The sequence below is a fragment of the Massilia sp. 01N417 genome (assembly GCF_056399645.1).
Window position 1 is genome coordinate 1 of sequence record NZ_JBFTRS010000033.1, and the last position, 51737, is coordinate 51737.

The following is a 51737-nucleotide window of genomic DNA, read 5'->3' on the forward strand; positions in this document are numbered from 1 at the left end:
CCGCGCGACCGCGCGACTGGCGACCGCCGTGACCGCAGCCGCGGCGCCGGCTGGGAAGTGCTGTTTGTCGCTATCGATGACCATGCACGGATCGCCTACACCGAGCTGTATCCCGACGAGTCGCAGGAGAACGCATGCCGCTTCCTGACCAACGCCTACGCGTATTACTCGTCGCTGGGCGCCAGGCCGAAGGCACTCCTGACCGACAACGGCTCGGCATTCCGCGCCAAGAGCTTCAGCCGTGTCTGTGCAGCCCTGGAACTCAAGCACCGCTATACACGCCCCTACCGGCCACAAACGAACGGCAAGGCCGAGCGTTTCATCCAGTCGGCACTACGTGAATGGGCTTACGGCTTCGTCTACAAGAACTCTGACGAGCGAACAAACATGCTGCGTCAGTGGAACCATCACTACAACTGGCACCGCCCGCACCAGGGCATCGGCGGCAAAGCACCGATGTCCAGGCTCTCATCCAGCCGAAACAACCTCTTGCAACTTCACACCTAGGTCTCCAGCTTAGCTCTCCATCGAGATCTCGTCGACCTTGCCCTTGCCGTCGAAGCGCACGCTGATGACGTAGTCCGTCACCTTGCCCGGCAGGGTGAAATCGAAGTATTCCATGTCGTCGCCGTCTTCGCCCCAATGTGCGCGCAGCTCGAGGATGTCGAGTACGGTGGCGGGATCGGGGCGGGGCGTGCCGGTGTGCGCCTGCCAGTAGTCCGGCGCCAGCTCCTCGAGGTGGAAGGCGACGAACATGGCGACGCCGGACTCCTCGTCTTCCATGTCGAAGCCGTTCTTGATGGCCTGGCGGGCGGCGGCTTCGCGGCGGGCCGGTTCGGCGGTGTGGTCGGTCATCGGGGGCTCCTTGAATGGTTGCGCAAGGCTGGCGTTTTTGGAAAAGAAAAAACCGCCGGCTTCTCGCGAAACCGGCGGTTCTTCATGTCTGGTGGTGATAGGTGGACTTGAACCACCGACCCCAGCATTATGAGTGCTGTGCTCTAACCAGCTGAGCTATATCACCATCTAAAACAGTACTAAACAAAATGGCTCAGCTTTTGAAGGCCAAGCCATCTCGCTTGAAATCTGGTGGTGATAGGTGGACTTGAACCACCGACCCCAGCATTATGAGTGCTGTGCTCTAACCAGCTGAGCTATATCACCAAAGCGGAGGGCATTATGCCGTCCGCACACAAGACTGTCAAGGTTACGCGCTTCGAATGTGCTTGTCCAGCACGCCCAGAACCTGGGTCGTTGCATCTTTCGCCAGACAATCGACCACGATCCGCTCCGGCATCGAGCGCAGCCAGGTCAGCTGGCGCTTGGCCAGCTGGCGGGTGGCGACGATGCCGTTCTCGCGCAGCTGTGCGCGGTCGTACAGGCCGTCGAGGTATTCCCAGCTCTGCCGGTAGCCGACGCAGCGCATCGACGGCAAGCTCAGGTCCAGGTCGCCGCGGGCGCGCAAGCTTGCCACTTCGGCCACGATGCCTTCGTCGTCGCGGCTGCCCAGCATCTGGTCGAAACGCAGTGCGATGCGCTGGTGCAGCACGGCGCGGTCGGACGGCTCCAGCGCGAACGAGAGCAGCTCGAAGGGCAGCTCGGTCTTCTCGCGCCTGGCCAGCAGCTCGGACATCGGCTTGCCCGACAGTTCGATGATCTCCAGCGCACGGTTGATGCGCTGGGCGTCGTTCGGCGCCAGCCGGTCGGCCGTGGCCGGATCGAGTTCGCGCAGCTTGGCATGCATGCCGGGCCAGCCGATGCGTGCGGCTTCAAGGTCGATGCGGGCGCGGACCCCGGCGTCGGCGGTCGGCAGGTCGTCGAGGCCGTCGACGAGCCCTTTGAAGTACATCATCGTGCCGCCGACCAGCAGCGGCAGCTTGCCGCGCGCCTGGATCTCGGCCACCAGCCGGATCGCGTCTTCGCGGAACTGCATGACGGAGTAGGACTCGAGCGGGTCGATGATGTCGATGAGGTGGTGCGGCACGCTGGCCAGCTCTTCGGGGCTCGGCTTGGCGGTGCCGATGTCCATCTCGCGATAGACCAGGGCCGAGTCGACCGAGATGATCTCGACCGGCATCTCGCTGGCGATGGCCAGCGCGGCGGCGGTCTTGCCGGACGCGGTGGGGCCCATGATGGCGACTGCCATCGGTTTGTGATTCTGAGTCATAAGTCCAATTACTGCCCGCGCAGGAACAGCTTGTCCAGCGCGGAGATTTCGAGCTGCACCCAGGTCGGTCGGCCGTGGTTGCACTGGTCGGCGCGCTCGGTCGCTTCCATCTGGCGCAGCAGGGCGTTCATCTCCTGCACCGACAGGATCCGGTTGGCGCGCACCGCGGTGTGGCAGGCGAGGGTGCCGAGCAGCTCGTTGCGGCGCTCGATCAGCACGCGCGAGCCGCCGTATTCGCGCACGTCGCGCAGCACGTCGCGGGCCAGCGTCTGCGCATCGGCGTTCTTCAGCAGGGTCGGTACGGCGCGCACCGCCAGCGTGGTCGGCGAGACCGCGGTGATGTCGAAGCCGAGCGCCTGCAGCGTCTCGCGGTTTTCTTCGGCCGTGCCGACTTCGACGGCGTCGGCGAAGAAGGTTACCGGGATCAGCATTTGCTGTACCTGCATCTGCTCGCCGCCGGCCTGGGCGTCGAGGGCGTTCTTCAGCTGCTCGTAGAGGATGCGTTCGTGGGCCGCGTGCATGTCGACCAGCACCAGGCCCTTGCGGTTCTGGGCGAGGATGTAGATGCCGTGCAGCTGGGCCAGGGCGAAGCCGAGCGGGAAGTCGTCGTCGTGTGCCGGTGCGGTAGTGGCGGGCAGCGGCATCTCGAAGCCGGACGCTGCGGGCCTGGCCTGCGCCGTATCGGCATCCTTCATGCCGGCGAACAGGGCGCCATAGCTTTCGGTACGCTGGGCCACGCCGGCGCCGGACGGCTGGGCATCCCGGTGGCTGCCGGCCGGGTAGGGCGATGGCGAGAAGGTCGAGGCATAGGGCGACGCGGGCGCGAGCTGGGAACCGAACGAGGTCTGCTCGTGCGGGCGGCGCCAGGCCGGGGTGCCACTGATTCCTGAGTCCCGCCCGAAGCCGCCGCCCCAGGACGCGCCCGAGGGCGCGATCTCGGCCGCGCTGACCGGCGCCGGCGCGTTGCCGTGGGCGGTGGCCGAGGTCTGCGCGAGCGCGCGCTGCACCGCGTGGAACACGAACTGGTGGACGGCGCGGCTGTCGCGGAAGCGCACCTCGATCTTCGAGGGGTGCACGTTGACGTCGACCATGGCCGGGTCCAGCTCCAGCGACAGCACGTAGCTGGGGAAGCGGTCGCCGTGCAGCACGTCCTGGTAGGCGGCCTTCACCGCGTGGACCAGCAGCTTGTCGCGCACGAAGCGGCCGTTCACGTAGAAGAACTGGCCGTCGGCGCGGGCCTTGGAGGCGGTCGGCAGGCCGACGTAGCCGTGCAGGCGCAGCGGGCCGGCGGCTTCGTCGAGCTGCAATCTGGCTTCGGCGAAGTCGTTGCCGAGGATCTGGGCGCTGCGCTTGGCCGGTTCGCTGACGTTCCAGTGGTCGATGGTGCGGCCGTTGTGGGTCAGGCTGAACGAGACGTCCGGACGGGCCAGTGCGATGCGGCGCACGACTTCGGCGCAGTGGCCGTACTCGGTCTGGTCGGATTTCAGGAACTTGCGGCGCGCCGGCGTGTTGAAGTACAGGTCCTGCACGTCGATCGTGGTGCCGAAGGCGCCGGAGGAGGGCGAGACCGTACCCTGGTGCGAGCCGACGATCTCCCAGGCGTGGGGCGCGTTCGGCGTGCGCGAGGTGATGCTGACCGCCGCCACCGAGGCGATCGAGGCCAGGGCCTCGCCGCGGAAGCCGAGAGTGTTGACGTTTTCGAGGTCGGTCAGCGAGGCGATCTTCGAGGTCGCGTGACGCGCCAGCGCGAGCGGCAGCTCTTCCGGCGGAATGCCGCGGCCGTTGTCGGTGATGGCGATGCGCTTGACGCCGCCTTCCTCGAGGCGGATCGTGACCTGGGTGGCGCCGGCGTCGAGGGCGTTCTCCAGCAATTCCTTGACCACGGCCGAGGGCCGCTCGACGACCTCGCCGGCGGCGATCTGCGAGATGAGCTGGTCAGGGAGCTGCTGGATGGGGCGGTGGGTGGGGGCCGGGGCGTTCATTCACAAATTATAGCTCGCCGCCCCCAAGGCAAAGCATGGCTGTCCGATTTTTCCAAAATTCGGGGTCAGAGCACATTTTTCTGCAAGTTCGGGGTCAGAGCACATTTCGCCGGACGGCCGATCGAGCCGGTTCCAGTGGGCGCCACCGTCGTGCCTCGGAGGGGAAACGAGCGCTTTGTTTGCTTTTTAACTATTGCCCGAAAAAGTGCTCTGACCCCGAATTGCAAGGGTAATGTGCTCTGACCCCGAATTTTGACCCCGAATTTATTTTTGCTCGCGGACCGGGATTTGGGCGTTGCAGAGGTCCAGGTAGTTCGGCGAGTACTTGGTCCAGGGGCCGCCGCGGTTGCGTTGGGCTTCGAGGACGGCCTGGTAGGTGGGGCTGTCGGTACGCATGACTAACAGACGGCTGCGTTCGGCTTCGGGGACGTCGGCGGCGACTTTCACCGCGCCGATCGGCACCTGCTGCCCCGGCTGCTCGTAGAAGCCCATCGGCGCCGGGCCGCGCGGCAGGGTCGACAGCTGCGGCATGCCCGACACCACCCGGCCGACCACGGTGATGTTGCGGTCGAGCTGGCGCGGGGCCTGGCCGGTGACGACGTAGAGGCTGGTGCCGCCGCCGCTGTCGGACTCGTTGCCGCGGGCGACGCCGACCATGGCGTAGCAGTGGGCCAGCCAGGTGCGACCCGCCTTCGGATCGCGGCCGACCGGGAAGCCGCCCGAGTGGCCGATCTGGGGCGCGAAGCCGTCGATGTCGCGCATGCGGACGAAGTGACGGTCGTTTGCCAGCGGCACGGTGAATTCGGCCGGTAGGGTTTTCTGCGCGCTCTTTACCTTGCGCACCTGCTCATCGTCTTCGTGCGGATCGCCCCATTGCACGACGAAGTTGTCCTGCGAGCGGATGATGGCCAGGCCGTCGTAATAGTGTTCGCGCGCCAGCGCCTTGATGTTCCTGACGTGGTTGGGGGCGAAGTCCGGTGCCAGTTCGATCACCACGCGGCCTCCCGGCAGCTCCATATAGAGCGTGTTGTCGGGGTCGAGCGGACGCCAGTCGCCCGGCTTCGAGCCTTTCAGGACGTCGCCGACGCTGGGTTTGGGCGGTAATTCCTTCTCCGCCTTCTTGTCGGCGGCGCCTGCGCCCGTTGCCATCAGGGCGGCAATACCCAGCAGTACGGCGTGATGAAGCTTCCGGTAAGCCATTGTTCTCTCCTTGTCATTCTTATTCGAACGATTGTAATCCGGAAAGTACAAATTCTCCCATGATCTTGGCGCTGGGGCCATTTTTTGAAGACGGTCTGATGGTATGATTCGGCGCTACCATTTAGGATGATTATGGATCTGATGCAACTCTTCGGCATGCTCCTGCACGTCGATAAGACCTTGGGCACCCTGCTGGCCCAGTACGGTGTGTATGTCTATGCGGTCCTGTTCGCGATCGTATTCTGCGAGACCGGTCTCGTGGTGCTGTTCTTCTTCCCGGGCGACACCCTGCTGTTCATCGCCGGCGCCTTCTGCGCCACCGGCGAGATGAGTTATCCCTTATTGATGGCGCTGCTGATCATTGCCGCCGTGACCGGCAACACCCTGAACTATTACATCGGCGGGGCCATCGGCCACCGCGTCTTCACCCATGATTACCGCTGGCTGAACAAGGATGCGCTGCAGCGCACCCACGATTTCTTCGAAAAGCACGGCGGCAAGACCATCATCCTGGCGCGCTTCGTGCCGGTGGTGCGGACCTTCGCTCCCTTCGTGGCCGGCATTTCGGAGATGACGCATACGCGTTTCCAGATGTTCAACATTACCGGCGCCGTCCTGTGGGTGGCCGGTCTCGTGACCGCCGGTTACTTCTTCGGCAACATTCCCATCGTGCGCGACCACTTGACCGCCATCGTGCTGATCGGCGTCGGCGCCGCCGTGGTGCCGCTGGCCCTGGGCGGCATCTACAAGTTCGGGCGCCGCATGCTCAGCCGCTGAGCGTGCACCCCTTGTCATTCTTGCCAGCGCGCCGCTTCGACGGCGCGCTGTGTGTTTACGGCGCTCAAGTTTACCCTTGCCCGCGCCGATAAAGCATGGGACAGCAACACTACTGGAATCCCATGCGTAACCTGATCGCCCTGTTCGCTTGCAGCTGCGTCGTCCTGAGCGCAAGCGCGAACGATCCTGCCCCCGCCGCGGCAGCCAAACTGGCGGCCTCCGTGTCGAAACCGGCGTCGGCCTCCATGCCGACCAAGGAACAGATGGCCAAGGACGCGGCCAAGGAACCTGTGCCGGGCAAGAAAGAGACCCCGGCCAAGAAGGCGGCAGCAGCCCCACAGGATGAAGAAGCGGCCGAAGTCGCCCTCTCGGCCAAGATTGCCGAGCGCCTGGCCGAGCTGCGCGAACGCCAGCAGGCCCGCGCCAGCGCGGCCGCACGCGTAAAGAAGGCCGCCGACGCCAGGCGCCGCGAGGAAGAAAAGGCCGCCGCCGCGGCTGCGATCCTGGCCGCCGCGCCCAAGCACGGTACCGTCTGGTCCTACGAGGGCGAACTCGGCCCGGCCAATTGGTCCAGGATCAATGTCGACTGGGCGAAGTGCGGTACCGGCAACCGCCAGTCGCCGATCGACCTGCGCGACGGCATCAAGGTCAATCTCGAGCAGATCGGTTTCGACTACCACCCGTCATCGTTCAACGAGGTGAACAACGGCCACACCGTCCAGGTGACGGTCGGCGGCGGCAATTTCATCACGGTCGGCAACCAGACCTACGAACTGCAGCAGTTCCACTTCCACCGTCCGTCGGAAGAGCGCATCAACGGCAAGGGCACGGAAATGGTCATGCACCTGGTACACAAGAGCTATGACGGCAAGATCGCGATCATCGCCGTGCTGCTCGAACGCGGCCAGCCGCACAGCCTGATGCAGACCATCTGGGACAACCTGCCGCTCGAGAAGAACGAAGTCGTCTCGCCCTCGATCGTGATCGACCCGAAGGATGCGCTGCCCGAGAAGCGCGAATACTTCACCTACATGGGTTCGCTCACCGAGCCGCCCTGCACCGAAGGCGTGCTGTGGCTGGTGTTCAAGCAGCCGCGCCAGGCTTCGCCGGCCCAGATGGCGCTGTTCTCGCGCCTGTATCCGCTGAATGCACGTCCGGTGCAGTCGACCTCGGGCCGGATGATCAAGGAATCCAACTAAGCTCGTCATGATGATCCTCACTGCCCGCATCCTGGCGGCGGCGCTGTGCGCCTGCGCCGCCATTCCCGCCTTTTCCCAGACCCCGGCCGCGCCGACCCGCGTGCCTGCCGAGATGGCCGCCTTCTTCGGCGGCGAATGGAGCGGCAAGGGCGCCTTCGCCTCCGGCCGCCCGATCGAGGCCGAGGTCAGCTTCACGCCCGAACTGGACGGCCAGTGGCTGCAGTACCGCCACACCGACCGCGCGCCGAACAGCTACAAGGCGCTCGGCCTGTGGGGGATCGAGAGCGCTTCGCGCAAACTGGTCATGTCCGTCGCCGACAACGGCGGTGGTGCGCGCACTTTCGCCAGCGAGGGCTGGCAGGACGGCAAGGTGGTGTTCGTCCGCACGATATCGAGCGAGCCGCTGCGCGAGGAGCGCTTCGTGTTCGAGCGCAAATCGAACGACAGCTTCCACATGGCCTATGAAGTCCACGCCGGCGACAAGCCGTGGCGGATGATCGACCAGCTGACGTTCGAACGCGTCAGGAAGTAGCCGGCCCCACCCGGTAGTCGCCCTTCCAGCTGCCGCCCGGTTCCAGGATCTGCGGCTGGAGCAGGGCCGGTTCGATGCAGACGAAGCGCCGGTACTCCTCGTCTTCGAGGTCGGACAGCGCAGCGGCGTCGGCCGCGCCCGGATTCCACACCACCGCATCGGTGAAGCCGCTCTGCTGCAGCAGCAGCTTGTCGGCGCCGTTGTCGAAGGTGATCGCCCCGGCGATGCGCTCGAACACCTGGTCCAGCTTGTCGGTCAGGGCCAGGGTCTCGGGCTGCACGCCGTCGATGCGCACGGCTTCGACGTCCTCGACCAGGTGGTAGGTATGCAGGGCGCTGGAGAAGGAGAAGGGATGGGTGCCGGTGTTGCGCACTTCGAGCGTCATCGCCAGGTTGGCGCCTTGCACGCGCACCCGCAGCGCCAGTTCGAAGGCATAGGCCCAGGCGCTCGAGGCTTGCGGCGACAGTTCGTCCTGGTTCAGGCCCAGCAGGGCGAAGGCGGCGCCGTCCTGGTCGCCGCTGTCGAGCACGCGCCAGGTGCTGACGCGGGCGAAGCCGTGGCGCATGCCTTCGCCGCGTTCCGCGAATTGCGGAAAGATCACCGGCACGCCGCCGCGGATGGCGCGGCTGCCGTCGAGCGCGGACAGGCTGCTCATGAACATGCGCTCCTGGGGCGCGGCGCCGGCGCCGAGGGCCGGTTTCCAGGACACCAGGTGGGCGCCGTACAGGGTGATGGTGGCTTCGGCGCCGTCCGGCGCGCGCAGCAGCAGGGCGGGCAGTTGCCCGAATTGAGTAGTAGTAACGCTCACGTCAAAACCCTCCAGGCTGAGATCAAGTCATTCGGCTCTTCGCCAGCGGCGGATTGTACGCGAAGTAGCGCTTGATGCCTTTCGTGATCGCGTCGGCGAGCTGGTTCTGGTAGGCGTCGTCCTTGAGCCGCGCTTCTTCTTCCGGGTTCGAGATGAAGGCGGTTTCGACCAGGATCGACGGGATGTCCGGGGCCTTGAGCACGGCGAAACCGGCCTGTTCGACCGAGCCCTTGTGCAGGCGGTTGATGCCGCCGATCTCGCTCAGCACGGCCTTGCCGAGCTTCATGCTGTCGTTGATCTGGGCCGTGGTCGACAGGTCGAACAGCACGCTGGCGAGCTGCTTGTCGTGGGTGCCGAGGTTCACGCCGCCGATCAGGTCGGCCTTGTTCTGGTCGTTCGCCAGCCAGCGCGCCGCGCTCGAAGTCGCGCCTTTTTCCGACAGCACGAAGACCGAGGAGCCGCGCGCGGACGGCTGGATGAAGGCGTCCGCGTGGATCGAGACAAACAGGTCGGCCTGCACTTTCCTCGCCTTTTCCACGCGCTGGCCCAGCGGCACGAAGAAGTCGGCGTCGCGGGTCAGCATCACGCGCGTGTTCGGCAGCTCTTCCAGCTTGCCCTTCAGGCGCTTGGCGATCGCCAGCACGATGTCCTTCTCGTGCACGCCGGTGGCGCCGGTGGCGCCCGGATCCTCGCCGCCATGGCCGGGGTCGAGGGCGATGGTCACCATGCGCATCACCTTGCCGGCGGGCGCGTTCTTGCCCTGGGCCGGCGGCTGCGGCTGGGCTTGCGGCGCGGTCGGCTGCGGCTGGGCCGGGGTGCTGCCGGCGCGGGCGGCGTCGGCTTCCAGCTTGGCGATGGCGTCGGGGCCGGCCTGGCCGACCGTCGGCGCGCCCGGCTGCGGGGCCGGCGCCGGCGTCGCCGCCGGCACTTCGGTGGCGCGCGCGCCGCCCTCGGACCAGTTTTCTTTCGCGATCATGGCCGCCAGCGGATCCACCGGCCGCACCGGATACAGGTCGAAGACCAGGCGATGACGGTAGCCGGCCACCGGGGCCAGGGTGAACACCTGGGGCTTGACCTCTTCCTTGAGATCGAACACCAGGCGCACCACGTTCGGGCGGTTCTGGGCCACCCGCACCTGCTTGATGTAGGGGTCGTTCGATTCGATCTTGGCGACCAGGCTTTTCAGCGTCTCGTTGAGCGCCAGGCCGTCGATGTCGACCACCAGGCGCGGCGGATTGGCCAGCATGAAGTGGGAGGCATTCAGCTCGCCGTCGTTTTCCAGCGTGACGCGGGTGTACTCGTCCGCCGGCCAGACGCGCACGGCCATGATCTGCGCGGCCGATGCGGTCAGCGGAGCGAAGACGGACAGGAGCAGCGTGCCGCCGGCCTTCAGCACTGTGCGGCGCTTCGGAGAACCCGGGATCAGGGAGTCGGGGGGTAGTGCAGGCGTTCGAGGCATAGCAGGCCCAATTCAGACAACGCCTGCAATTCTACAGCACGGCCGTGGCCGCTGACCGTAAGCAACACCCGGACGTCGGGCGGGGGCAACACCGGTTCGCCTTTTTCCGGCCATTCGACGACGCAGATATTCTGGCCGTCGAAGTCTTCGCGGAAGCCGGCATCGAGGAATTCCTCCGGGCTCGACATGCGGTACAGGTCGTAGTGGATCAGGTTGACGGCCTGGCCGTCGAGCGCGATCCGGTAGGGTTCGGACAGCGTATAGGTCGGGCTCTTGACGGCCCCCTTGTGGCCGGCCGCGTGCAGCAGGGCGCGCGTGAGGGCCGTCTTGCCGGCGCCGAGGTCGCCGTGCAAATAGATCACGAGGCCGGGGCGCAGCGCGCGCGCGAGGGCGCCGCCCAGGGCCTGGGTGGCGGCTTCGTCCGGAAGATAAGCGTTGAATGAATGCTGCATCGAATAGAATATCGGGTTTGTCGTGCCAACCAGCCAGTGTCCGTCCCGCCATGTCCTCATCCCAGCCTGACCTGAACGAAGTCGCGCGCGCCATCAAGGCGTGGGGCGCGGAACTGGGCTTTGCCGAGGTGCGCATTGCGGACGTCGACCTGGCGCGCCACGAGGCGGGGCTGCAAGCCTGGCTGGACGCCGGCCACCATGGCGAGATGGATTATATGGCAAGCCACGGCATGAAGCGCGCCCGGCCGGCGGAACTGGTGCCGGGCACGGTGCGCGCGATCGTCGCCCGCATGGACTATTTGCCGAGCTCAGGTGGCAACAGCACCGATGCCGACTGGCGCGCCCGGGAACGCCTGCGCCAGCAGGATCCGGGCGCCGCCGTGGTCTCCGTCTACGCCCGCGGACGCGACTACCACAAGGTGCTGCGCAACCGCCTGCAGCAATTGGCCGAACGCGTGCGCGGCCTGGCCGGCGAGTACGGCTTTCGCGTGTTCACGGATTCGGCGCCGGTGATGGAATTGCCGCTGGCGGAAAAGGCGGGCCTGGGCTGGCGCGGCAAGCACACGCTGCTGCTGTCGAGGGAGGCCGGTTCGACCTTCTTCATCGGCGAAATTCTGGTCGACCTGCCGCTGCCGGTCGATGCGGCCACCGGCGCCCATTGCGGCCAATGCGAAGCCTGCATCGGCGCCTGTCCGACCGGCGCGATCCTGGGGCCGGGCCGGCTCGATGCGCGGCGCTGCATCTCCTACCTGACGATCGAGCTGAAGGGCAGCATTCCGGAAGACCTGCGGCCCTTGATCGGCAACCGCATCTACGGCTGCGACGATTGCCAGCTGGTCTGCCCGTGGAACAAGTTCGCGCGGCGCGCCGTGCTGCCGGATTTCGACGAGCGCAACGGCCTGGGCGCGGCCGGGCTGGTGGAATTATTCGGGTGGGAAGAAGAGGAGTTCAACCGCCGCATGGAGGGCAGCCCGATCCGCCGGATCGGGCATGAGCGCTGGCTGCGCAACCTGGCGGTGGGCCTGGGGAACGCTGCCGCTGCCGCCGGCGCCAGGGGCGATCCGCGCATCGTGGCCGCGTTGCGGGCCAGGCTGGAGCATCCTTCGCTACTGGTGCGCGAGCATGTCGCCTGGGCACTCGAGCGGCACGCGGACTGAGTCTGTTTACATCTCGATGCGCTTCATGCGCAGTGCCGACCAGTCGCCGTCGATCGAGATCATCGCCACGCCTGTGATACCGTTTTCCTTCGCATAAGCATTGATTGAGTCGCGATTGATATCAGTGGCCTTCGACGCGGTCTGCTTCAGATAGGCCACCCACAGCGATCCCTTCTCGCCCATGCGTTCCTTCGCGGCGGGGAAGTATTGTTCGAGTTCCTTGCGGTTCATCGCGAACAGCAACACCACATCCACCTTGTCCTGGTCGTTCTTGATCAGGTCGGGCGGCATCTGCGACACCATGCCGGGATGGACGCTGCCGTTCAGGATCAGCATCGATTTCGCGTTCCTCAAGAACATCTTGTCTGCAATTGTTTTTTCGCTCATCTGCGTTCCCTAAGAAATTATTCACATGGTTAGTTTGACCATGGCGTGTTCAGCTTGATTTTACAAGCGAACCCTTGAAACACAGCGGACAAAACCTGCCGTGCGCGGGGTTTGCGAAGCAAAAAGCAGCGCCGCCAGTCCGCACATTGAAGCGAGGAAGGGGTGCTGCCGAGGGGTAAAAATCAGGAGATCGAGAGACGGCCGCGCGGGGGCGGCACAGGCTGAAACTAGGGGTGAAGTGGGCTGTTCGCAAGACCCTTGGTACAAATATTTTTTCCTACTTCAACAGGCCAGCCAGCTCGACCGCCGTCTTGACCTGCATCTTGTCGAAGATGTGGGCGCGGTGCACTTCCACCGTGCGCATGCTGATGCCGAGCTTGTCGGCCACGACCTTGTTCATGTTCCCGGCCAGGATCAGGTCGAGCACTTCGCGTTCGCGCGCCGACAGCGTGGCCAGGCGTTCGCGCACCGCGCTGGAGGCGGCGGCCTGGCGCGACTTGGCCAGGGCTTCGTCGACGCGGTCCATCAGCTGGTTGTCGTTGAAGGGTTTTTCGAAGAAGTCGAAGGCGCCGCGCTTGAGCGAATCGACCGCCATCGGCACGTCCCCGTGGCCGGTCAGGAAGATCACCGGCAGGCGCGCCAGCAGGCCGCGCGCGACCAGCTGGTCGAACACGGCGATGCCGTTCATGCCCGGCATGCGCACGTCCAGCAGCACGCATTCGCCATCGCCGGCGGTCCCGGTGCCGGCATCAGGACCGGACCCGGCATCGAGGGCGTCGAGAAAGGCCTGGCCGCCGGCATAGCCGCGCGCGGCCAGCCCGCGCGATTGCGCCAGCCATTCGAGGGCGTCGCGGATGACGTCTTCGTCGTCGACGATGTGCAGCATGGGGTCTCCTTCCTAAGTCCTGCTCTTCAGGTGGGCATTGTAGCCTGCGCCTGCTGCAAGGTGAATGTGAACACGGTGCCGCCGCCGGGATTGTCGGCGTGGGTGAGGGTGCCGCCGTGGAATTCGATCGCCGTGCGGCAGATCGACAGGCCCATGCCCATGCCCTCGGCCTTGGTCGAGAAGAAGGGCGAGAACAGGCGCTCGGCCACCTCGGGCGGGATGCCGTGGCCGTTGTCGATCACCGACACCGCCACCCGGCCCTGGTCGTCCGCGTCGATGCGCGCGGCCTCGATGCGCAGCACGCGGCGCTCGCGGTCGATGTCCTGCATCGACTCGATCGCGTTGCGGGTCAGGTTCAGCAGCACCTGCTCGAGCAGCACGCGGTCCGCCAGCACCGGCGGCAGGTCGGGCGGCACCTCGACCTGCAGGGTCACGTAGCTCTGGCGCGCCTGCAGCTCGACCAGGGCGCGGATGCCGTCGATCACCTGCGGCACCATCACGCTCTCGCGGCGCGGCTCGCGCTTCTTCACGAATTCGTGCACGCTGCGGATGATCTGGCCGGCGCGGCGCGCCTGGGTATTCGCCTGTTCCAGCGCGCGTTTCAGCATGCCGGCGTCCAGCGGGGCCGCGTGGTCGCTGGCGCGTCCCAGCACGTTGAGCGCGCCCGCGGTGTAGCTGGAGATCGCCGCCAGCGGCTGGTTCAGCTCGTGCGCCAGCATCGACGAGATCTCGCCCATGGTCGCCAGGCGCGCGCTGGTCTCCAGCTTTTCCTGCTGCTGGCGGGCCAGCTCCTCGGCGCGCTTGCGGTCGGTGATGTCGAGGATGGAGCTCATCCAGCCCGTGTGGCGCCCGGTGCTGTCGACCAGCGGCGCCTCGAATACCAGCACCGGAACGCGGGTGCCGTCGGGGCGCAGGAACACGGTCTCGAACTGCGGCGTGGCCTGGCCGGCCAGGATCTTGCGGAAGCGCTCCTCGTACTCGTCGGTTTCCTCCGGCGCCCAGTAGGGCATGGGCGGGGTCCTGCCGAGCAGTTCGCCGGCTGGCCGGCCGACGATGCGGCAGAAGGCCGGATTGACGTAGGTGACGCGGCCTTCCAGGTCGCGCGCGCGCAGGCCGGTCAGCAGCGAGTTTTCCATCGCCGTGCGGAAGGCCATCTGCTGGCGCAGCGCGTTCTCGGCGGCGATGGTGCGCGCGATGTGGCGCCACAGCGCGGCCAGCGACAGCACCAGGCCCAGCGCCAGCAGGATCACCGAGCCGACCAGCAGGTTGGGCAGCAGCTTGGGCGCGCCCTTCACGCTGTCGGTGGCCAGCACGATCTGGCCGCCGGGCAGGTCGAGCGCGCGCTTGTGGGTGTAGACGCCGCGCCCGGGGCCGCCGGCCGCGCGGCGGGCCACCACGTGGTCGTCGCGGTCGAGCAGGGACAGCGAGTTGTCCTGGGCGAACCACCAGGGCACGTTTTCGTCCAGCAGGGTCTGCAGGTCGTAGGTGGCGACCAGGCTGCCGACGAACCTGCCGTCGTCGTAGAGCGGCAGGTGGTAGTCGATCAGGCCGGCATCCGGCCCATACTTGGCCGCACCGAGGCTATAAGGGTCGGAATAGCGGCCGTTGTGGGTCTTGCGCGCCATCTCCTGGGCATCGCGCGAGGAGGCGGTCAGCGCGCCGTGGGCCAGCTCGGCGCCCTGCGCCACGAGCTGCCGGCCATGGGCGTCGAGCCAGGCCACGCGCCGCAGTTCGTGGCCGTTCTTGAACATCTGCGCCATGCGCGCCTCGACCACGTCGTGCGCGGGCGGGTTGTCGGCGGCCAGGTCGGCGCCGAGGGTCGCCAGCACCTCTTCGCTGCGCGCCAGTTCGAAGCGCAGGGTCTGCTCGACCCAGAGGGTGTCGGCGATCAGCTGTTCCTGGCGCTCATTGCTCTCCATCTGGCGCGCCTGCCAGGGCAGCCACAGCAGGACCAGCAGGAAGAGCAGCACCAGCAGCACCGGCACCAGCCAGCGCCAGGGGCCGTCCGGCACCGGACGAGGCATCGAAAAAGGATTTTTCATGCGATAACGTGATACTTTTATTGCTGAGCGAACAATTGTGGTTTTCCACAATAGCCTGGATTTATAAAGCTCAGCAGACTCGTGATAAATACAAAAAATACAAACCTGTTCTTACCGGAGAGGAGACTCATGAAGATCAAATCCGTCGTGGCAGCACTTGCCCTGGCCGCCGGCGCCGGCTTCGCGTTCAGCGCAGCGGCCCAGACCCCCATCGTCATCAAGTTCAGCCACGTGGTGGCGACCGACACGCCGAAAGGCCGCGCCGCCGAGCGCTTCAAGGAACTGGCCGAGAAGATGACCAATCACCGGGTCAAGGTCGAAGTCTACCCGAACAGCCAGCTGTACAAGGACAAGGAAGAACTCGAAGCCCTGCAGCTGGGCGCGGTCCAGATGCTGGCGCCTTCGCTGGCCAAGTTCGGTCCGCTGGGCGTGAAGGAATTCGAAGTCTTCGACCTGCCTTACATCTTCCCGAGCAAGGCCGCGCTGTACACCGTGACCGAAGGCCCGATCGGCAAGGGCCTGCTGCAGAAGCTGGAGCCGAAGGGCATCACCGGCCTGGCCTACTGGGACAACGGCTTCAAGGTCATGTCGGCCAACAAGCCGCTGCACATGCCGGCCGATTTCCGCGGCCTGAAGATGCGCATCCAGAGCTCGAAGGTGCTGGACGCGCAGATGCGCGCGCTGGGCGCCAACCCGCAGGCGCTGGCCTTCTCGGAAGTCTATCAGGCGCTGCAGACCGGCGTGGTGGACGGCACCGAGAACCCGCCGTCGAACATGTACACCCAGAAGATGCATGAGGTGCAGAAGCACGTGACGGTTTCGAACCACGGCTACCTGGGCTATGCGGTCATCGTCAACAAGAAGTTCTGGGACGGCCTGCCGGCCGACATCCGCACCCAGCTGCAGCAGGCCATGAACGACGCCACCAAGTACGAAAAGGCGATCGCCCAGCAGGACAACGACCAGGCCCTGGAAGCCATCCGCAAGGCCGGCAAGACCACCATCTACAACCTGAACCCGCAAGAGCAGGCGGCATGGCGCAAGGCCCTGCTGCCGGTGCAGAAGCAGATGGAAAGCCGCGTCGGCGCCGACCTGATCAATTCGATCAACAAGGCGACTGCTTCGGTGCAGTAATCGCACCGGTACGTATTCGTTAGCTCGCATACGTCGTCCCCGCGAAGGCGGGGATCCAAGTTCGATGCGCCGTCGAGGCGCATGCAGAACCTGGGGGAAATAGTGCCAGTGGCACTATTTCCGCCTGCGCGGGAACGACGATTAAAGCCGCCTGCCTCACCGGCAGCCCGGCTCCTCTCCGAGATCACCATGAAAATCCTCGATCGCCTCGAAGAGTGGATCATCGCCAGCCTGATGGCCGGCGCCACCTTCATCATCTTCATCGCGGTGCTGCACCGCTACCTGTCCGGCCTGCCCCTTGGCGGGATGCAGGACTGGCTCATTTCCCTGAATACCAGCTGGGCCCAGGAGCTCAGCACCATCATGTTCGTGTGGATGGCCAAGTTCGGCGCCGCGTATGGCGTGCGGACCGGCATCCACGTCGGCGTCGACGTGCTGGTCAACCGGCTGTCCGAGCGCTGGCGCAACAAGCTGATCGTGCTGGCGCTGCTGGCCGGCGCCTTGTTCACCGGCATCATCGGCACCCTCGGCGCCAGCTTCGTCTACCGCATGGCCGGCACCGCGCAGACCTCGCCCGACATGGAAATCCCGATGTGGATCGTGTACCTGGCGCTGCCGCTCGGTTCCTGGCTGATGTGCTTCCGCTTCCTGCAGGTGACCTGGCATTTCATCCGCAATGGCGAACTGCCGAAGCATGACCATGCCTACGTCGAAGGCCTGGACGACGAAATCGAAGAAGCAAGGAAATCCTCATGAACGCCGCCATTATCTTTGTCCTGCTGATCCTGCTGATGCTGACCGGCATGCCGGTCTCGATCGCGCTCGGCCTCACGGTGCTGACCTTCCTGTTCACCATGACGCACGTGCCGATCGAATCGGTGGCGATGAAGCTCTTCACCGGTATCGACAACTTCGAGATCATGGCCATCCCGCTCTTCATCCTGGCGGGTAACTTCCTCACCCACGGCGGGGTCGCGCGGCGCATGATCAACTTCGCCACCTCGATGGTCGGCCACTTCCACGGCGGCCTGGCACTGGCCGGCGTGTTCGCCTGCGCCCTGTTCGCGGCGGTGTCCGGCTCCAGCCCGGCGACCGTGGTGGCGATCGGCTCGATCATCCTGCCGGCCATGGTCAAGCAGGGCTATCCGAAGCGCTTCGGCGCCGGCGTGATCACGACCTCGGGCGCGCTCGGCATCCTGATCCCGCCGTCGATCGTGATGGTGATGTACTCGGTCACCACCAATACCTCGGTCGGCCAGCTGTTCATGGCCGGCGTGGTCCCGGGTCTGCTGCTGGCCTTCCTGCTCGGCCTGACGACCTGGTTCCTGGCGAAGAAGCACGACTATCCGCGCATGCCGCGCGCCACCTGGAGCGAGCGCTGGACCGCGTTCCGCCGCAGCGCCTGGGGCCTGTTCCTGATCGTGATCGTGATGGGCGGCATCTACACCGGCGTGTTCACGCCGACCGAGGCGGCCGGCATCGCGGCGGTGTACGCCTTCGTGATCGCGGTGTTCGTCTACAAGGACTTGAGGCTGAAGCAGGTCGGCAAGGTGCTGCTGGATTCGGCGGCGATGTCGGCGATGCTCCTGTACATCATCACCAACGCCGTGCTGTTCTCCTTCCTGATGACCAGCGAGAACGTGCCGCAGGCGATGGCCGGCTGGCTCACCGGCCAGGGCCTGGGTCCGATCGGCTTCCTGATCGTGGTGAACCTGCTGCTGCTGCTGGCTGGTAACGTGATGGAACCGTCGTCGATCGTGCTGATCATGGCGCCGATCCTGTTCCCGGTCGCGACCCAGCTGGGCATCGATCCGGTCCACTTCGGCATCATCATCGTGGTCAACATGGAAGTCGGCATGTGCCACCCGCCGGTGGGCCTGAACCTGTATGTGGCGTCCGGCATCACGAAGATGGGCATTTCCGAGCTGACGGTGGCCGTGATGCCCTGGCTGCTGACGATGATTGGTTTCCTGCTGTTAATAACCTATGTCCCGGCCATTTCCTTATGGCTTCCGAGAATGGTTTATGGCTGACATATATTTCGTGAATGTATATAAAAAACTACGCTATTCTTATTCGAATGCGTTATGATGGCGCAGCTTTGGCACCACCATGGTGCGTTCGAAAGCCCGGATACGAATTTTGGGGAGAAGCAAAAAAGCGGTAATCCAGCATTGGGATACCGGAGAAATGATGAGGAGACGCACGTTTTATAGATGCCGCCGGCAATGACCGAGTGGCCGCAAACGTGACCCATACTGAAAACGCACCTCACGAGGGTGCGTTTTTTTTTGCTACACTTAATCGATGAACACACAACTGGGCAGCGAGCTTTTCAGCGCCATCGTCGCGGCGCCGTTCGGGGCGATGGGTATCCGTACGGAAGACCGACGCGTGCGCGAGCTGGTCTACCTGCCGCCGCATTACGAAGAAAAAGCGCCGCAGGATGAGGTGGCCGAACAGGCCGCCGGGCAGGTCCTGCGCTATTTCGCCGACGCCGACTTCCGTTTCGACTTGCCGCTGGTCGATGCCGGCAGCGAATTCCAGCGCCGCGTCTGGGAATCCATCTGCGCGATCCCGCGCGGCAGCGTGCGTACCTACGGCCAGGTCGCCAAGCTGCTGGAATCGCATCCGCGCGCGGTGGGCCAGGCTTGCGGCGCCAACTGGTTCCCGCTGGTGATCCCCTGCCACCGCGTCACCGCGGCCGGCGGCCTGGGCGGCTTTGCCAGCAGCGACGACGAACACGGCTTCACGCTCACGGTCAAGCGCTGGCTGCTGCGCCACGAAGGTGCGCTCCCCACCGACGTCCCATGGCAGCAGCAATCAATCTTTCCCTGATCGACGGCTTCTGCGACGCCCTCTGGCTCGAGCACGGACTGGCCAGGAATTCGCTGGATGCCTACCGGCGCGACCTGCGCCTGTTCGCCGGCTGGCTCGAGGCCAAGCGTCCGGAGCGCAGCGACCTGCACGCGGTGCAGGCGCAGGACGTCGCCGCCTACTTTGCCGAGCGCCACGAGGACACCAAGCCCAGCTCGGCCAACCGGCGGCTGTCGGTACTGAAGCGTTTCTACCAGATGGCGCTGCGCGAGCGCCGCATCGATCACGACCCCTGCCTGAACATGGCGTCGGCCAGGCAGCCGACCCGTTTCGTGCACACCCTCACCGAAGCCCAGGTCGAGGCCCTCTTGAGCGCGCCGGACGTCTCGACCCCGCTGGGGCTGCGCGAGCGCACCATGCTCGAGCTGATGTATGCGAGCGGCCTGCGGGTATCGGAACTGGTGACCCTGAAAGTGGTCGAGCTGAGCCTGAACGACGGCGTGCTGCGCATCACGGGTAAAGGCAGCAAGACCCGGCTGGTGCCCTTTGGCGAGCAGGCGCGCCACTGGCTGGAGCGCTACATGAAGGAGGCGCGCGGCGTGATCTTGAACGGGCAGATGGACGACGCCCTGTTCGTCACCGGCCGCGGCGGACCGATGACGCGCCAGATGTTCTGGATCGTCATCAAGAAACATGCGGCCAGGGCCGGCATCACCGCGCCGCTGTCGCCGCACACGCTGCGCCACGCCTTCGCCACCCACCTCTTGAACCACGGCGCCGACCTGCGCGTGGTGCAACTACTCCTGGGACATTCGGACATTTCGACCACTCAGATCTACACCCATGTGGCGCGCGAGCGTTTGAAGCACCTGCACGCCCAGCACCACCCGCGTGGTTAATTCTCAAGACCTGGCGGGGCCGGTGAGTCATAATGGTCTAGTAATACCCTTCCCACACGCACGAGGACACCATGGCCAAGACGAATTTCCAGTACGAAAAACGGCAACGTGAGTTGGAGAAAAAGAAGAAGGCTGAGGAAAAGGCCAAGCGCAAGCTGGAGGCCAAGCAGCACAAGGGGGAGGAGGGTAGCGCTTCTCCCGACGAGGATGCGGCGGAACTGGCTGAGCCGGAGCGGGACTCGGCTTAGTTGGCGCATGAACGTCGTCCCCGCGAAGGCGGGGACCCAAGCTTGTTGGCAGATCGCCGAACCTGGCGGAATTAGTGCCAGTGGCACTAATTCCGTCTACGCGGGAATGACGTGCAAACTTACGTGCTCAGATCGCCTGCCCCTCGGCCGGACCAGCCTCCGCCTCGAGCTCATGCCCCTTCTGGAACCACCGCTTGGCCCGCTTGCCAAAGCTGTCCAGGTAGGTGTACGCCACCGGCACCACCACCAGGGTCAGCAGGGTCGAGGTGATCACGCCGCCGATCACCGCGCGGCCCATCGGTGCCTGGTTTTCCGCGCCTTCGCCCAGGCCGATCGCCATCGGCAGCATGCCGAAGATCATCGCCAGGGTCGTCATCAGGATCGGGCGCAGGCGCACCTGGCCGGCTTCCATCAGCGCCTCGAACTGTGACTTGCCTTCCCGCTGGCCCTGGTTGGCGAAGTCCACCAGCAGGATCGCGTTCTTGGTCACCAGGCCCATCAGCATCACGACGCCGATCACCGAGAAGATGTTCAGGGTGCTCTTCGTGACCAGCAGGGCCAGCAGCACGCCGATCAGCGACAGCGGCAGCGACATCATGATCGCGATCGGCTGCAGGAAGCTGCCGAACTGCGAGGCCAGCACCAGGTAGATGAAGATGATCGCGATGCCCAGGGCGATGGCGAAGCCGCCCATGGTCTCGTCCATCTGCTGCGACTGGCCGCCGACGTCGAAGCGCACGCCTTCCGGCAGGTCGATGGATTTCATGGCCGCGTTCACTTCCTTCATCACGTCGCCCAGCGGACGGTTCTCGAGGCCGGCATTGATCGCCACGCGGCGTTCCAGCGCCTGGCGCTTGAGCACCTGCGGGCTGGTCGACGGCACGAACTCGACCACCTGGCGCAGCGGCACCATGATCGGGTTGCCGGCCGCATCCAGCTTGCTCGAGGCCACCGACAGGTCGGCCAGGTCGGCCACCTTCTGGCGGCCCGACTTCGGCAGCTGCACGTTGACTTCGTAGTTCTGGCCGTCCGGCGCCAGCCAGCGGTTGGTCTGGTCGCCGCCGACGAAGGGACGCAGGGCGGCGCCGATCTGCTGCACCGACAGGCCGAGGTCGGTCGCCAGTTCCTGGTTGATCTTCACGATGGTGGCCGGGTTCGCGCCTTCCTGGCTGTACTGGATGTCGGCCACGCCCTTGATCTTCTTCATCTTGTCCATCAGGACGTGGGCGACCTTGTCGAGGTTCGCCTCGTTGCTGCCGAGGATGGCGATGAAGATCGGGCGATTACCGACGGTCATCTCGATGCCGGCGATGCTGGACAGGCGGTCGCGGATCACCTTTTCCATCTCCTGCTGCGAGCGGCGGTGGGTCTTGCGGACGTCGGTCAGCTTCAGGTTGATCGCCGAGGTATGGCGGCCGTCCCAGGCGCCGACCACGGTCTGCATGTTCTCGATTTCCTTGAACTCGCCCAGCGCGGCCTCGATCTGGCGCACCTTGGCGTCGTTGTAGTCGAGGCTGGAGCCGACCGGCACCTTGAAGTTCAGCTGGATGTAGCCGTTGTCGACCTGGGGCACGAATTCGCCGCCGATCATCGGCACCAGCAGCAGGCTGCCGGCGAACACCGCGAAGGCGAAGGCCAGGGTCGACTTGCGCCAGGCCAGCGAGAAGCCCAGCACCTTCGCATACCAGCCGTGCACGTGCTCGATGCCGACGTCGATGCGCGCCATCAGGCGGCCCAGCCAGGGCAGGTACTTGAAGCGGCCCTTGACCGGATCCGGCCACACCGAGGACAGCATCGGGTCCAGCGTGAAGCTGACGAACAGCGACACCAGCACCGCCACCGCCACCGTGATCCCGAACTGCAGGAAAAAGCGGCCGATGATGCCCTGCATGAAGGCGATCGGCACGAACACGGCGACGATCGCGAAGGTCGTGGCCATCACCGCCAGGCCGATCTCGTTGGTACCGTCTTCGGCGGCCCTGGCGTGGCTCTTGCCCATGCCGAGGTGGCGCACGATGTTCTCGCGCACCACGATGGCGTCGTCGATCAGCAGGCCGATCGACAGCGACAGCGCCATCAGGGTCAGGAAGTTCAGCGTGAAGCCGAAGTACTTCATCGCGATGAAGCTGGCCAGCACCGAGATCGGCAGGGTCAGGCCGGTGATGACGGTGCTGCGCCAGGAGTGCAGGAAGAAGAACACGATCACCATGGTCAGGACCGCGCCTTCGACGATGGTTTCCTTGACGTTGTCGACCTGGTGCTGGACCCTGCTCGATACGTCGTCGAGGATGCGGAACTCGACGTCCTTGGGCAGGGTCTGTTTCATGGCCTCGATCGCCTTCTTGACGTTGACGCCGACGTCGACCGTGTTCGCATCCTGGACCTTGGCGATTTCCAGCGACAGGGCGCGCTGGCCGTCCACCCGCGACAGCGATTGCTCCTCGGCGGCGCCGTCGCTGATCTCGGCCACCTGGTGCAGGTAGATCGGACCGTTGGCGCGCTTGGCGACGATGATGCGGCGGAAGTCGGCCGCTTCCTTCATCTTGCCCTCGATGCGCACCAGGTTCTCGCGCTCGCCGTGGCTGATGCGGCCGGCCGGCAGGTTGGCGTTGGTGGCGGTGATCGCGGCCATGACTTCGTCGATGCCGACGTTCAGGCTGCGCAGCTGGTCGGGACGGATGTCGACCAGCACCTGGCGGTTCTGCTTGCCGTTGATGCGCACCTGGCCGACCCCGGCCACCGCCTGGATGCGTTTGACGATCACCTGGTCGGCCAGCATCGACAGGTCGCGCAGGCTGCGCTCATGCGACAGCAGCGCCACCTGCAGCACCGGCTGCGCGTTCTCGCCCTCCTGGCGGTAGACCACGGGTTCCTTGACCTCGCGCGGGAAGCCGCCGCGCACGGTACTGATGCGGTCGCGCAGGTCCTGCACGGCGCGGTCCATGTCGACGCTCAGCTGGAATTCGACGCCGACGCCGGAACGGCCCTCCCAGGAATTGCTGCGGATGGTCTTGATGCCGCCGACGGTGTTGGCCGCTTCCTCGATCGGGCGGGTGACGTCGTTCTCGACCTGCTCGGGCGAGGCGCCCGGGTACTGGGTCTCGATCCAGACGCCCGGGATCTCGATGTTCGGCATGCTTTCCACACCCAGGCCGCGGTAGGAGAACAGGCCGAGCACCATCAGGCCGACCATCACCATGGTCGCGAAGACGGGATGCTTGATGCTGATACGGGTGATCCACATGGTTCAGCCTTTCTTCGCCGGGGTGGCCGGTGCTTCCGGCAGCTTGACCTTGTCGCCCGGCTTGAGGCCGTCCAGCTTCACCGCCAGCACCAGCGCGCCGGGATCGATGCCGTCGATCGCCTCGACCAGGCCGTCGTCTTCGTTCTTCAGGCCGAGCGTGACCGCCCTGGCCTCGACCTTGCCGCCGTCGACGCGGTAGACCACGTCGCGGCCGCCTTCCTTGCGCACGCCCAGCAGGGGTAGCAGGGGATGGGCCGCCGATTTCTCGGTGGTGACCATGCCTTTCGCGAACATCCCGGCGCGCAGCACGCCGTCCGGGTTGTCGACGCCGATATACACCAGCATCGCGCGCGATCCCGCCTCGGTGGCGGGATTGATGCGCACGACCTTGCCGGCGAAGCTGCGCTCGCCGAAGCCGTCGACCTTGAACTGCACTTCCTGGCCCACCTTGACGCGCGGGATGTCGGAAGCCGGCACCTGGGCGTCCAGGGTCAGCTGCTTCAGGTCGACGATGGAGAACACCGGGCTGTCCGGCGACAGTTTCTCGCCGGCCTGCACGTGGCGCTTGCTGACCACCCCGGAAATCGGCGCGCGGATCGCGGTGTCGGCCAGCGCGATGCGCGCCAGTTCCAGCTGGGCGCGCGCGGCATCGACCGAGGCCTGGGCCAGGTCGACCGCATTGGCGGTGGTGTCGAAGGCGTTCTGGGCGATGTAGTTCTGCTTGAGCAGGGCGGCGCTGTTGGCCATGTTCTTTTTCGCCAGCGCCAGGCGCGCCGAGGCCTCGGAAAGTAGCGCCTGCTGCTGGGCGACGCGGGCGCGCGCCTCGTTGTCGTCCAGGCGCGCGATGACCTGGCCGGCCGTCACGTTCATGCCTTCCTGCACCGTGGTCTGCAGCACCACGCCCGACACCTTGGACTTGACCGTGGCCTGGGCCAGCGGCGTGAGGGAGCCGGACAGGGGCAGCGTCACCGCCAGCGGCCGCGCCTCCACGCGCGCGACGTCGCGCGCCGACAGTTCGTGCACGGCGGCCTTCTTCTCCGCCGCCGGCGCCGGGGCGGGGGAGGCGCTGCCTTTTTGCGTGTAGGCATAGCCGCCGCCGGCCACGGCCAGCACGGCAAGGACGATGGCGGGCACGCGCCAGCGGCGGCGCGCGGATTTCGGTTCGACGGGGGGCGGCGCCAGCGGCGGCAGGGATTCGATCTTCATGGCGGTAGGTCCGGTCTCTCGGTCGATTATTCGTGATGAGAGAATAAGGAAGGGGATGACGAACAGCTATCGGAATGCGACGAGCCGTGCAATCGGACCGACGAAACGTCGAAAAGGCGGATCGGACGTCCGTACGCGGACGGTGTCCGGACACTTGCTTAGCTGTCGTTGCCGGCAACGTCGAGGTAGGAGCTGCTCAGGAGTCCCCAGCCTCGAACAGCCGCAAGCGCGCCAGCACCTGCCCGTGGTCGGACGCTTCCGGCAAGCCCAGGCCGAGGTGGTCGTTCAGGTAGACAACGTCGACGATTTCCCCCAGCGCACCTGCCAGTTCGCCATTGAATTCCCCGGACACGAGGATGTGGTCGATGGTCGTGTATTGACCTTCATGCAAGTTTGAAAAACCGACATGGCGCAGGCGGTCCTGGCGGCGCTGCAGCTGGCAGGCGTCGTACAGGCGGTCGCCGCTGGGGGCGCCGATGCCCAGCACGATGCCGGTGGTGACGGCGTCGGCGACGTCGTTGAAATCGCCCAGCACCACCCGCGGACGGTGGTGTTCGCGGGCCAGCTTCGACATGAGCACGCGCAGAGCGGCGGCTTCGGTGCCGCGCCGGATCAGCGAGCGCAGCGAGGCGAGCGCGAACAGCTGGGGATCGTCGCCGGTGTCGTTGGCGCGGTAGTCGGGACGGCGCGACTTCAGGTGCACCACCACCACGTCGGCCACCAGGCCGGGCCGGATCTCGATCGCCGCGTGCAGGGGCGCGCGGGTGAAGCGCTCGGGGTCGCGGTTCCCGGGCGGCATCGCGATCCCCGGCGGGAAATAGGGAAAGGATTCGGGGGCGTCGGCCAGCGGCAGGCGCGACACCAGGGCGACGCTGGGCGTGAGCTTGTCGGCGCCCGGATCGGGGTCGAAGCCGACGTGGATGGCTTCGCGGTAGCGGCGGGTGCGCGACAGGGCCTCCGCCAGCGATGCCTGCGAGAAGACTTCCTGGAAGCCGATCACGTCGGCGCCCAGCATGTCGATCTGGTGTGCGGTCCAGGCGATTTTCGCTTCGTACTCTTCCGGTGTACTCGGTTCCAGGTTCTCGTACAGCCGCGCACCCGGCGGGGCCAGGTTGCAGACATTGAAGGTGGCAAAGCGAATTTCTTGCTGCATAATAAGCAACTCCTCCGTTTGCTTTTAGCGTAACACGCATGGCCAAGAAAGAGCACATTTCAGAAACCCCGGCAACGCAGTTCCTGCGCAAGAACGGGGTCGTATTTTCCGAACATCCCTACGAGTACGAGGAGCATGGCGGGACCGCGGTATCGTCGCGCGAACTGGGCGTGGACGAGCACGCGGTCGTGAAGACCCTGGTGATGCAGGACGAGGCGGCGCGGCCGCTGATCGTGCTGATGCATGGCGACCGCAAGGTATCGACCAAGAACCTGGCGCGCGCCATCCCCTGCAAGTCGGTCGAGCCCTGCAAGCCGGAGGTGGCGCAGCGCCATTCGGGCTACCTGGTCGGCGGCACCTCGCCATTCGGCGTGCGCAAGGCGATGCCGGTGTATGTCGAGGAGAGCATCCTGTCCCTGCCCAAGATTTATATCAATGGCGGCCGGCGCGGCTTCCTGATCGGGATCGATCCGAAGGCGCTGGTCGAGGTGCTGAAGGCCAGGCCGGTGCATTGCGCCCTGGCGGATTAGCGTTCAGCTCGGCCAATGGTGTATATTCCACGCGCCTGAGCAATTGCCGGCGCACGCCATATAAGAAAGAAACAGCATGGACAGCTCGACCATTTACACCATTGTTTTCACCATCGCCGCCTACCTGATCGGCTCGATTTCCTTCGCGGTCGTGGCGAGCCGCGCCTTCGGCCTGTCCGACCCGCGCACCTACGGCTCCAAGAACCCGGGCGCGACCAACGTCCTGCGCAGCGGCAGCAAGAAGGCCGCCATCGCTACCCTGATCGGCGACTGCGCCAAGGGCTGGCTGGCGGTGTGGCTGGCGGTGCACTTCGGCGACCGCTTCGGCGTCGAGGACGGCGGCATCGCCCTGGTGGCGGTGGCGGTTTTCGTCGGCCACCTGTGGCCGGTATTCTTCCGCTTCGTCGGCGGCAAGGGCGTGGCCACCGCGCTGGGCGTGCTGCTGGGCCTGAACGTCTGGCTCGGCCTGGCGACCCTGGTGACCTGGCTGGTGGTGGCCTACGCCTTCCGCTATTCCTCGCTGGCGGCGCTGGTGGCCGCGGTCTTCGCCCCCTTCTACTACGGCCTGCTGTTCGGCGCGGACGAAAAACTGTTCGCCGTCGTCATCATGAGCGCACTACTGCTCTACCGCCACGGCAAGAACATCTCCAACCTGCTGGCCGGCAAAGAATCACGCATCGGCAGCAAGACCGAAGCCACCAAAACCACCGCCAGGAAAAAATAACCCCAATTCGGGGTCAGAGCACTTTTTCAGGCAAATTCGGGGTCAGAGCACTTTTCTCAGCAATGGCTCCCGAGCAGCATCCTCAAGCCCGGCCGCGACTTGCGCGTGGCCGGGCTTTGCTTTTTGATGGCCGCGCCGGTGACGCTGTTTTGTGCGCTGGCCATTTCCCGAAAATGTGCTCTGACCCCGAATTTGTTTGAAAAAGTGCTCTGACCCCGAATTTTTGACGCCGAATGCTGGGGTGTCGTTAATCGAACGACGGGGTGTTTTCGTGCACGCGCTGCCTGCTTTTGCTCGATGTGTCACCATATGTCCCAGGCCGCATGCATAGCGGCGTCAATTCCAGGAAGGTGGTGAGTCGTGAGCAAGCAAATGAGAATCGATTTCGTGTCGGATGTATCGTGTCCCTGGTGCGCGATCGGCCTGAAATCGCTGGAGACGGCGCTCGAGCGCGTCGCCGGCGAGGTCCAGGCGGACATCCATTTCCAACCGTTCGAGCTGAACCCGGGCATGGGGCCCGAGGGCCAGGACATCTTCGAACACATCACCGAAAAATACGGATCCACGCCGGCCCAGCAGGAGCAGTCGCGCGAGATGATCCGCCAGCGCGGCGCGGATGTCGGCTTCACGTTCGACATGAGCAAGCGTGGCCGCATCTATAACACCTTCGACGCCCACCGCCTGCTGCACTGGGCCGAAAACCAGGGCGAAGGCCGCCAGCGTGCGCTGAAGGAAAAGCTGTTCGAAGCCTATTTCACGAAGGGTGAAGACCCCAGTTCGCGCGAGGTGCTGGTGCGGGTCGCCGGCGAGGCGGGGCTCGACCAGGAACAGGCACGCGCCGTGCTGGAGTCGAACAGCTTTGCCGACGAAGTGCGCCAGCAGGAGTATTACTGGCAGCGCGCCGGCATCCGTTCGGTGCCGGCGATCGTCATCAACGAGCGCCACCTGATTTCCGGCGGCCAGCCGCCCGAGGTGTTCGAGCAGGCACTGCGCCAGCTGGCGCAGCAGGAAGAGACGGTCTAAGTCAGGTCCAGCACGACCGGCTGGTGATCTGAAGCCGCGGTCTCGGACTGCACGTTGAGTTCCACGACGCGCGGCGCCAGGTCCTCGGTCACGAAAAAGTAGTCGTAGCACGCCGGGCGGTCGGGCCACGGGTAGCCGTGCAGCCCGGCCGTCGGCGCCCGCGCCATCGCGCCGTGGCGGACCTTCCAGGCATCCACCAGGGGCAGGGCGCCATCGCCGGGTGGCGCCAGCAGCGCGCGGTAGTCCTCCGACTCCGGCGAGAAATTGAAGTCGCCGCAATAGATGGCGGTGCCGGGCCGGAAGCCCAGCTGGAAGGGCGGATCGAGGTCGGGTTCGGGCTGGTAGATCGCGGCCCGCGCGCACGCTTCGGCATGCAGTTCGCGGATGCGCGCCACCTGGGCGCGGCGCTGCGGCGGCGAATAGTACTCGAGGTGGGTGGTCAGCACGCGCAGCTTGCCGCCGGGTGCGTCGAGCACGGTTTCGATCAGCCCGCGCGGCATGCCCGACGGGTAGTCCGGCGCGGCCGGCCACGGCAGCATGTGGCGCTGGGCCTGGGTGATGCGGTACTTGGACAGCAGGAGATTGCCGAACTGGCGAGGCAGGTTGTTACGGTAGATTTCGCTCGGCGCGTGTTCGATCAGGTGGAAGCCGCCGAGCGCGCCGCCGAGCTGCTTGAACTGGCTGGCGGTGGCGCTGCCCTCGAGTTCCGGATGGTTGGCGGCGACTTCCTGCAGGCAGATCACGTCCGGATTCAGCTTGCGCAGCACATCGATGATGGCGTGGATCCGGATGCGCCCGTCCTTCCCACAGCCCCAGTGAATATTCCAGCTGACTATGCGCATTCGATACCTCCGTAAAACTCGACTGCCCGATATTGCCATCTATTCGGGCCGAAAGGTCACACGTTAGGATCAATATCAAGCTTGCAAGTTCACATTCTCAGGCGGCTTCGATCTCGTCCAGCGGCCAGCGCGGCCTCACGTTGAAGCCGTAATCATGCGTCGCCGCCGCCGGATTGCGCTCCAGCCGCAGCGCGCCGGCAAAGGCGATCATCGCCCCGTTGTCGGTGCAGAACTCCAGCTCCGGATAGTAGACCTTGAACTTCTTGTTCGCCGCCGCCGCGTTCAGCGATTCGCGCAGCTGGCGGTTGGCGCCGACGCCGCCGGCGATCACCAGGCGCTTCAGGCCGGTGTGCTTGAGCGCGGAGACGCACTTGGCGGTCAGCACGTCGACGATCGCATCGACGAAGCCGCGCGCGATATTCGCCTTGTCCTGCTCGCAGATGTTGGCGATCCCGGAGCCGCTGTTCTTCACCACCGTCAGCACGGCGGTCTTGAGGCCCGAGAAGCTGAAGTTGAAATCCTTCGAGTGCAGCATCGGGCGCGGCAGTTTATACGCTTCCGGATCGCCGAATTCCGCCAGGCGCGAAATCGCCGGTCCGCCCGGATAGCCCAGGCCCAGCAGCTTGGCCGACTTGTCGAAGGCTTCGCCGGCGGCGTCGTCCAGGGTTTCGCCCAGCAGCGTATAGCGGCCGACGCCGTCGACCCGCATCAGCTGGGTGTGGCCGCCCGAGACCAGCAGGGCGACGAAGGGGAATTCCGGACGCTCGCTGGCCAGCAGCGGCGACAGCAGGTGGCCCTCGAGGTGGTGCACGCCGAGCACGGGTTTATCCAGCGCCAGCGCCAGGCTGCAGGCCACCGAGGAGCCGACCAGCAGGGCGCCGGCCAGGCCCGGACCCTGGGTATAGGCGATGGCGTCGATGCGCTCCTTCGGCAGATCGGCTTTGGCCAGCACCTGTTCGAGCAGCGGCAGGGCGCGGCGGATGTGGTCGCGCGAGGCGAGTTCCGGCACCACGCCGCCGTACTCCTCGTGCATCGCAACCTGCGAGTGCAGGGCATGGGACAGCAGCCCGCGCTCCGTGTCGTACAGAGCCAGGCCGGTTTCATCGCAGGAGGATTCGACGCCGAGGACAATCATGGGAATGAGATGGTGGAAAAAGCGGAATCCACCATTTTACCGTAGGGTGGGCGGCTACGCCGCCCACGCGGTGATACACAGCGGTCGATGACCGGCGCCGTGAATCGGAGCATCAGGGCCGCTGCAGCAGCTCCTTGTGCGCCGCACGCAGCATCGCCTCGGTATCTTCCCAGCCGATGCAGCCGTCGGTCACCGAGCAGCCGTACTGCAGCTGCGACAGGTCTTCCGGAATCGGCTGGTTGCCGCTGACGATGTTCGATTCGATCATCACGCCGACCAGCGACTGGTTGCCGTGCTTGATCTGCTGGATCACGTCCGACATCACCAGCGGCTGCAGTTCCGGCTTCTTGTAGCTGTTGGCGTGCGAGCAGTCGACCACCAGGTTGGCCGGCAGCTTGGCCTTCTTGAGCGCCTGTTCGGCGATCGCCACCGACACCGAATCGTAGTTCGGACGGCCGCCGCCGCCGCGCAGCACCACGTGGCCGTAGGCGTTGCCGCGGGTGCGCACGATCGACACGCCGCCCTGGCCGTTGATGCCCAGGAAGGAGTGCGGGCTGGACGAGGACAGCACGGCATTGACGGCGATGCTGACGTCGCCGTCGGTGCCGTTCTTGAAGCCGACCGGGGTCGAGAGGCCCGAGGACATCTCGCGGTGGGTCTGCGATTCGGTGGTGCGCGCACCAATGGCGGTCCAGGCGATCAGGTCGCCCAGGTACTGCGGCGAGATCGGATCGAGGGCTTCGGTGGCGGTCGGCAGGCCCATCTCGCAGACGTCGAGCAGGAACTGGCGGGCGCGTTCCATGCCGACGTCGACGCGGAAGGAATCGTCCATGAAGGGATCGTTGATATAGCCCTTCCAGCCGGTGGTGGTGCGCGGCTTTTCGAAATACACGCGCATCACCAGCACCATGGTATCAAGCACTTCGGCCTGCAGCGCCTTCAGGCGGCGCGCATAATCCAGGCCGGCGACCGGGTCGTGGATCGAGCAGGGGCCGACCACCACGAACAGGCGCTTGTCTTTGCGGTCGAGGATGTTACGCAGGGTTTCGCGGCCCTTCATCACGGTGGTGAAGGCCAGGTCGGTCAGCGGCAGCTTCTGGTGCAGCTCGACCGGGGACGGCATGGTCGCGAACGAGGTAACGTTGGTATTTTCGATATCGGGCGTGATCAGCATGGCTAGACGATTTTCCGGGCGTCGTTGTCGTTGGAAGAGGACCAGTCTAGCCGGAAATCGCATATGTTGCACTGCAATGCGAGAAAAATTCGCCGGGCGCTGATGCATTCGCGACAAGCGCCTGGGGTATGCTATCGCCATGACGACCAATCACCAACCCGATCTCGACCCCGATCTCGCCCCCGATCTGGCCCCCGATCTTGACCCCTTTCCTGCGGCCCATTTCATCAAGGAGATCGGCCGCGGCGTGAAGGGCGCGCGCAGCATGTCGCGCGAGGATGCCGGCGCGCTGTACGGCGCCATGCTGGACGGCCGCGTGTCCGACCTGGAACTGGGCGCGATCCTGCTGGCGATGCGCATCAAGGGCGAGTCGGTGGACGAGATCGCCGGCTTCATGGATGCGGCCGAGCACTCCTTCACGCCGCTGCCATCGCCGCCGGGAGCGTATGCGCCGGTGCTGATCCCCAGCTACAACGGCGCGCGCAAGCTGGCCAACCTGACACCCCTGCTGGCCCTGCTGCTGGCGCGCGAAGGCGTGCCGGTACTGATCCACGGCGTGCGGCAGGACCCGGGACGCGTGACCACGGCCGAGATCCTGGCGGAGATGGGCGTCGGCCCGACCGGCTCGACCGCCGACATGCTGGACGCCTTCGCCAGGCGTAAACCCTGCTTCATGCCCATCGAGACCCTCGCACCCAGGCTGTCCCACCAGCTCTCGCTGCGCCGCATCCTCGGCGTGCGCAATTCGACGCACACCCTGGTCAAGATCCTGCAGCCCTTCGAAGGGCCGGCGCTGCGCCTGGTCTCCTATACCCATCCCGAATACCTGGCCATGCTGACCGAGTACTTCCGGAACGCGGCGCCGGCCGCGCGCGGCGACGCCTTCCTGATGCGCGGCACCGAGGGCGAGACGGTGGCGAATGCCAATCGCGCCCAGCAGATCGACTGGTTCCATGCCGGCACCCAGACCCTGCTGGCCGAGCGCGATCCGCCGGCGGATGAACTGGCGCCGGCGCCCGAAGGACGCGACGCGGCCGCCACCGCCGACTGGATCCAGCGCGCCCTGCGCGGCGAACAGCCGGTGCCGGCGCCGATCGCGGCCCAGGTGGCGCATTGCCTGCGGGTGTCGGCGGCGCTGCGCGCAGCCTGAATTCAGTCGCGCCGGTTCGGGCCGAGTTGCTTGAGCGCTTCCTGCTGACCGGCGAGTCTGGGTGCGATCGCCGGCGCCGGTTTCACGCGCGCCATGAAATCTTCCAGGCTGCTGAAATCGCCATCCCTGCGGCGGCTGGCGAGGGCGCGTTCGGCCGTCTTCCCGTCCAGGCCGAGGGCCAGCAGGTGAGGGCGCTCGGCCGTGTTCAAGTCGACCGCCAGCGTGGGTGAGGCCAGCAGCCAGATCGCCGGCCTGACGTGGCTTGCCAGCTGCGCCGGCTGCGCTTGCGTTTCGGCGACGGCCTGCGCCAAGCGGGTGCGCAAGGGCTTGAGCATGGGGACGAAGCGCTCGCCGTCGCCCGCCAGCGCCGGCGCGAAGCTGGCCTGGCTCGCGGCCGCCAGTGCAGGCGAGACCAGCGCGCCGCCGCTGGTCTCGGCCAGGACCGCGATGAAGCGCTTGCCATCCTCGGGCGCCTCCTGCGCCAGCGTACGCGCCAGCAGCGGCAGCAGCGGCGTCGCGGCGTCCAGCCTTTCGCGCGACATCGCGTGCAGGGCGCGGAACATCGGCGCATAGCGCGCGCCGAGGGCGGCCGCATCCGGCGCGGCCAGCTGGCGGTAGAAGAAGGTGGCTAACACGCCTTCGCAGGCCAGCATCTGGGCTGCGCTCTTCAATCGGGCCGGGTCGAAGGACGGCGAGCGGTCGAAGGCTTGCGCCGGCACGCCCGGCTGCGCCGTCTGCCGGTAGACGAACCAGTTGCGGCGCATGCCGTCGATGCGCATCGTGCGGTCCAGGTTGCTGAGCCATAGCGCGGTGTCCGCCTTGCCTTCCAGGCCGGCGTCCTGGGCGCGCAGGCGGGCGTTTTGCGTCAGCAGGCGCGCCAGGCCCTGGAAGTGGGTGGCCCAGCCTTCGTCGAAGGCGGTCTGCTGGTCGGTCACGCTGAAGCTGTGGTGGGGCGTGCGCGAATAGCCGGCGGGAAGGCCGGGCAGCAGGCGGCGCAGCATCACGTGGCCCAGTTCGTGGGCGAAGATCTCTTCGAAGCTGCCGTCGTCCACGCTGCCGGCATCGACCACCAGGTCGACCATGGCCTCGTCGACCCAGCGCGTGGTGCCGCCTTCCTGCAGCCAGAAGCCGCGCCGCGCGAAGCCGCCGTCTTCCTGCGACAGGTAGAGCCAGGTGGTGCCGGCGGGCGCGCCGGCGGTCTTCATCGCCAGCTCGTCCAGGGCGAGGACGGCGGCGGTCGTGCCGCCGGCGGCTTCGCGCTGCAGGGCTTCGTAGAGCCGGCCCTCGCGCACCCGGGTCACCACCGGCGCCGGGCCGGCGTTGCCGGGAGCGGGGCGCGTCAGGACGGTCTTGTCCTGGATGACGGGAGCGAGCACGCCGAGTTCGGCGGCCTGGGCATTGGCGTGGATGGCCGCGAGCGTGGCGGTGGCGAGCAGGCAGCGCTGGACGATGTTCATGGCGGAAAGCATAACGTCCTGTCGCGGCGCCGTGTTCAAAATCGGATATGTATGCGTGGATGAGCCTAGCGGCTTACAATCTCGTCTTTTGTCGGCAGGGCGGGACGGTTGGTATGGCAAGACGATACGATGTGGTGGTGATCGGCGCGGGCGCGGCCGGCATGATGTGCGCGGCCGTGGCAAGCCAGCGCGGCAAGCGCGTGCTGCTGGTCGACCACGCCGCCAAGCTGGCCGAGAAGATCCGCATTTCCGGCGGCGGCCGCTGCAACTTCACCAACATCAATGCGGGCTGGCAGAACTTCGTGTCGGAGAATCCGCACTTCTGCCGCAGCGCGCTGTCGCGCTACACGGCCCAGGATTTTTTGACACTTGTAAAAAAACACCGCATCGCCCACCACGAGAAGCACCGCGGCCAGTTGTTCTGCGACGACTCGTCGGAACAGATCATCCGCATGCTGAAGGCTGAATGCGATGTGGGGGGCGTCGAGTGGCGCATGCCCTGCAAGGTGACCGGCGTGGAGAGGCTGGACGACGGCGCCTTCATTGTCGGCACCGACGGTGGCGATATCGGGGCCGCCAACGTCGTGGTGGCCACCGGCGGCCTGTCGATCCCGAAGATCGGCGCCACCGACCTCGGCTACCGCATCGCGAAGAAGTTCGGCTTGAACCTGATCGAGCCGCGCCCCGGCCTGGTGCCGCTGACCTTCGACGGCCCGAGCTGGCAGCCCTTCGTGCCGCTGGCGGGCATTGCGCTGGAGGTCGAGGTCGAGACGGGGTCGAAGAAAGGAAAGGGCGCCAAAGGTGGAGCTAAATTCGGCCACTTCCGCGAAGACCTGCTGTTCACCCACCGCGGCCTGTCCGGCCCGGCGATCCTGCAGATTTCCAGCTACTGGCAACCGGGCACGCCCATCGTGCTGAACCTGCTGCCGGAACTCGACGTGGCCGACGAGCTGATCGCTGCCAAGACGAGTGTGAAGAAGCAGCTCGGCAATATCCTGTCGCAATGGCTGCCGGCGCGCCTGGCCGAAGGTTTGTTGACCGCCAACGGCTTTGCCCCTGACGCGCGCCTGCCGGACATGGCCGATGCCAAACTGCGCAAGCTGGGCGATGCGATCAACCGCTGGGCCATCGTGCCGAACGGCTCGGAAGGCTATCGCAAGGCCGAGGTGACCCTTGGCGGCGTCGATACCCGCGAGCTGTCGCAGCAGACGATGATGGCGAACAAGGTGCCGGGCCTGTATTTCATCGGCGAGACGGTCGACGTGACGGGCTGGCTGGGCGGTTACAACTTCCAGTGGGCCTGGGCTTCGGGCTATGTGGCGGGTTCCAGCATCGAGTGATTTCCCGGATGTGGCAATTCAGGCACATGCTTGGGGCATGATGAGAAAACCTACCACGCATCTTGAAAAGCTGTTAGAATTTCGTTCTTCCCTAAATCCAACGGTTTCATTTTTACATGACCACTATCCGCCTTAAAGAAAACGAGCCGTTCGAAGTCGCTATGCGTCGCTTCAAGCGCACTATCGAAAAAACCGGTCTGCTGACCGAACTGCGCGCACGCGAGTTCTATGAGAAGCCGACTGCAGAGCGCAAGCGCAAGCTGGCCGCCGCCGTGAAGCGTCACTACAAGCGCATCCGCAGCCAACAGCTGCCGAAGAAGCTGTACTAATTCCATTCAGCTGCCTGATCCGGCGACGGCCTGTGCCAGTCCCGGCTTTCGAGGCCTGAATATGTCGAAGCCCGCTCCGGTCGATGCCGCAGCGGGTTTTGCCTTTTTCCCAATCCAAAAAGAACACGGAGAATCCATGAGCTTGAAAGCACAACTGACCGACGACATGAAAGCCGCGATGCGCGCCAAGGAAAGCGGACGCCTGGCCACCATCCGCCTCGTCCTTGCCGAAATCAAGCGCAAGGAAGTGGACGAGCGCATCGAGCTGGACGATGCCCAGGTGACCGCCGTCGTCGAAAAGATGATCAAGCAGCGCAAGGATTCGATCACCCAGTTCGAGGCCGGCGGCCGCCAGGACCTGGCCGATATCGAAAAGGCGGAACTGAGCATCCTGAGCGCCTACATGCCGGCCGGCCTGTCGGACGAGGAAATCGCCGCCGAAGTGCAAGCCGCAGTCGCCGCTTCCGGCGCCGCCGGTCCGCAGGACATGGGCAAGGTAATGGGTATCCTGAAACCCAAGCTGGCTGGCCGCGCCGATATGACGGCCGTGTCGGCGCAAGTGAAGAAGGCGCTGGCGGGCGCATAAGTCGATGCGCCTGCCGGCCGGCGCGGCTGAGGTGTCTTTGCCACGGCCGCGCCCGCCTTTCACGATTCAGGGTGGCAATGCCCTGTTGCCTTGCTGCAAATCAACCTGTAGCGAGCGCTGCGGTATAGTCTGCGTTTAGACAAACACTGTTACTTATCTAGTGATTCCGCAATCATTCATTACCGATCTGCTCAATCGTGTCGACATCGTCGATGTGGTTGGCCGTTACGTCCAGCTGAAGAAGGGCGGCGCCAACTACATGGGCCTGTGCCCTTTTCACAATGAAAAGTCGCCCAGCTTCACGGTGAGCCCGACCAAGCAGTTCTACCACTGCTTCGGCTGTGGCGCGCACGGCACCGCCATCGGCTTCCTGATCGAATACTCGGGCATGGGCTTCGTCGACGCGGTCAAGGACCTGGCGCAAGGCGTCGGCATGGTCGTGCCGAACGAGGACGACAAGATTCCGCCGGCCCAGCGCGCCGCCCAGCAGGCCCAGTCGCTGGCGATGACCGATGCGCTGAACCAGGCTTGCGACTACTACCGCGCCCAGCTGCGCCAGGCGCCGAACGCGATCGCCTACCTGAAGGGCCGCGGCCTGACGGGCGAGGTTGCGGCGCGCTTCGGCATGGGCTATGCGCCGGCCGGCTGGGACAACCTGCGCTCGGTGTTCAAGGACTACGACGCTCTTGCGCTGGTCGAGTCCGGCCTGGTCATCGACAAGGTGGACGAGGACGGCGGCAACAAGAAACGCTACGACCGCTTCCGCGAACGCGTGATGTTCCCGATCCGGAACACGAAGGGCCAGGTGATCGGCTTCGGCGGCCGCGTGATGGATGGCGGCGAACCGAAATACCTGAACTCGCCGGAAACCCCGCTGTTCAACAAGGGGCAGGAGCTGTACGGCCTGTTCGAGGCGCGCCAGCCGATCCGCGACGCCGGCTATGTGCTGGTGACGGAAGGCTATATGGACGTGGTCGCCCTGGCCCAGCTCGGCTTCCCGCAGGCGGTGGCGACCCTCGGCACGGCTTGCACCAGTACCCACGTGCAAAAGTTGCTGCGCCAGACCGACAACGTGATCTTCAGCTTCGACGGCGACAAGGCCGGCCGCCGCGCCGCGCGGCGCGCGCTGGAAGCCTGTCTGCCGCAAGTGACGGACGACAAGACCATCAAGTTCCTGTTCCTGCCGCAGGAGCACGACCCGGACAGCTATGTGCGCGAATTCGGCGCCGACGCTTTTGCCCGCGAGATCGACGAGGCGATGCCGCTGTCGTCCTTCCTGCTGCGCGAAGTCACGCTTGAACACGACCTCGACACGCCGGAGGGCAGGGCGCACGCCCAGTTCGAGGCCAAGCCCCTGCTGCAGGCAATGGCGCCGACCGCGCTGCGCCTGCAGATCGTGCGCGGCCTGGCCAGCATGACCCAGTCAACCCCGGCGGAGATCGAAGCGTTGTTCGAGCTGTCCAAGCCGGTATCGGTTGCGCGCAAGGCGCCGCCGCGCCAGGGCCGTCCGGAGCCGGTCGGGCTGGAGCTGCAGATCATGCGCATGCTGGTGGCCCATCCCTCGCTGGCCCTGGACCTCGACGAAGCAGCACTGCGCGCCTTCGACCATTTCGGCGCCGAGCCGGCCGACCGCCTGCGCTGGCTGGTCGCGCAGGCCCAGGCGCTGGGGGCGAACGCCAGCTTTGCCGCGTTGTCCCAGCAGTTGAAGGAAGCCAGTACGGAGTTCGATCATCTGGTCGCCGAGATCGCTTCGGAACCTGAATCGGATATCGACACGGATCGCGTCTGGATCATCAGTGCTGTGCGACAAATCAAGATGGATGTCTTAAAACAGGAGTTGAACCAGTTGTTTTCTTCCGGCTTGACCCCAGATCAGGTGAGTGCCCGCTATCGCGAAATCACAGCACAGCAGGACCTCTTGATGCGCGAAGCCGCGAACGACACCCCCGCAAAATTTGCCTGATGCACCTGCTCGGCGACATGGGTGTTCTCGACTGGAAAATATGGGGGTGCGTGCTATAATAAAACGCTAACTATTGCAAGCTTTGAAACGTTTTTTCGTCTCAAACGCGGCGTGGAGTTTCAGTTAGTGGGCAGTAAAAGCGGGTAACAAAACTTTATCTTTAACTTAGTAAAGTAGGTCGTTGTGACTTCGAAAGCGCCTGTGCCAACCAAGAAACCCGAACCCAAAGTGGCTACCAAATCCACCAGGATGTCTGCCAAGGCGGACAATTCTCAAGACAAGGCGGAAGCCCGCGTCGCGGGTGTTGCGCCTGTGAGCCAGACGACCGACGCGGAAGCACTCGCCGCGATCGATACGTCGGGCTATGTGTTGCCGGCCGTCAAGGTACCAGGACGGCGTGGTCGCAAGCCCAAGGAATTCACGCCCGAGAACGACGAAGTCGCCGCACTGAACGCGGTCGAGCGCGCCGAACTGAAGGCTGCGGACAAGGCCAAGGCCAAGGACCGCAAGGCCAAGGAAAAAGCGCTGCTGAAAGACGCTTTCTCGTCGGATACCGAAGCGAGCGAGGAAGAGCTCGAGATCCGCCGCCAGAAGCTCAAGGCCCTGATCAAGTCGGGCAAGGAGCGCGGCTTCCTGACCTATTCCGAGATCAACGACCACCTGCCGGACAATATCGTCGATCCGGAGGCGATCGAAGGCATTATCGGCACCTTCAACGACATGGGCATTGCCGTCTACGAGCACGCCCCTGACGCCGAGACCCTGCTGCTGTCCGACAATGTCGCCACCGTCACCAGCGACGACGAAGCCGAAGCCGCCGCCGAAGCCGCCCTGTCGACCGTCGACTCCGATTTCGGCCGCACCACCGACCCCGTCCGCATGTATATGCGCGAAATGGGCTCGGTCGAGCTGCTGACCCGCGAAGGCGAGATCGAAATCGCGAAACGCATCGAAGACGGCCTGCGCGACATGATCCAGGCGATCTCCGCCTGCCCGGTGACGATCGCCGAGATCATCGACGCCTCGCGCCGCATCGAGAACGACGAGATCAAGATCGACGAGATCGTCGACGGCATGGTCGATCCGAACGAATCCGAGGAAACCTCGCCGACCGCGGTCGCGCCGACCTCGTCCGACACCGATGAGGACGACGAGGAAGAAGAGGAAGAGGAAGAAGAGGAAGAGGAAGAAGAAGCCAGCGCCAGTTCCGGCGCGGCCGGCTATTCCGCCGAGCAGCTGGAACAGCTGAAGGCCTCCGCCCTCGACAAGTTCCACATGATCGAACAGCAGTTCGACAAGATGCGCAAGGCCTACGAGAAGCAGGGCTACAACTCGAAGGACTACGTCAAGGCCCAGGACGCGATCTCGGCCGAGCTGCTGGGCATCCGCTTTACCGCGAAGGTGGTCGAGAAGCTGTGCGACACCCTGCGCGGCCAGGTCGACGAAGTGCGCCATATCGAGAAGCAGATCCTGGACGTGGCCGTGAACCGCTGCGGCATGCCGCGCGCCCACTTCATCAAGGTCTTCCCGGGCAACGAGACGAACCTCGACTGGGTCGACGGCGAAGTGAACGCCGGCCACGCCTACAGCGCCATCCTCGGCCGTAACATCCCGACGATCAAGGAGCTGCAGCAACGCCTGATCGACCTGCAGGCGCGCGTCGTCCTGCCGCTGCCGGACCTGCGCAACATCAACCGCCAGATGGCGGCCGGTGAAATGAAGGCGCGCAAGGCCAAGCGCGAGATGACCGAGGCCAACCTGCGCCTGGTGATCTCGATCGCGAAAAAGTACACCAACCGTGGCCTCCAGTTCCTCGACCTGATCCAGGAAGGCAATATCGGCCTGATGAAGGCGGTCGACAAGTTCGAATACCGCCGCGGCTACAAGTTCTCGACCTATGCGACGTGGTGGATCCGCCAGGCCATCACCCGTTCGATCGCGGACCAGGCGCGCACGATCCGTATTCCGGTGCACATGATCGAAACGATCAACAAGATGAACCGGATCTCGCGCCAGATCCTGCAGGAGACCGGTGCCGAGCCCGATCCGGCAACCCTCGCGATCAAGATGGAAATGCCGGAAGACAAGATCCGGAAGATCATGAAGATCGCGAAAGAGCCGATTTCGATGGAAACCCCGATCGGCGACGACGACGATTCGCACCTGGGCGACTTCATCGAGGACAACAACACGCTGGCGCCGTCCGACGCGGCCCTGCATGCCTCGATGCGCGGCGTGGTGAAGGACGTGCTGGATTCGCTGACCCCGCGCGAGGCGAAAGTCCTGCGCATGCGCTTCGGCATCGAGATGTCGACCGACCACACGCTGGAAGAGGTCGGCAAGCAATTCGACGTCACCCGCGAGCGGATCCGCCAGATCGAAGCCAAGGCCCTGCGCAAGCTGCGCCACCCGTCGCGTTCGGACAAGCTGAAGAGCTTCCTCGAGGGCAGCAGCTGATCTTGTTCTGATCTTGTTCGTTGAGCCTTGACGGGTTCTCGTTAAAACAATATCCTCTCGCCACTTTGCATGCTCGTTTGTTGATGTGCATGCGATAGTGGCGAGTTTTCAGCGTCCCTACGACGTACCAGTTTCGGGCCTCTAGCTCATGCCTGGTTAGAGCAGCGGACTCATAATCCGTTGGTGCCCGGTTCGACTCCGGGGAGGCCTACCAAAATTTCATCGAAAAATCAGGGGCTTATGTGAAATTCGCGAAGCCCCTGATTTCTTTTCTGTGTAACGTATTGAGCCATGTAACGGCTGTGTAAGTAAATCCATTCAACTACGCGACTCCCGGGGCGACAATTCGCCGTGGACGCTGCTCCGCACCCATCAGTTAGCGTCTACTGGAGTTGGTCGACGCTTACCACAATCTTTAAGCATCTAGTCGAAGGTGTCCGTGAGCCCAACGTCTTGTCGGCCATGGCATAACACAAGTTCGCTAAGTCGACCAAGCCCTGGGCCCGAGCTTCCGGCGTGGCTTCCCGAAGTGTCGCGCCTACAAGCTCTACCAGGCGTTCGTCGTTCAGGCCGTCTCCTGTAGCGTGGCCACCTAAGTCGCGCAACCAGTCATCGAAAACGTCGTCGCTCAAGGCGATCAAATCGAGTGGCATAGATACCCTTGCTGTTGTAAATGGTTATTCAATTGTAGGGCAGCGATCTCCTGCCGCAAGCCGCTTTTGGTATCACATGAGGCGGCATATTGGTAGCCCGGCAGCACCTCCTGATTATCGTTAGAAAAAAGTCCCCACGGAAGCGACGAGGAACCGTCACCTCAAAACGTTTCTTTGCCTTGACATATTTTTCATGGTTGTACTATCATTATCTTTATGATGACAGCGGAGGGTATATGGCGTACACTGATGCATTCCTAGAAGTAATAATAGACCGGAAACCTCAGCCTAGTTCTCATGCTGTTAAGAGAAGCCAGCAACGTGGGGTCGGACAAGAATGCATCCCGCTCATACTTGCGTATGGAGAGCGAAGTCATGACGGGCGCGGCGGGATTCGTTACATGCTCACGAAACGATCGATTGCAAAGCTTGAGGCGGCTGTCGGCCGGAGCCAACGCATCGATCAGTTACAGGGTTGTTACGCTGTAGTAAGCACGGATGACGAGAAAAGGGTCATTACCGTAGGTCACCGCTATTTATAGCTCAGGGAGAAACAAAAATGTTGCAACACGAGACTCAGCCAGTTCACCGCGCCATGCGGGACCTGATAGACCTCGCACATACCTCCACTGAGCATAGTGGTGAGAATGCATGGCTCTTTGCACTCACCTGGCTCGCGATGGGACGATTAGCGGCCGTCGGTGGTCTAAATGGCGCAGTACAACTCAATGATTTGCTTTTCCCCGAAGCATGGTCTCCTCAAAAGGACGACCAAATTCCTAGCAGTGCGAAAGACCTTATCTGGGGGCCTAGCTCAGAATTGCCTCTGGAATCATCAGTAAGGGCATCTGCGCTTCGCATTGTTAGCAGTTTGGTCGAGCAGCACGGAACCGATGGATGGGATGTTGTAGACGCCGCATGGCAACAACCGGTGCAATGGCGTGGGGATTATTCGCTTGGTTTCGCGTTAGCTCCGGAGCTTTGTGACTTAACCCTTGGGGTACTTGATGTTCCTAAAGACAGTACCGTATGGATTCCGTTCGACCCGACGGGACAGCTAGTCATACGAGCGCTTAAAAGGGATCTGAATGTAATAGCTGCCGGCCCAGGCAGAAGATCAGATACACATCTCCGCCTCCTCACGCTGATTGAAGACCTGACGCCCTCTCAGCGCATGCGCCTTAGTCTTGACGCACCACGCTCGGCAAATGGAAGCCGCGAATTGATCTGCGAGTATTTGCTCGCGATACCGCCGTTTGGCATGAAAATTGTGGCGGGGGCAGGCTGGCGTCAATGGGAAGGGCAAGAACCTGATGAGAAAGGGGACAATCCGCTATATCGTCGCCTTGGCCATACCGTACAAGTCGAATTAGACCGCACCGACAGCTGGGCCGTCGCAGCGTTATGGCCACGAGTCCAACAACGAGCGGTTTTTGTGTTGCCGCCCACCTTGTTGTTTGCTAGAGGTAAGGAACAGCGTTTAAGAGAACACTTGCTCGCGAGCCTGGGTGCCGTCGATGCCGTTGCCGCTCTTCCCGGAAGATTGATTGGCAATTCGGCCATTTCGTCCGCATTGCTCTTGCTTCAACGTGATCGCAGAAACCAATTAGTACGACTGATTGATTCAAGCGAAATGACAACTGGTTCAAAGTCTTCAATGCGCTACTCGCGTCAATTGCAGACAGAGCGGGTGGCTAAGTTGATTACTGGTCAGGAGACGGAGCCCGAGTATGCGTGCACTGTGAGTATCGAAAATATCGCAATCCAAGACTTTAACCTCGTTCCTTCAAGATACCTGCGACGCGCACTGAACGTTACAGATGGAACACGGTGCGCACTTGGAGAGCTTGTAACCGTAATTCGCGCTCCTGTTGCATCGAAAGACCCTGCTGCGATAACGGTGCAGGAAGCTGGGTTCCAAGATCTCGACAACTGGCGTCCAATAACTGGACCATTTTCGAAATTAACAGCCATTCATCCACGAAAGCTCGAGGAATCCGTCCTACGGTCAGGGGATATTCTGATCACGATAAAAGGCACCCTCGGGAAGACAGGGTTAATTGGCCACGTTCCTACTTCAGAGATTTCTCCTCAAATTGCTTTGCTAAGGCAGTTGCAGTCTCCAGAAGCATCGGAGACAGCGAGTGCGCCTGTAGTATCTTCTCAAAGTTGTATCGCATTACGCATACGGAAAGAAAGGGTGAGCCCTAAATTCTTGTTGCTTTTCCTTCGGTCGGATGACTTCAAAATGCAGATTGAATCCTTGCGAGTCGGAGCAACAATTGCCCATGTCACGCCGAGTGTGCTTCTGCAAGAAATTCACGTACCTAATATTCCTTTGCAGGAACAGGGGGCGTATATGGAGCGCTACGAAGAGCTCTGCGAGATTGAAGCCTTAGTTGAGGAAGCAGAACAACGTTCAGAAGAAATACGGAAACAGCTTTGGCCTGTCGACTACGAGTAACCAGCGCGCACTAAGAAATAAATTTATCATTTAATAGAAACAATATGGATCAATCTCAACTTAAGTGGATCGCTGATTTTATATGGAATATTGCCGACGACCGCCTGCGCGACGTCTACGTGCGCGGCAAGTACCGTGACGTCATCTTGCCGTTCACGGTGCTGCGACGGCTTGACGCCGTGCTGGCGTCTACCAAGCAAACGGTACTGGAGCGCAAGAAGTTTCTCGACACGCACAAAGTGGCCGAGCAGGACGGCGCACTGAGGATGGCAGCAGGGCAGGCGTTCTACAACACATCGGAGTTCACCCTCGGCACTCTCACCGCCAGTGGACAAGGGCAGCGCCTTCGCGATAACTTTGTTAATTACCTGGACGGTTTTTCGCCGAATGTACAAGACATCTTGGCGAAATTCAAATTCCGAGACCAGATCCAAACAATGGTCGAGGCCGATATCCTGGGTCACTTAATCAACGATTTTCTCGATCCAGAGGTCAACCTCGCGCCGATTCCAGTCAAGGATGAGGACGGTCGCGTCAAGTTGCCCGCACTGGACAACCACGGCATGGGCACTGTATTTGAAGAACTGATCCGTCGGTTCAACGAAGAGAACAACGAAGAGGCAGGCGAACACTTCACGCCGCGCGACGTGGTCAAGCTGATGGCCAAGTTGCTGTTCTTGCCAGTGGCCGACCAGATCCAGTCCGGCACCTACTTACTGTACGACGGAAGTTGCGGAACCGGCGGGATGCTGACCGTTGCCGAAGAGGCGCTGCATGAGTTGGCCGCCCGTCATGAAAAGGAAGTGTCAATTCACTTATTCGGGCAGGAGATCAACCCGGAGACCTACGCCATTTGCAAGGCCGATCTGTTGCTCAAGGGCGAAGGCGATGAGGCTGAGAACATAGTTGGTGGCGCGGACAAGTCCACCTTGTCGGCAGACCAGTTTCGGTCGCGCGAGTTCGATTTCATGATCTCCAATCCGCCTTACGGCAAGAGTTGGAAGACTGACCTTGATCGGCTCGGCGGAAAGAAAGAATTTAGCGACCCGCGCTTCATTGTCAATCACGGCGGCGATCCAGAGTTCAAGCTCATCACCCGTTCGAGCGACGGGCAGCTGATGTTTCTGGTGAATAAGCTGCAAAAGATGAAGCACAACACAACGCTGGGCAGCCGCATCGCGCTGGTGCATAACGGGTCTGCACTATTCACCGGTGACGCGGGCCAAGGCGAGAGCAACATCCGCCGCTGGGTGCTTGAGAACGACTGGCTAGAAGCCATCATTGCGCTGCCGCTCAACATCTTCTACAACACCGGCATCGCCACTTACATCTGGGTGCTGGCCAATCGCAAGGCCGGCCACCGACGCGGCAAGGTGCAACTGATTGATGCCTCGCAGTGGTTCTTGCCGATGCGGCGCAACCTCGGCAAGAAGAACTGCGAACTGGCCGACGCGGACATTGACCGCATCCTGAAGCATTACCTTGACCAGTCGCCCGCCAATGCTGAGTCCTCGAATACAACGCCGGAATGCAAGTGGTTCGACAATGCCGATTTCGGTTACTGGAAGATTACCATTGAACGTCCGCTGCGCCTCAAAAGCCAGCTCAAGCGCACCGCCGTCGAAAGCCTCCGTTTTGCCACAGGCGACGAAGCGCTGCGCAGCGAGATCTACGCCAGGTACAGCAACGAGCTCTACACGGAATTCGCCAAGCTTAGGCCCGAAATCGAAGCGTGGCTGAAGGGCGACGATGGCGACGAGGATACCGACTACGAGTCGGACGACGAGGACGCCAAGGTCACCAAGAAAGTGGTGTCGGAAAAACGGCGCAAAAAGTTGCTTGATCCAGCAACGTGGCTGCGTGATAAAACATTGGTGCAGCTGGCCAAACTGGCGCAGCAGGAACTTGGCGAAGACGTGTTCGACGACCATAACGAATTTCGTACCCGCTTTGAGGCCACGATGAAGGCGTACGGTAAAAAGCCCAGCGTCCCTGAGAAAAAGGCTATCTACAAGGCGGTAAGTTGGCGCGACGAGTCGGCTCCGCCCGTTATTGCTAAACGTAGCAAGCTCAAGGTGGGTGAACATTTCGAGCCCGGCTACGACGGCAAGTACCTGGAGGAAGTCGGTAGCGATCGGTTCATGGTCGAGTACGAGGCCGATACAGACCTGCGTGATACCGAGCAAGTTCCGCTCAAGGAATCGGGCGGCATCGAAGCGTTTTTCGTCCGAGAAGTGCGACCCCACGCGCTCGATGCATGGGTTTCGATGGACGCTACGAAGATCGGCTACGAGATATCATTTTCCCGCTATTTCTACAAGCCCGCTCCGCTGCGCACTCTAGATCAAATTCGCGCTGAAATCTTGAAGCTAGAAGAGCAGACAGAGGGATTGCTGCACAAAATTGTGGGAGATGTTTGATGCAGCGGCTCCCTCGCTATACCGAGTACAAACCATCTAACCTGGCTTGGCTTGGGGACATTCCACGCCATTGGCAAACCCGCCGAAACAGATTTATTTTTAGAGAGGTTGACAGTCGTTCTACGCACGGCGAAGAGACTCATCTTTCAATGAGTCAGGTATATGGCCTTGTTCCTAGCAAGTCCCTCGGTAGAAAAAGTCTCCAGTCTGAAAGCTACGCTGGGGGAAAGTTGGTTGCTGAGAATGACCTTGTTCTGAATCGCTTAAAAGCACATCTCGGCGTATTTGCTCGGGCTAAGCAACCCGGCGTCATTAGCCCAGACTACTCCGTATTTCGGCCAAAATCCGACGTGTCTGTTCCCTACTGTGAAGCGCTATTCAAGACGCCGTTCTACGTTGCCGAATTTCGCCGGCGAACCAAGGGGATCGTCGAAGGGTTTTGGCGTCTATACACGGACGATTTCTACGACGTCTCGGCACTGATTCCACCCCGCACCGAACAAGACCAGATCGTCGCCTACTTGCGGGCGCAGGATGCCTACATCGCACGATTCATCAAGGCCAAGCGCGATCTCATTGGCCTACTCACCGAGCAGAAGCTGCGCATCATTGACCACGCCGTAACGCGCGGGCTTGATACCTCGGCCGCATTGAAGCCGTCTGGTATCGAATGGACGGGCGAAGTGCCGGTGCATTGGTCGGTCAAGCCTCTTAAGCGATGGGTTCGCCTGAATGCGAGCACCTTGGGAGAGAAGGCCGACCCGGATTTTGAGTTCCGCTACCTCGACATCGGATCTGTGGGGACTGGGCGATTGACAAAGGAGCTTGAACGACTGCGATTTGAAAATGCACCGTCGCGGGCGCGCAGGATATTGCGCCGCGGCGACACGATCATCTCTACCGTTCGCACGTACCTAAAAGCCATCTGGTACGTCAACGAAAACGCCGATGATCTGATCGCTTCTACTGGGTTCGCAGTGCTGACGCCTGGACGAAATGTTGAACCCGAATATCTCGGCTATGTGATTCAAAGCACTGGCTTCGTCAATCGGGTTAGTGCCAATTCAATTGGCATTGCTTACCCCGCGATTGCAGAGACTGTGCTCGGTCGATTCCCTGTTGTGATGCCTGCTACTTTAGAAGAACAGCAAGCAATCGTTGCTCACATCAAGGCCGAAAGTGCACCTTTAGATCAAGCCATTGAACAGGCATTGACAGAGATTAGGTTAATCCGAGAGTATCGCGACCGCCAGATCGCTGACGTAGTCACCGGCCAAGTGGACGTGCGTAGCTGGGTGCCGAGCCCGGATGACGTTGTGGCCGACGAAGACTTGGCAGTGCTAGGCGGCGACGAAGAACTGGATAACGATGGGGAGGAAGACGATGGAGACGACTGACACTAGCGAAAAAGGCTTGGAGGCCTTAATCGTGCGCCACTTGGCGGGCATTAGTGAGTACCCACCAGATGCAGCGATCGAGGCTCAGGACGCTGCTAGCGTTTATGCCCCCGGTGGCTACGTACTTGGACGAGCGGCTGACTACAACCGCGATGTCGCGGTGGATGTGGTGCAATTGCTGTCCTTTCTGCAGGCCACTCAGCCCAAGGCGGTCGAAACGCTGGAGTTGGCGAGTGAGGGCATCAAGCGAACACAGTTCTTACACCGCATCCAAGGCGAGATCGCCAAACGGGGCGTAGTGGATGTTCTGCGTAAGGGCGTGAGCCACGGTCCGGTTCACGTTGATCTTTACAAGCTGCTGCCGACACCGGGCAACGTCAGCGCCGCCGAGAACTTCGATAAGAATATTTTCAGCGTCACCCGGCAGCTGCGCTACAGCAACGACGAGTCCCAGCGTTCGCTGGATATGGTGATCTTTATCAACGGCCTACCAGTGATGACTTTCGAGTTGAAAAACTCGCTGACGAAGCAGACCGTCGCCGACGCTATCATCCAGTACCAGACCACCCGCAACCCAGGCGAATTGCTGTTCCAGTTGGGCCGCTGCGTGGCGCACATGGCGGTAGACGATGCCGAGGTGAGGTTCTGTCCGCATCTCACTGGCAAGACCTCGTGGTTCCTGCCGTTCAATCAGGGATGGAATAGTGGGGCGGGCAACCCGCCCAACCCTCATGGACTGAAAACCGACTATTTGTGGAAGCAGGTGCTGGCCAAGGAATCGCTGGCCAACATCATCGAGAACTTCACGCAGGTAGTGGAAGAGGAAGACGAAAAAGGCAAGAAGCGGCGCAAGCCGGTCTTCCCGCGCTTTCATCAATTGCGAACCGTCCGTGCTTTGCTGCGACGTTCCCATGAGGAAGGGATTGGCAAGCGTTATCTCATTCAGCATTCAGCAGGTAGTGGCAAGAGCAACACCATTGCGTGGCTGGCCCATCAGTTGGTTGAGCTCAAAACCGCCGACGATGCAATGTTGGCTCAATTCGACTCGGTCATCGTTATCACCGATCGACGTGCACTCGATACTCAGATCGCCCGCACTATCAAGAGCTACGACCACGTTTCATCGATCTTCGGACACTCCGAGGATGCTGCCGAGCTGCGCGCCTTCCTGCGCAAAGGCAAAAAGATCATTGTGACGACGGTGCAAAAGTTTCCGTTCATCCTCGATGAGCTGGGCGACCTCAGCGGCAAGAAATTCGCGCTTCTGATCGACGAGGCACATTCCGGCCAAGGCGGCAAGACCACGGCCAAGATGCACTTGGCCTTGTCAGGCGTTTCCGCTGACGATGAGGATGCCGGGGAATCAGTCGAGGATGCAGTCAACAAGCTGATCGAGTCGCGCAAAATGCTGCCGAACGCTAGCTACTTTGCCTTCACCGCCACACCGAAAAACCGGACGTTGGAGTTGTTCGGGGAGCGCTTCATCGAGGGCGGAGAGGTGCGCTTCCGCTCGCCGGAGGAGCTTACCTACACTACCAAGCAGGCAATTCAAGAGGGCTTCATCCTCGACGTGATTGAGAACTACACGTCGGTGGACAGTTTCTATCATGTCGCCAAAACGGTGGAGGACGATCCCGACTTCGACAAAGTAAAGGCGCTGAAGAAGATTCGCCACTACGTTGAATCGCATGAAAAAGCCATTCGCAAGAAGGCCGAGATCATGGTCGATCACTTCATAGCGCATGTGGCGAGTAAGCAGAAGATCGGCGGAAAGGCGCGGGCGATGATCGTCTGCAACGGCATCGCAAGAGCCATCGACTATTACCGTGAGGTGTCGGATTACCTCGCCTCGATCAAGAGCCCTTTCAAGGCCATCGTGGCGTACTCGGGCGATTTTGACATTGGCGGGATGAAGAGGACCGAAGCCGATCTCAACGACTTCCCGAGCAAGGACATCCCATCTAAGCTCAAGCAAGACCCGTATCGCTTCCTGATCGTTGCTAACAAGTTCGTCACCGGCTTCGACGAGCCGCTGTTGCACACAATGTACGTGGACAAGCCGCTGGCCGGCGTACTCGCGGTGCAGACACTGTCACGGTTAAACCGCGCTCACCCGCAAAAGCGCGATACATTCGTACTGGATTTCGCCGACAACGCTGAGGCTGTGAAGGCCGCATTCCAAGACTATTACCGAGCTACGGTTCAGGTTGGTGAAACCGATCCTAATAAGCTGCATGATCTGAAGAACGATCTCGATGCCAAGCAAGTGTACAGCTGGCAGCAGGTTGAAGATTTGGTCGCTCTTTACGTCACCGGTGCAGAACGCGACAAGCTCGATCCCATCCTCGACGTCTGCGTGGCCGAGTACATCGACAACCTGGATGAAGAGGGCCAGGTTGAATTCAAGGGCAAAGCCAAGGCATTCGTGCGTACCTACGGCTTTCTTGCTGCAATCCTGACCTACGGTCACCCGGCTTGGGAAAAGCTGGCGATTTTCCTGAACTTCCTGATCCCGAAATTGCCCGCTCCGAAGGAGGAAGATCTCTCCAAGGGAGTGCTGGAAGCGATCGACATGGACAGCTATCGGGTGGAAGCGAAGGCATCACTGAGGATGTCGATGGACGATGCTGACGCCTTCATTGAGCCCCCACCGCCCGGCGGTGGGGGAAGTGGTGGGACTCCTGACATCGACAAGCTCTCGAACATCATTAAAGCGTTTAATGATATGTTCGGTAACATCGAGTGGAAAGACGGCGACAAGATTCGCAAGGTCATCACCGAAGAAATTCCAGCTCGCGTAGCACAAGACAAGGCCTACCAAAATGCACAGACCAACTCGGACAAGCAGAACGCCAAATTGGAGCATGACAAGGCGCTGAATCGCGTGGTGCTGGAGCTAATCTCTGACCACACTGAGCTATTCAAACAGTTCAGCGATAACCCAAGCTTCAAGCGTTGGCTAACCGATATGGTCTTTGACTCGACCTATCAACCGGGCGCGATCCCACCAAAGACACCGCCTCAGACGGGAGCATCGGCGTGACACGAACTGATCGAAAGGATGTGTGATGAATCTGGCGGCAACGATCGACCAAGGTCAGATTTCCGCATTGCGTAGAGAAGCCGAGCGGCTGGAAGAGGACGCCACATACTCCAGCAAGAGCCATTTCAACGCAGAGGATACGTGGGTGCGTCGTAACTATTGGCTGGGTGTCCCGGCTACAGTTCTCGGCGCCGTCGCAGGGGCAACACTTATCAAGAGTCAACCCGAATGGGCAACAGCCTTCACCCTTTTTGCATCGCTGCTCACTGGCTTGATGACTTTTCTGAAGCCAAATGAGCGCGCAGCAATGCACCGGGCTGCCGCAGGCCAGTTTCTGACCCTTCGTAACGAGGCACGGTTCTTTCGTGAGATCGAATTACTTCAGTCAGATCGGCAAGACGAGCTGCTCGAACGATTGAAGGCGCTATCGACAGCACGTAACGAGTTGAACCTGAAGAGCCCAAGCATCCCACGCCGAGCATTTGTCGCCGCGAGAAAAGGAATCGAAGAGGGCGAAGCTACCCACAAAGTGGACACGGAGTAATGACAGGATGTCAGTACTAAGTTTTTTGGCGGACACGGCAAGCAGTGCAGTGCTTTCTGCAACCGAAAAATCATCAATTGCAACCTCCATCACAACGCTTCAATCACGTATGGCGTTGCACTTTGACAGCAGCGTAATCGCGGAGCGTTTCCAGTTCGGGTCGTCGACACGAGGTACGATCTTACCTCGCATCATGGATGAACAGTCCGACATCGACTACATGGTAGTTTTCAGTGACGGCAGCGCCACCCCGCAGGCCTACCTGAATCGGTTAAGAGCCTTCGTCGAGAGGTGGTATGGATCATCCGAAGTCTATCAGTCCAGTCCGACTATCGTTCTCGAACTGAATCACATCAAGTTTGACTTGGTGCCCGCGAAGAAAACTTGGCTTGGCGAGCTTCACATTCCCAACGGAGCCGGTGGTTGGATGGCCACGAACCCGAACGACTTCAATGCAACGATTGAAGCGAAGAACAGAGAACATAGATCGCTGATTAAGCCGACCATTCGGCTCTTCAAGTGTAAGCGTCGTCCCAGCACCGTGTTGAGTTACCGAAGCTGATACGAGATGATGCTTGTCACACCGCTGGGAAGCGGAGTTCAGCCGGGCAGTTTGGCGGCACAGTTCCAGGGCAGGAAGTCGTCGACACGGTTCACAGGGTAGTCGGCGATGTGCGTCAGCACGTGGCGCAACCAGGCTTCGGGGTCGATGCCGTTCAGCCTGGCCGTTCCGATGAGCCCGTACATGGCGGCTGCGCGT

Annotated in this window: 44 protein-coding genes and 3 tRNA genes; 27 read left to right on the top strand and 20 right to left on the bottom strand. The window is 62.8% G+C overall.

Features of this window, described 5'->3' with window-relative positions; genetic code table 11:
* Positions 1-507, top strand: a 507-nt coding sequence (locus AC1DOQ_RS25325) for an integrase core domain-containing protein (RefSeq protein ID WP_477370631.1), incomplete at its 5' end; no start/stop codon positions are given.
* Between the two features lie 9 nt (positions 508-516).
* On the opposite strand, the gene AC1DOQ_RS25330 is transcribed toward AC1DOQ_RS25325, so the two are convergent.
* The 6 genes from AC1DOQ_RS25330 to AC1DOQ_RS25355 all read right to left on the bottom strand — a co-directional run bounded on the left by AC1DOQ_RS25330 (position 517) and on the right by AC1DOQ_RS25355 (position 5346).
* Positions 517-855, bottom strand: coding sequence for a hypothetical protein (locus tag AC1DOQ_RS25330; RefSeq protein ID WP_477370634.1), 339 nt, complete (start codon positions 853-855; stop codon positions 517-519).
* A gap of 89 nt (positions 856-944) precedes the next feature.
* A tRNA-Met gene (locus AC1DOQ_RS25335) sits at positions 945-1021 on the bottom strand.
* 63 nt (positions 1022-1084) lie between these two features.
* Positions 1085-1161: transfer RNA gene (locus AC1DOQ_RS25340), tRNA-Met, on the bottom strand.
* 43 nt (positions 1162-1204) lie between these two features.
* Complete coding sequence (gene miaA / locus AC1DOQ_RS25345; RefSeq protein ID WP_477370636.1) at positions 1205-2164, bottom strand: tRNA (adenosine(37)-N6)-dimethylallyltransferase MiaA; 960 nt, start codon at positions 2162-2164, stop codon at positions 1205-1207.
* A gap of 8 nt (positions 2165-2172) precedes the next feature.
* Positions 2173-4146, bottom strand: coding sequence for a DNA mismatch repair endonuclease MutL (gene mutL, locus AC1DOQ_RS25350; RefSeq protein WP_477370639.1), 1974 nt, complete (start codon positions 4144-4146; stop codon positions 2173-2175).
* 264 nt (positions 4147-4410) lie between these two features.
* Positions 4411-5346, bottom strand: a complete 936-nt coding sequence (locus AC1DOQ_RS25355; RefSeq protein WP_477370642.1) for a peptidylprolyl isomerase — start codon at positions 5344-5346, stop codon at positions 4411-4413.
* Between the two features lie 132 nt (positions 5347-5478).
* On the opposite strand from AC1DOQ_RS25355, the gene AC1DOQ_RS25360 reads away from it, so the two are divergent.
* The 3 genes from AC1DOQ_RS25360 to AC1DOQ_RS25370 all read left to right on the top strand — a co-directional run bounded on the left by AC1DOQ_RS25360 (position 5479) and on the right by AC1DOQ_RS25370 (position 7854).
* Entirely contained in the window at positions 5479-6123 is a 645-nt protein-coding gene (locus tag AC1DOQ_RS25360) for a VTT domain-containing protein (protein ID WP_477370645.1), read from the top strand.
* Between the two features lie 122 nt (positions 6124-6245).
* Positions 6246-7322 carry a carbonic anhydrase gene (locus AC1DOQ_RS25365; protein ID WP_477370648.1) on the top strand — a complete coding sequence of 359 codons (1077 nt, stop codon included), beginning with the start codon at positions 6246-6248 and terminating at the stop codon, positions 7320-7322.
* A gap of 7 nt (positions 7323-7329) precedes the next feature.
* Positions 7330-7854, top strand: a complete 525-nt coding sequence (locus AC1DOQ_RS25370; protein ID WP_477370651.1) for a hypothetical protein — start codon at positions 7330-7332, stop codon at positions 7852-7854.
* On the opposite strand, the gene AC1DOQ_RS25375 is transcribed toward AC1DOQ_RS25370, so the two are convergent.
* From AC1DOQ_RS25375 to tsaE, 3 genes are read right to left on the bottom strand one after another with little or no spacing between them, the layout of a single operon-like run.
* On the bottom strand, positions 7844-8662 hold the full coding sequence (locus tag AC1DOQ_RS25375) for a D-hexose-6-phosphate mutarotase (RefSeq protein WP_477370654.1): 819 nt from the start codon (positions 8660-8662) through the stop codon (positions 7844-7846). The two genes, AC1DOQ_RS25370 and AC1DOQ_RS25375, sit on opposite strands and share 11 nt — an antisense overlap.
* Before the next feature lie 22 nt (positions 8663-8684).
* Positions 8685-10121, bottom strand: a complete 1437-nt coding sequence (locus AC1DOQ_RS25380) for an N-acetylmuramoyl-L-alanine amidase (RefSeq protein WP_477370657.1) — start codon at positions 10119-10121, stop codon at positions 8685-8687.
* Positions 10085-10573, bottom strand: a complete 489-nt coding sequence (tsaE, locus tag AC1DOQ_RS25385) for a tRNA (adenosine(37)-N6)-threonylcarbamoyltransferase complex ATPase subunit type 1 TsaE (RefSeq protein ID WP_477250792.1) — start codon at positions 10571-10573, stop codon at positions 10085-10087. Before tsaE ends, AC1DOQ_RS25380 begins: the two co-directional genes overlap by 37 nt.
* Positions 10574-10623: 50 nt before the next feature.
* Here tsaE and queG point away from each other — a divergent pair, with 50 nt between their 5' ends.
* Positions 10624-11730 carry a tRNA epoxyqueuosine(34) reductase QueG gene (gene queG, locus AC1DOQ_RS25390; RefSeq protein ID WP_477370660.1) on the top strand — a complete coding sequence of 369 codons (1107 nt, stop codon included), beginning with the start codon at positions 10624-10626 and terminating at the stop codon, positions 11728-11730.
* A gap of 6 nt (positions 11731-11736) precedes the next feature.
* Here queG and AC1DOQ_RS25395 read toward each other — a convergent pair whose 3' ends face one another.
* From AC1DOQ_RS25395 to AC1DOQ_RS25405, 3 genes are all read right to left on the bottom strand, one after another.
* On the bottom strand, positions 11737-12090 hold the full coding sequence (locus AC1DOQ_RS25395) for a DUF3052 family protein (protein WP_477370663.1): 354 nt from the start codon (positions 12088-12090) through the stop codon (positions 11737-11739).
* Between the two features lie 304 nt (positions 12091-12394).
* The gene (locus tag AC1DOQ_RS25400) at positions 12395-13003 is read right to left on the bottom strand and encodes a response regulator transcription factor (RefSeq protein WP_477370666.1); all 609 of its coding nucleotides are present in this window, start codon (positions 13001-13003) and stop codon (positions 12395-12397) included.
* A gap of 26 nt (positions 13004-13029) precedes the next feature.
* Positions 13030-15045: a sensor histidine kinase gene (locus AC1DOQ_RS25405; RefSeq protein WP_477370669.1), complete on the bottom strand. Its 2016-nt coding sequence runs from the start codon at positions 15043-15045 to the stop codon at positions 13030-13032.
* A gap of 129 nt (positions 15046-15174) precedes the next feature.
* On the opposite strand from AC1DOQ_RS25405, the gene AC1DOQ_RS25410 reads away from it, so the two are divergent.
* The 6 genes from AC1DOQ_RS25410 to AC1DOQ_RS25435 all read left to right on the top strand — a co-directional run bounded on the left by AC1DOQ_RS25410 (position 15175) and on the right by AC1DOQ_RS25435 (position 20143).
* Positions 15175-16179, top strand: a complete 1005-nt coding sequence (locus tag AC1DOQ_RS25410) for a TRAP transporter substrate-binding protein (RefSeq protein ID WP_477370672.1) — start codon at positions 15175-15177, stop codon at positions 16177-16179.
* A 189-nt stretch (positions 16180-16368) separates the two neighbouring features.
* Positions 16369-16935: a TRAP transporter small permease gene (locus AC1DOQ_RS25415; RefSeq protein ID WP_477370675.1), complete on the top strand. Its 567-nt coding sequence runs from the start codon at positions 16369-16371 to the stop codon at positions 16933-16935.
* Positions 16932-18212 (top strand): TRAP transporter large permease, encoded by a 1281-nt coding sequence (locus tag AC1DOQ_RS25420; protein ID WP_477370678.1) that lies wholly within the window; start codon positions 16932-16934, stop codon positions 18210-18212. Before AC1DOQ_RS25415 ends, AC1DOQ_RS25420 begins: the two co-directional genes overlap by 4 nt.
* A 274-nt stretch (positions 18213-18486) precedes the next feature.
* Positions 18487-19017: a methylated-DNA--[protein]-cysteine S-methyltransferase gene (locus AC1DOQ_RS25425; RefSeq protein WP_477370681.1), complete on the top strand. Its 531-nt coding sequence runs from the start codon at positions 18487-18489 to the stop codon at positions 19015-19017.
* Entirely contained in the window at positions 18990-19895 is a 906-nt protein-coding gene (gene xerD / locus AC1DOQ_RS25430; RefSeq protein WP_477370684.1) for a site-specific tyrosine recombinase XerD, read from the top strand. Before AC1DOQ_RS25425 ends, xerD begins: the two co-directional genes overlap by 28 nt.
* A 71-nt stretch (positions 19896-19966) precedes the next feature.
* Positions 19967-20143 (top strand): hypothetical protein, encoded by a 177-nt coding sequence (locus tag AC1DOQ_RS25435; protein WP_477250786.1) that lies wholly within the window; start codon positions 19967-19969, stop codon positions 20141-20143.
* 127 nt (positions 20144-20270) lie between these two features.
* Here the strand turns inward: AC1DOQ_RS25435 and AC1DOQ_RS25440 are convergent, their stop codons facing one another.
* From AC1DOQ_RS25440 to AC1DOQ_RS25450, 3 genes are all read right to left on the bottom strand, one after another.
* Positions 20271-23387 (bottom strand): efflux RND transporter permease subunit, encoded by a 3117-nt coding sequence (locus AC1DOQ_RS25440; protein WP_477370687.1) that lies wholly within the window; start codon positions 23385-23387, stop codon positions 20271-20273.
* Between the two features lie 3 nt (positions 23388-23390).
* Complete coding sequence (locus tag AC1DOQ_RS25445) at positions 23391-24593, bottom strand: efflux RND transporter periplasmic adaptor subunit (RefSeq protein WP_477370690.1); 1203 nt, start codon at positions 24591-24593, stop codon at positions 23391-23393.
* A gap of 196 nt (positions 24594-24789) precedes the next feature.
* Positions 24790-25746, bottom strand: a complete 957-nt coding sequence (locus AC1DOQ_RS25450) for an endonuclease/exonuclease/phosphatase family protein (protein ID WP_477370693.1) — start codon at positions 25744-25746, stop codon at positions 24790-24792.
* A 38-nt stretch (positions 25747-25784) separates the two neighbouring features.
* Between AC1DOQ_RS25450 and ybaK the strand changes: the two genes are divergently transcribed.
* The 3 genes from ybaK to AC1DOQ_RS25465 all read left to right on the top strand — a co-directional run bounded on the left by ybaK (position 25785) and on the right by AC1DOQ_RS25465 (position 28023).
* On the top strand, positions 25785-26276 hold the full coding sequence (gene ybaK / locus AC1DOQ_RS25455; protein WP_477370697.1) for a Cys-tRNA(Pro) deacylase: 492 nt from the start codon (positions 25785-25787) through the stop codon (positions 26274-26276).
* 76 nt (positions 26277-26352) lie between these two features.
* Positions 26353-27000 (top strand): glycerol-3-phosphate 1-O-acyltransferase PlsY, encoded by a 648-nt coding sequence (plsY, locus tag AC1DOQ_RS25460; RefSeq protein WP_477370700.1) that lies wholly within the window; start codon positions 26353-26355, stop codon positions 26998-27000.
* 372 nt (positions 27001-27372) lie between these two features.
* Positions 27373-28023 (top strand): DsbA family oxidoreductase, encoded by a 651-nt coding sequence (locus AC1DOQ_RS25465; RefSeq protein ID WP_477370703.1) that lies wholly within the window; start codon positions 27373-27375, stop codon positions 28021-28023.
* On the opposite strand, the gene AC1DOQ_RS25470 is transcribed toward AC1DOQ_RS25465, so the two are convergent.
* From AC1DOQ_RS25470 to AC1DOQ_RS25480, 3 genes are all read right to left on the bottom strand, one after another.
* Positions 28020-28865 carry an endonuclease/exonuclease/phosphatase family protein gene (locus AC1DOQ_RS25470; protein ID WP_477370706.1) on the bottom strand — a complete coding sequence of 282 codons (846 nt, stop codon included), beginning with the start codon at positions 28863-28865 and terminating at the stop codon, positions 28020-28022. The genes AC1DOQ_RS25465 and AC1DOQ_RS25470 overlap by 4 nt on opposite strands.
* A 97-nt stretch (positions 28866-28962) precedes the next feature.
* Positions 28963-30000: a tRNA (adenosine(37)-N6)-threonylcarbamoyltransferase complex transferase subunit TsaD gene (tsaD, locus tag AC1DOQ_RS25475; protein ID WP_477370709.1), complete on the bottom strand. Its 1038-nt coding sequence runs from the start codon at positions 29998-30000 to the stop codon at positions 28963-28965.
* Between the two features lie 112 nt (positions 30001-30112).
* Positions 30113-31171, bottom strand: a complete 1059-nt coding sequence (locus tag AC1DOQ_RS25480) for a 3-deoxy-7-phosphoheptulonate synthase (protein WP_477370745.1) — start codon at positions 31169-31171, stop codon at positions 30113-30115.
* Positions 31172-31313: 142 nt separating this feature from the next.
* Here AC1DOQ_RS25480 and ybiB point away from each other — a divergent pair, with 142 nt between their 5' ends.
* Positions 31314-32324: a DNA-binding protein YbiB gene (gene ybiB / locus AC1DOQ_RS25485; RefSeq protein ID WP_477370712.1), complete on the top strand. Its 1011-nt coding sequence runs from the start codon at positions 31314-31316 to the stop codon at positions 32322-32324.
* 2 nt (positions 32325-32326) lie between these two features.
* Here the strand turns inward: ybiB and AC1DOQ_RS25490 are convergent, their stop codons facing one another.
* On the bottom strand, positions 32327-33781 hold the full coding sequence (locus tag AC1DOQ_RS25490) for a ComEA family DNA-binding protein (RefSeq protein WP_477370715.1): 1455 nt from the start codon (positions 33779-33781) through the stop codon (positions 32327-32329).
* Between the two features lie 113 nt (positions 33782-33894).
* On the opposite strand from AC1DOQ_RS25490, the gene AC1DOQ_RS25495 reads away from it, so the two are divergent.
* The 12 genes from AC1DOQ_RS25495 (at position 33895) to AC1DOQ_RS25550 (ending at position 51539) form a co-directional block, all read left to right on the top strand.
* A complete protein-coding gene (locus tag AC1DOQ_RS25495) occupies positions 33895-35121 on the top strand; it encodes a BaiN/RdsA family NAD(P)/FAD-dependent oxidoreductase (protein ID WP_477370718.1) in 1227 nt (408 codons plus the stop codon).
* Positions 35122-35237: 116 nt separating this feature from the next.
* Complete coding sequence (rpsU, locus tag AC1DOQ_RS25500) at positions 35238-35450, top strand: 30S ribosomal protein S21 (RefSeq protein WP_005665410.1); 213 nt, start codon at positions 35238-35240, stop codon at positions 35448-35450.
* A 136-nt stretch (positions 35451-35586) separates the two neighbouring features.
* Positions 35587-36036 (top strand): GatB/YqeY domain-containing protein, encoded by a 450-nt coding sequence (locus AC1DOQ_RS25505; RefSeq protein WP_477370721.1) that lies wholly within the window; start codon positions 35587-35589, stop codon positions 36034-36036.
* Positions 36037-36196: 160 nt separating this feature from the next.
* A complete protein-coding gene (gene dnaG, locus AC1DOQ_RS25510; RefSeq protein WP_477370724.1) occupies positions 36197-37999 on the top strand; it encodes a DNA primase in 1803 nt (600 codons plus the stop codon).
* A 249-nt stretch (positions 38000-38248) separates the two neighbouring features.
* Positions 38249-40456, top strand: a complete 2208-nt coding sequence (rpoD, locus tag AC1DOQ_RS25515; RefSeq protein WP_477370748.1) for an RNA polymerase sigma factor RpoD — start codon at positions 38249-38251, stop codon at positions 40454-40456.
* Positions 40457-40591: 135 nt separating this feature from the next.
* Positions 40592-40670 (top strand) — tRNA-Ile (locus AC1DOQ_RS25520).
* Between the two features lie 998 nt (positions 40671-41668).
* The gene (locus AC1DOQ_RS25525; RefSeq protein WP_477370727.1) at positions 41669-43573 is read left to right on the top strand and encodes an N-6 DNA methylase; all 1905 of its coding nucleotides are present in this window, start codon (positions 41669-41671) and stop codon (positions 43571-43573) included.
* Positions 43574-43617: 44 nt separating this feature from the next.
* Complete coding sequence (locus AC1DOQ_RS25530; RefSeq protein ID WP_477370730.1) at positions 43618-45993, top strand: type I restriction-modification system subunit M; 2376 nt, start codon at positions 43618-43620, stop codon at positions 45991-45993.
* A gap of 149 nt (positions 45994-46142) precedes the next feature.
* Positions 46143-47390 (top strand): restriction endonuclease subunit S, encoded by a 1248-nt coding sequence (locus AC1DOQ_RS25535; RefSeq protein WP_477370733.1) that lies wholly within the window; start codon positions 46143-46145, stop codon positions 47388-47390.
* On the top strand, positions 47377-50433 hold the full coding sequence (locus tag AC1DOQ_RS25540) for a type I restriction endonuclease subunit R (RefSeq protein WP_477370736.1): 3057 nt from the start codon (positions 47377-47379) through the stop codon (positions 50431-50433). The genes AC1DOQ_RS25535 and AC1DOQ_RS25540 overlap by 14 nt, the downstream gene beginning before the upstream one ends.
* A gap of 25 nt (positions 50434-50458) precedes the next feature.
* Complete coding sequence (locus tag AC1DOQ_RS25545; RefSeq protein WP_477370739.1) at positions 50459-50977, top strand: SLATT domain-containing protein; 519 nt, start codon at positions 50459-50461, stop codon at positions 50975-50977.
* Between the two features lie 7 nt (positions 50978-50984).
* Positions 50985-51539, top strand: a complete 555-nt coding sequence (locus tag AC1DOQ_RS25550; protein WP_477370742.1) for an SMODS domain-containing nucleotidyltransferase — start codon at positions 50985-50987, stop codon at positions 51537-51539.
* A 38-nt stretch (positions 51540-51577) separates the two neighbouring features.
* Here the strand turns inward: AC1DOQ_RS25550 and AC1DOQ_RS25555 are convergent.
* Positions 51578-51737: transposase domain-containing protein (locus AC1DOQ_RS25555; protein WP_477370751.1), on the bottom strand; the 160-nt coding region annotated here is incomplete at its 5' end.

What these genes read in the sequence shown, in the direction of transcription:
- miaA (WP_477370636.1), bottom strand. Translation starts at nt 2,164, where the DNA reads ATGACTCAGAATCACAAACCGATGGCAGTCGCCATCATGGGCCCCACC.
- AC1DOQ_RS25545 (WP_477370739.1), top strand. Translation starts at nt 50,459, where the DNA reads ATGAATCTGGCGGCAACGATCGACCAAGGTCAGATTTCCGCATTGCGT.
- AC1DOQ_RS25450 (WP_477370693.1), bottom strand. Translation starts at nt 25,746, where the DNA reads ATGCAGCAAGAAATTCGCTTTGCCACCTTCAATGTCTGCAACCTGGCC.
- AC1DOQ_RS25400 (WP_477370666.1), bottom strand. Translation starts at nt 13,003, where the DNA reads ATGCTGCACATCGTCGACGACGAAGACGTCATCCGCGACGCCCTCGAA.
- queG (WP_477370660.1), top strand. Translation starts at nt 10,624, where the DNA reads ATGTCCTCATCCCAGCCTGACCTGAACGAAGTCGCGCGCGCCATCAAG.
- AC1DOQ_RS25355 (WP_477370642.1), bottom strand. Translation starts at nt 5,346, where the DNA reads ATGGCTTACCGGAAGCTTCATCACGCCGTACTGCTGGGTATTGCCGCC.
- AC1DOQ_RS25550 (WP_477370742.1), top strand. Translation starts at nt 50,985, where the DNA reads ATGTCAGTACTAAGTTTTTTGGCGGACACGGCAAGCAGTGCAGTGCTT.
- AC1DOQ_RS25505 (WP_477370721.1), top strand. Translation starts at nt 35,587, where the DNA reads ATGAGCTTGAAAGCACAACTGACCGACGACATGAAAGCCGCGATGCGC.
- AC1DOQ_RS25410 (WP_477370672.1), top strand. Translation starts at nt 15,175, where the DNA reads ATGAAGATCAAATCCGTCGTGGCAGCACTTGCCCTGGCCGCCGGCGCC.
- AC1DOQ_RS25525 (WP_477370727.1), top strand. Translation starts at nt 41,669, where the DNA reads ATGTTGCAACACGAGACTCAGCCAGTTCACCGCGCCATGCGGGACCTG.
- AC1DOQ_RS25360 (WP_477370645.1), top strand. Translation starts at nt 5,479, where the DNA reads ATGGATCTGATGCAACTCTTCGGCATGCTCCTGCACGTCGATAAGACC.
- AC1DOQ_RS25420 (WP_477370678.1), top strand. Translation starts at nt 16,932, where the DNA reads ATGAACGCCGCCATTATCTTTGTCCTGCTGATCCTGCTGATGCTGACC.
- AC1DOQ_RS25395 (WP_477370663.1), bottom strand. Translation starts at nt 12,090, where the DNA reads ATGTTCTTGAGGAACGCGAAATCGATGCTGATCCTGAACGGCAGCGTC.
- AC1DOQ_RS25540 (WP_477370736.1), top strand. Translation starts at nt 47,377, where the DNA reads ATGGAGACGACTGACACTAGCGAAAAAGGCTTGGAGGCCTTAATCGTG.
- AC1DOQ_RS25465 (WP_477370703.1), top strand. Translation starts at nt 27,373, where the DNA reads ATGAGAATCGATTTCGTGTCGGATGTATCGTGTCCCTGGTGCGCGATC.
- AC1DOQ_RS25415 (WP_477370675.1), top strand. Translation starts at nt 16,369, where the DNA reads ATGAAAATCCTCGATCGCCTCGAAGAGTGGATCATCGCCAGCCTGATG.
- AC1DOQ_RS25535 (WP_477370733.1), top strand. Translation starts at nt 46,143, where the DNA reads ATGAGTCAGGTATATGGCCTTGTTCCTAGCAAGTCCCTCGGTAGAAAA.
- xerD (WP_477370684.1), top strand. Translation starts at nt 18,990, where the DNA reads ATGGCAGCAGCAATCAATCTTTCCCTGATCGACGGCTTCTGCGACGCC.
- AC1DOQ_RS25470 (WP_477370706.1), bottom strand. Translation starts at nt 28,865, where the DNA reads ATGCGCATAGTCAGCTGGAATATTCACTGGGGCTGTGGGAAGGACGGG.
- AC1DOQ_RS25405 (WP_477370669.1), bottom strand. Translation starts at nt 15,045, where the DNA reads ATGAAAAATCCTTTTTCGATGCCTCGTCCGGTGCCGGACGGCCCCTGG.
- mutL (WP_477370639.1), bottom strand. Translation starts at nt 4,146, where the DNA reads ATGAACGCCCCGGCCCCCACCCACCGCCCCATCCAGCAGCTCCCTGAC.
- ybiB (WP_477370712.1), top strand. Translation starts at nt 31,314, where the DNA reads ATGACGACCAATCACCAACCCGATCTCGACCCCGATCTCGCCCCCGAT.
- AC1DOQ_RS25425 (WP_477370681.1), top strand. Translation starts at nt 18,487, where the DNA reads ATGAACACACAACTGGGCAGCGAGCTTTTCAGCGCCATCGTCGCGGCG.
- rpsU (WP_005665410.1), top strand. Translation starts at nt 35,238, where the DNA reads ATGACCACTATCCGCCTTAAAGAAAACGAGCCGTTCGAAGTCGCTATG.
- AC1DOQ_RS25490 (WP_477370715.1), bottom strand. Translation starts at nt 33,781, where the DNA reads ATGAACATCGTCCAGCGCTGCCTGCTCGCCACCGCCACGCTCGCGGCC.
- plsY (WP_477370700.1), top strand. Translation starts at nt 26,353, where the DNA reads ATGGACAGCTCGACCATTTACACCATTGTTTTCACCATCGCCGCCTAC.
- tsaE (WP_477250792.1), bottom strand. Translation starts at nt 10,573, where the DNA reads ATGCAGCATTCATTCAACGCTTATCTTCCGGACGAAGCCGCCACCCAG.
- ybaK (WP_477370697.1), top strand. Translation starts at nt 25,785, where the DNA reads ATGGCCAAGAAAGAGCACATTTCAGAAACCCCGGCAACGCAGTTCCTG.
- rpoD (WP_477370748.1), top strand. Translation starts at nt 38,249, where the DNA reads ATGTCTGCCAAGGCGGACAATTCTCAAGACAAGGCGGAAGCCCGCGTC.
- AC1DOQ_RS25445 (WP_477370690.1), bottom strand. Translation starts at nt 24,593, where the DNA reads ATGAAGATCGAATCCCTGCCGCCGCTGGCGCCGCCCCCCGTCGAACCG.
- AC1DOQ_RS25330 (WP_477370634.1), bottom strand. Translation starts at nt 855, where the DNA reads ATGACCGACCACACCGCCGAACCGGCCCGCCGCGAAGCCGCCGCCCGC.
- AC1DOQ_RS25435 (WP_477250786.1), top strand. Translation starts at nt 19,967, where the DNA reads ATGGCCAAGACGAATTTCCAGTACGAAAAACGGCAACGTGAGTTGGAG.
- AC1DOQ_RS25365 (WP_477370648.1), top strand. Translation starts at nt 6,246, where the DNA reads ATGCGTAACCTGATCGCCCTGTTCGCTTGCAGCTGCGTCGTCCTGAGC.
- AC1DOQ_RS25370 (WP_477370651.1), top strand. Translation starts at nt 7,330, where the DNA reads ATGATGATCCTCACTGCCCGCATCCTGGCGGCGGCGCTGTGCGCCTGC.
- AC1DOQ_RS25440 (WP_477370687.1), bottom strand. Translation starts at nt 23,387, where the DNA reads ATGTGGATCACCCGTATCAGCATCAAGCATCCCGTCTTCGCGACCATG.
- AC1DOQ_RS25530 (WP_477370730.1), top strand. Translation starts at nt 43,618, where the DNA reads ATGGATCAATCTCAACTTAAGTGGATCGCTGATTTTATATGGAATATT.
- tsaD (WP_477370709.1), bottom strand. Translation starts at nt 30,000, where the DNA reads ATGATTGTCCTCGGCGTCGAATCCTCCTGCGATGAAACCGGCCTGGCT.
- AC1DOQ_RS25380 (WP_477370657.1), bottom strand. Translation starts at nt 10,121, where the DNA reads ATGCCTCGAACGCCTGCACTACCCCCCGACTCCCTGATCCCGGGTTCT.
- AC1DOQ_RS25495 (WP_477370718.1), top strand. Translation starts at nt 33,895, where the DNA reads ATGGCAAGACGATACGATGTGGTGGTGATCGGCGCGGGCGCGGCCGGC.